Below are 57671 nucleotides of genomic sequence, written 5' to 3'. Positions count from 1 at the left end.
GAGGCCTAGTGTGGTGTTTCACAAATAACGACCATAACTCGCGGCGCTTTTTGCGCTCATGCGGCGTTGTCGCTCCTCGCCGTAGCTGGGCTACGACTCGTCGCGACGCCTTGCCTGAGCGCAAAAATCGGTCGCGAGTTATTGGCCGTATTTGCAAAACACCACACTAGCGAGCAGCCATGGTCTGGCTGCTCTCGTTGGTATCAACCAGGAATCTTTATCACACGGCCTGTAAAGGCTGGCGTTGGTAAATCCCGTTGGCTATCGACCACGCTTTGTAGTTGATTGGTGCTGAATTCTCCAAAAGGCTTGGCCTTTGGCCCCGCCAGGTCCACATGTAAAAGCAATTGCTCACTGGCGGCTAACGCCTCGTCAAAACCTGATCGATGCAAGCTGTGATACAAGTGCAGTCGCTTTTTATCGAAGCCGATGATCTGCGTCTGCACCCACACCTCGGTGCCCAGCTTCACCTCGTGCAGATAATTGATGTGCGCCTCCAGCGTGAACAGCGAATTACCGCTTTGCCCGCGGCTGTCGGCGTCCAGGCCAATGCGCTCCATCAGGGCATCGGTCGCGTAGCTGAAGATCAGCAGGTAGAAGGCATCGCGAAGGTGCCCGTTGTAATCGACCCAGTCCTCCTGGACCGTGGTGCGGTAGGTGATCAGAGCAGGCATCTTGGTCTCCTTAATCGCTGAACGACATGCCGTGGCTGGCCTTGCTGGACTTCACCGCTTCCAGTACCGCCAGCAGGGTGTCGTCACGGTAGCGCTCCAGTGCAGCGATGTTGCGCTCGCCCTGTTGCTCGGAAGTGCCGCTCACCACATCGTCGATCAGCTTGTCGGTCAGTTCCGGTGCTGGCAGGTACGTCCAGGGCAGCTTCAGGGCAGGGCCGAACTGTGACATGAAGTGGCGCATGCCGGCATCGCCACCGGCCAGGGTATAGGTAAGGAATGTGCCCATGAACGACCAGCGCAAGCCTGCGCCGAAGCGGATCGCGTCGTCGATTTCGCCCGTGGTGGCAACGCCGTCGTTGACCAGGTGCAAGGCCTCGCGCCAGAGCGCTTCGAGCAGGCGGTCGGCGATGAAGCCTGGCACTTCCTTGCGCACATGCAGTGGGCGCATGCCGAGGGCGGTGTAGATGGTTTTGGCAGCTTCAATGGCCTCGGGTGAGGTGCGGCTGCCGCCGACGATCTCGACCAGCGGCAGCAGGTACACCGGGTTGAACGGGTGGCCGACGACGCAGCGCTCAGGGTGAGTGGACGACTCGTAGAACTCGCTGGGCAGCAGGCCCGAAGTGCTTGAGCCGATGATTGCGTCAGGCTTGGCTGCGGCGCTGATTTTTGCGTGCAGGCCGAGCTTGAGGTCCAGGCGCTCTGGTGCGCTTTCCTGGATGAAATCGGCGTTGTGCACGCATTCCTCAATGGTTGCCACGAACTTCAGGCGGTCTTGCGATGCGCCAGGGGCCAGGCCTTGTTTTTCCAGTGCCGGCCAGGCGTTGGCGATACGTTTGCGCAGTGCCTGTTCGGCGCCGGGCGCGGGATCCCAGGCCACCACGTCCAGGCCATGGGCCAGGGCGCGGGCGACCCAGCCGCTGCCGATCACGCCGCTACCCAGGGCGGCGAAGGTCTTGATCTCGGTAATGAAGGGCATATCGGTCTCCTGAAAGGATCAGCGGCGCTTGAGGTTCATTTTTTCCCGGCCTTCTGCCGGGCTGAGCACGCGGCCACCCATGCGGGTGATGATCTCGCTCGCGCGTTCCACCAGTTGGCCATTGCTGGCCAGCACGCCACGGTCCAGATACAAGTTGTCTTCCAGGCCCACCCGCACATTGCCGCCGAGCAACACGGCCTGCGCGGCCATGGGCATCTGCATGCGGCCGATGCCGAAGCCGGCCCAGGTGACGTTGGCAGGCAGGTTGTCGACCATGGCCTTCATGGTGGTGGTGTCGGCCGGTGCGCCCCACGGGATGCCCAGGCACAGCTGGAACAACGGGTCTTCAAGCAGGCCTTCCTTCATCATTTGCTTGGCGAACCACAGGTGGCCGGTGTCGAAGATTTCCAGCTCGGCCTTCACCCCCAGTTCGGTAATGCGTTTGGCACCGGCGCGCAGTTGGGCCGGGGTGGACACGTAGATCGAGTTGCCATCGCCGAAGTTGAGGGTGCCGCAGTCGAGGGTGCAGATTTCCGGCAACAGTGCTTCGACATGGGCCAGGCGCTCCAGCGGGCCGATCAGGTCGGTGCCCGGGCCGAACGCCAGCGGCGTTTCACCCGGGCCGATTTCCAGGTCGCCGCCCATGCCGGCGGTGAGGTTGACGATGATGTCCACGTCGGCTTCGCGGATACGCTCCATGACTTCGCGGTAGAGGTTTACATCACGGCTGAAACGGCCGGTCTGTGGGTCGCGGACGTGGCAGTGGACCACGGTGGCGCCGGCCTTGGCGGCCTCTACGGCGGATTCGGCGATCTGTTTGGGCGTGACCGGGACCAGGTGGCTTTTCGAGGCGGTGTCGCCGGCGCCGGTGAGGGCGCAGGTGATGATGACGTCGTGGTTCATGGTGCAGTTCCTTGTGATGTCGGTGTTGGCTTTTTCGCGGGCATGCCCGTTCCCACAGGATCAATGTGATCCCGAGTGTGGCGCTGTACCTGTGGGAGCGGGCGTGCCCGCGAAAGGGCCCTGTCAGTTGGCGGTAAGCTTGAGGTTGTCCGCGGCCGGCTTGCCATCGAAGGTGGTCACACCCTCAAGCCAGCGCGCCTTGTCCTCGGGGTGGTCCTTGAGCCACTGGCGGGCCGATTCCAGCGCGTCTTTGTGGTCAAGCAGTGGCTGCATCATGCGGCTCTCGTCCTCGGCGCTGAACTTCAGGTTGGCCAGCAGGCGGTGGGCATTGGGGCAGCGTTCGGCGTAGTCCGGCGCCGTCACTGTCCACACCGTCGCACGGCCTTCGTCAGGGCCGAGTGCATCCTGGCTGTCACCCAGGTAGGCCATGTCGATGTTCACGTTCATCGGGTGCGGCGCCCAACCGAAGAACACCACGGCCTCCTTGCGCCGCACCGCGCGGTCGACGGCGGCGAGCATGCCGGCCTCGCTGGACTCGACCAGCTGGAACTTGCCCAAGTCGAACTGGTTCTTGGTGATCATCGCTTTGATCTGCGTATTGGCACCGGAACCCGGTTCGATGCCATAGATCTTGCCGCCCAGCTCTTTCTCGAACTTGTGGATGTCGGCGAACGTCTTCAGGCCCTTGTCGTAGAGGTATTTCGGCACGGCCAAGGTGGCGCGCGCGTCCTCCAGGCTTGGCTTGTCCAGCACCTTGACCTGGTTGGCATCGACGAACGGGGTAATGGTCTGGGTCATGATCGGGTTCCAGTAACCCAGGAACATGTCCAGGCGTTTGTCGCGTATGCCGGCGAAGATGATCTGTTGCGAGGCACTGGTCTGTTTGGTCTGGTACCCCAGGCCGTCGAGCAGTACCTGGGCCATGGCGCTGGTGGCAATGACGTCGGTCCAGTTGACCACGCCAAGGCGCACGTTTTTGCAGGCGGCGGGCTCGGCGGCGAAAAGCGGGGTGGCAACGATGCTGCTCAGGGCAAGGGACAACAGGCTGCGGCGGATCAAGCTGTGCATGGTGGCTCTCCATCGGCAGTGCATATTGTTATTGAGGGCGGCCTCTGCGGACCGTGTGAATACGCTACGCTGGCGCTACCTTGCCCAAGCGCACGCTAGCGACAGGAATTAGCACCGGGGCGACCAGTTTCTGTGGAGGAGGGGATGATGGAGACGATTGCCTTTCTGTTGGTGCCCGGCTTTTCTGCCATGGGGTTCATTTCGGCAGTGGAGCCCCTGCGGGTGGCCAATCGTTTTGGTGGGCAGTTGTACCGGTGGCAGGTGCTTAGCCTGGACGGTGAGGCGGTGCTGGCGAGCAATGGCATGTCGATCAATGCCGATGCCGCCCTGGGGGAAGGAGAGCCGGCCAACATCCTGCTGGTGGTTGCGGGCTTTGAGCCACTGGCCAATGTCGCACCCAAACTGCTGCATGCGCTGCGCCGGCTCAACCACGAAGCTGTCATGCTCGGTGGCATCGACACGGGCGCAATGGTGCTGGCCGAGGCAGGGCTGCTCGAGGGCTACCGGGCGACATTGCATTGGGAGGCGCTTGAGGCATTCAAGGAACGCTATCCAGGCCTTCAAGCCACCCAGGAGCTGTTCGAGATTGACCGCAGCCGTATCACCTGTGCCGGCGGAACCGCCTCGATCGATTTGATGCTGCACCTGATTGCCCAGTCTCACGGCAGCGAACTGGCGGTCAAGGTGTCGGAGCAGTTCGTGCTGGGTCGTATCCGTCAGCGCCAGGACCACCAGCGCATGCAGATCGGTGCGCGTTATGGCATCAGCAACAAGAAGCTGGTCCATGCCATTGGCGAAATGGAAAAACACATCGAGCCACCGTTGAGTACGCTGGAACTGGCTGCCGCGATCAAGGTGACACGGCGTCAACTGGAGCGTTTGTTTCGCATGCACCTTGATGCAACCCCGAGCGGTTTCTATCTCGGGTTACGGCTGGACAAGGCGCGCCAGCTGTTGGCCCAGACCGACATGTCGGTGACTGAAGTCAGCCTTGCGTGCGGGTTTGAACTGCCATCCTATTTCACGCGGCGCTACAAGCTGAGGTTTGGACGGTGCCCGCGGGAGGAGCGACGGCCCAGCGGTACAAAGTGAGCTTCAATCCAGTTCACGCTCGAGAATGGCCCTTAGCTTTTCGCGATTCCTTGCTTGCAGATCTTTGCGAAGCGGGGCGAAATCCGCTGCATTGAAGCGTGCACCCAGGTGGTCAAATATCAGGTTCAACTTTCTGGTGGGCTCGACCGGGTCGGTAACGCAGTAGGCATAAAACAGGATCGCAACCGGGACCTGGTCCCCTTCATGGTCCATTTCGATACTGAGATGTGAAGAGGCGTTCATGACGGTGAAGGTACGCGTACCGGCCGACTGCAGAGCGGCTTGAACATTTTCTTCGAGGCTCTTGAACCAAGGTCCTTTCTCGCGGGGCGGGGGTAGATAGCCACTGTAAACATCGCTTAATGCAAGCAAGTGTGGCTCATACACGATGGTTTTATGAGTGTGTTCGAACAGGGTGAATTTCAATGATTGCAAGGTGGCGAGAGCGACAGTGAACCATTGCTGAGGCTGGGTCTCCATCGAGAATTTTTCATTGGCCACTGCTTGTGAATAACGCAGGCATAGCTGCAAGTCTTCCCATGTCTCAAGTGTCAGCCAGGGCGCAGGCTTGATGCTTAGCCGCTCCTCGAATACACGGGTATCCAGGTTCGTATCGCCCATGTGGCATTGCTCCTTGATGGATGCAGATGACCAGAACCGGGTACCAGAGAGCTGGTACCCGGTCTCGCTAATCAGATAGCGAGAAACGCGGCGATGTCGCCTTTTATCTTCTCATTCACAAGATCACGTGCAGCGTCGAAGTGACGAACGCTGAACGTGCCTTGTTGCGAAGCGCGATAAACGCGGGTAGAGGTTTTGTCGACCTTGCGGGTCAGGGCGCCTTCACGCTCGACTTTCGAGTCGTAGCTGGCCTGGAAGCTGGTCATGTGCATCGCCGGCAGGCCTTGTGGCGTCATTTCGCACTGGGCGACCACGAAGTTGCTCGATTTGCCGGATTCACTATGGCTGTGCTTTTCCAGGTGCGCCTTGACTTCCGGCTTCTGCACGACAATTTGCAGAACACGCCTGGCGCAGGCGGCGCGACGAGGGTCCGCGGAGACGCTGATGGTGACGGACTTGGTAATCAGCTCTGCCAGGGTCAGGTTGTCCTCATCAATGGCATCTTCGGCATGTGCTGCGCCCGTCATGGTCCAGCCAAACTTGATCAGGCCATCGTTGTAGAAGTTGTACCACTCGCGCTGCTGGGTCTCCTTGTCGAACTTCTTGTTGGCCAGTTCGGTCATCAAACGCATGCCGGCCAGGATGTCTTCTGCAATGTTGGCAGGGACATTGTCAGCGAAGACGCAGATGGTCTGGCCGGTAGCGGCTACGCGCTCTTGACCCTCTTTGCGGATTTTTTCCATTTCAACTTTGATGTCAGCCACTTTGTAATTCCTTGATAGTTGTGAGTTCCAAGACACACATGGTGAGCACGTGGTCTGGGGGCACTATCGAGCAATTACGCAGGGGGCATCAGCGGCACGTTGTTCCCCTGGAGTTGATCCTTCACTCACACGTGCTGATCAATCTTCGGGTGCTGGCTCGTCACTGTTTTGCGCGCCCAGGCTGCGCAAATACTCGGCTCGCTCATCGCTGCGCTGTGCAATGCAGCTGTTCCAGGCGATCTGGTAGGCCCTGCTGCCGGGTTGTTCAGCATGGGTTTCGACCTTGCAGTCTGCATCGCGCAGTTGGCTCCAGACTTTCTCGGCTGCCTCTATTCGCGACATCAGGCCTGCCTCGTCGCCGAACTGATCACGCATGCGCGCGACCAGGTCGTCATAGGCCGACTGCAGTTCACGCTCGGCGACCTGCTTGTTGAATGCTGCACAGGCGAAGGTTTGCTGGTCGGTCTCCACATTGTCGCAAGGTGTGCTTTCGTCCTCACTGGCCTGGGCCCCGCTCACGATGGCCAGCAGCACCAGCCATGCCATTGATTTCATCCGTTTTCTCCTCAACAGGCTGTCGAATCGCAAGGATTCTCGCTCAGCCAGAGGCCAGGTGGTAGCTCCCTGACCAAATGTTCATGTACCGGCCACAAATGTCGTTATCGAGACTGTCTCGCATCCCCGGAACACGCGCCAGACGCGCTCTTGTCGCGCATTGACGCTTTCGGCAAACCCCCTGTCGTTTTTGCACCGGGGCGCCTCGGGGCACAGGCATATGCTGGCCTCAAAGCGCCGGCAGAAGGTTTGGCGCGACCCAACTCTATAAAAGGGGACAGCCTGATGAGCCCAGCCGAACTACACGCCGACAGCATCGTCATCGATGGCCTGATCATCGCCAAATGGAACCGCGAGCTGTTCGAAGACATGCGCAAAGGCGGCCTCACTGCGGCCAACTGCACGGTGTCGGTCTGGGAAGGGTTCAAGGCTACCGTCGACAACATCGCGTCCAGCCAGAAGCTGATCCGCGACAACAGCGACCTGGTGATGCCGGTGCGCACCACCGCCGACATCCGCAAGGCCAAGGAACTGGGCAAGACCGGCATCCTCTTCGGCTTCCAGAACGCCCATGCGTTCGAGGACCAGATCGCTTATGTGGACGTGTTCAAGCAGCTGGGCGTGGGCATCGTGCAGATGTGCTACAACACCCAGAACCTGGTGGGCACCGGCTGCTACGAGCGTGACGGCGGGCTGTCCGGCTTCGGTCGCGAGATCGTTGCCGAGATGAACCGTGTCGGCATCATGTGCGACCTGTCCCACGTTGGCTCCAAGACTTCCGAAGAAATCATCCTCGAATCGAAAAAGCCGGTGTGCTACTCGCACTGCCTGCCCTCGGGCCTGAAAGAGCACCCGCGCAACAAGTCGGACGAAGAGCTGAAGTTCATCGCTGATCACGGCGGTTTCGTTGGCGTCACCATGTTCGCGCCGTTCCTGGCCAAAGGCATTGACTCGACCATCGATGACTACGCCGAGGCCATCGAGTACACCATGAATATCGTCGGTGAAGACGCCATCGGTATCGGTACCGACTTCACCCAGGGGCACGGCCAGGACTTCTTCGAATACCTGACCCATGACAAGGGCTACGCCCGCCGCCTGACCAACTTCGGCAAGATCATCAACCCGCTGGGCATTCGCACTGTCGGCGAATTCCCCAACCTCACCGAGACCTTGCTGAAACGCGGCCACTCCGAGCGTGTGGTGCGCAAGATCATGGGCGAGAACTGGGTCAACGTCCTCAAGGATGTCTGGGGCGAGTAAGCCGCTCTCCAAGCCTGATAGCCCCTGCCAGCAACGCCGGGGCACCCACAAAAAAATTTTATGGAGTTGAGTTTCCATGGCCAAAATCGCCCCGCAATTGCCAATCGAAGTCGACAGCGAGACCGGTGTCTGGACCAGCGACGCCTTGCCGATGCTGTATGTGCCTCGTCATTTCTTCGTCAATAACCATATGGGCATCGAGGAAGTGCTGGGCGCCGACGCCTATGCCGAAATCCTCTACAAGGCTGGCTACAAGTCCGCCTGGCACTGGTGTGAAAAAGAGGCCGAGTGCCATGGCCTGGAAGGCGTCGCGGTGTTCGAGCACTACATGAAGCGCCTGAGCCAGCGTGGCTGGGGCCTGTTCGAGATCCAGGATATCGACCTGGATAAAGGTACCTGCAGCGTCAAGCTCAAGCACTCTGCGTTCGTGTACGTCTATGGCAAGTGCGGCCGCAAGGTCGACTACATGTTCACCGGCTGGTTCGCTGGCGCGATGGACCAGATTCTCGCTGCCCGCGGCAGCAAGATCCGCACCGTGGCCGAACAGGTCTATGGCGGGTCGGAAGAAGGCCACGAAGATGGCCTGTTCGTTACAAAGCCGTTGTAAGCCGGAGATAGCGTCATGGCATTCGAAGCAATGTTCCAGCCGATCCAGATCGGCAAACTGACCATCCGCAACCGTGTGCTCAGCACCGCGCACGCCGAGGTCTACGCCACTGACGGCGGCATGACGACCGACCGCTATGTGAAGTACTACGAAGAGAAGGCCAAGGGTGGCATCGGCCTGGCCATCTGTGGCGGCTCGTCGGTGGTTGCCATCGACAGCCCGCAGGAATGGTGGGCATCGGTCAACTTGTCGACCGACCGCATCATCCCGCACTTCCAGAACCTTGCCGACGCCATGCACAAGCATGGCGCCAAGATCATGATCCAGATTACCCACATGGGCCGTCGCTCGCGCTGGGACGGCTTCAACTGGCCGACGCTGATGTCGCCATCGGGCATTCGTGAACCTGTGCACCGCGCCACCTGCAAAACCATCGAGGTGGAAGAGATCTGGCGGGTAATCGGCAACTACGCGCAGGCTGCGCGTCGCGCCAAAGAGGGCGGCCTGGACGGCGTGGAATTGTCGGCGGTGCACCAGCACATGATCGACCAGTTCTGGAGCCCACGGGTCAACAAACGTACCGACGAATGGGGCGGTACCTTTGAAGGCCGCATGAAATTCGGCCTGGAAGTACTGAAAGCTGTGCGCGCCGAAGTGGGTGACGACTTCTGCGTGGGCATGCGTATCTGTGGTGACGAGTTCCACCCTGATGGCCTCAGCCACGAGGACATGAAGCAGATCGCTGCCTACTACGACGCCACCGGCATGCTCGACTTCATCGGCGTGGTCGGCTCGGGTTGCGATACCCACAACACCTTGGCCAACGTCATCCCCAACATGAGCTACCCGCCGGAGCCGTTCCTGCACCTGGCGGCCGGTATCAAGGAAGTGGTCAAGGTCCCGGTGCTGCACGCGCAGAACATCAAAGACCCGAACCAGGCCACGCGCATCCTTGAAGGCGGCTACGTGGACATGGTTGGCATGACCCGTGCGCACATGGCCGACCCGCACCTGATCGCCAAGATCAAGATGGGCCAGATCGACCAGATCAAGCAGTGCGTCGGTGCCAACTACTGCATCGACCGCCAGTACCAGGGCCTGGATGTGCTGTGCATCCAGAACGCCGCGACCTCCCGTGAGTACATGGGTGTGCCGCACATCATCGAGAAGACCACCGGCGTCAAGCGCAAGGTGGTGGTGGTTGGCGCAGGCCCTGCCGGCATGGAAGCGGCCCGCGTGGCTGCTGAACGCGGCCACGACGTGACCCTGTTCGAGAAGAGGGACCAGATTGGCGGGCAGATCACCATTGCCGCCAAGGCCCCGCAGCGTGACCAGATTGCCGGTATCACCCGCTGGTACCAGCTTGAGCTGGCTCGCCTGAAAGTCGACTTGCGCCTGGGCACTGCCGCTGATGTGGCCGCCATTCAGGACCTGCGCCCGGACGTCATCGTGCTGGCCGTAGGTGGGCACTCGTTCCTGGAGCAGAACGAGCACTGGGGCGCCGCTGAAGGGCTGGTGGTCAGCAGCTGGGATGTGCTCGATGGCAAGGTAGCGCCGGGCAAGAACGTGCTGGTGTACGACACCATCTGCGAATTCACCGGTATGTCGGTCGCCGACTTCATCGCTGACAAGGGCAGCCAGGTCGAGATCGTCACCGACGACATCAAGCCAGGCGTGGCCATGGGGGGGACCACCTTCCCCACCTACTACCGCAGCATGTACCCCAAAGAAGTGATCATGACCGGCGACATGATGCTGGAAAAGGTCTACCGCGAAGGCGACAAGCTGGTGGCGGTACTGGAGAACGAATACACCGGCGCCAAGGAAGAGCGTGTGGTCGATCAGGTAGTGGTCGAGAACGGCGTGCGGCCTGACGAAGAGCTGTACTACGCGCTCAAGGAAGGTTCGCGCAACAAGGGCCAGATCGACGTGGAGGCGCTGTTCGCCATCAAGCCACAGCCGATCCTGAGCCAGCCGGGCGAAGGCTACCTGCTGTACCGCATCGGCGACTGCGTGGCCCAGCGCAACGTGCATGCGGCGATCTACGACGCCTTGCGCCTGTGCAAGGACTTCTGATCGTTAACAGTCGCCGCCATCGGGCGCGATCCCTGTAGGAGCGGGTTTACCCGCGAATGCGTCAGCACTGACAACACTGTTGCCTGACCGAACGCATTCGCGGGTAAACCCGCTCCTACATGGGGCCAGTCCCGCCCTCTGGTCGGCGCAAGAATCCAGCTGTTTGTGGGAGTCTCCCATGTTGAACACCCTTCTACCCATCCTGCTGTTCGCTGCCCTTGGCCTGGCAGTGCTCGGTGCCTTGCGCCGGGTGCGCATGTGGCGCCGTGGCCGGCCGTCCAAGGTCAACCTGATCGGCGGCCTGCTGGCCATGCCGCGCCGCTACCTGGTGGACCTGCACCATGTGGTTGAGCGCGACAAATACATGTCCAAGACCCACGTGGCCACTGCGGGCGGCTTTGTGCTGTCTGCTGTGCTGGCCATTCTGGTGCATGGTTTTGGCCTGCAGAGCAAGATCCTCGGCTATGCACTGCTGGTAGCCACGGTGATCATGTTCACCGGTGCCATCTTTGTCTTCAAACGCCGCCTGAACCCGCCCTCTCGTCTGTCCAAGGGCCCGTGGATGCGCCTGCCGAAGAGTTTGCTGGCGTTCGCCGTGAGCTTCTTCATTGCCACCCTGCCGGTCGCCGGTATCCTGCCGGCCAACACGGGTGGTTGGGTGATGGTCGCCGTTCTGGGCCTGGGCGTGCTGTGGGGTGTGTCGGAGCTGTTCTTTGGCATGACCTGGGGCGGCCCGATGAAGCACGCCTTCGCCGGTGCCTTGCACCTGGCCTGGCACCGCCGTGCCGATCGCTTCGGCGGCGGCCGCTCCACCGGCCTCAAGCCGTTGGACCTGGAAGACCCGAACGCACCCCTTGGCGTGGAAAAGCCGGTGGACTTCACCTGGAACCAGCTGCTGGGCTTCGATGCCTGCGTGCAGTGCGGTAAATGTGAAGCCATGTGCCCGGCCTTTGCCGCTGGCCAGCCGCTGAACCCGAAAAAACTCATCCAGGACATGGTCATCGGCCTTGCCGGTGGCACTGACGCGCAATTTGCCGGTAGCCCATACCCTGGCAAACCAATCGGCGAACACGGTGGCAATCCACACCAGCCGATCGTCAATGGCCTGGTCGACGCCGAAACGCTGTGGTCCTGCACCACCTGCCGTGCCTGCGTCGAGGAGTGCCCGATGATGATCGAGCACGTCGATGCCATCGTCGACATGCGCCGCCACCTCACCCTGGAAAAGGGCGCAACCCCGAACAAGGGCGCCGAGGTGCTGGACAACCTGATCGCCACCGACAACCCCGGCGGCTTCGCCCCCGGCGGGCGCATGAACTGGGCTGCCGACCTTAATCTGCGGCTGCTGTCTGAAGTGAAAGCGACCGAAGTGTTGTTCTGGGTCGGTGATGGTGCCTTCGACATGCGTAACCAACGCACTTTGCGTTCGTTTGTCAAAGTATTGAAAGCCTCGGGTGTGGACTTCGCCGTACTCGGCCTGGAAGAGCGCGACAGCGGCGACGTGGCGCGTCGTCTGGGCGATGAGGCGACCTTCCAGCAACTGGCCAAGCGCAACATCCAGACCTTGGCCAAGTACAAGTTCCAGCGCATCGTCACCTGCGATCCGCACAGCTTCCATGTGCTGAAGAACGAATACGGCGCTCTGGGCGGTGACTACCAGGTGCAGCACCACAGCACCTACATCGCCGAACTGATCGCGGCCAAGAAGCTCAACCTGGGCCAACACAAGGGCGGCAGCGTCACCTACCACGATCCGTGCTACCTGGGTCGCTACAACGGCGAGTACGAAGCCCCGCGCGAAGTGCTCAAGGCGCTGGGTATTGAGGTGCGCGAGATGCAACGCTCGGGCTTCCGTTCCCGTTGCTGCGGTGGTGGTGGCGGTGCGCCGATCACTGACATCCCTGGCAAGCAGCGTATTCCCGATATGCGCATGGACGACATTCGTGAGACCGAGGCCGAGCTGGTAGCCGTGGGTTGCCCGCAGTGCACCGCCATGCTTGAAGGCGTGGTCGAGCCGCGCCCACAGATCAAGGACTTGGCCGAACTGGTGGCCGACGTGCTGATCGAGGAGGACGCATCCACTGTCCCAAAGCCGCAAACGGCTAAACGTGAACCTGCGGAGGTGCACTGATGAGCGACATTATCCGCCGCGACCCACGCGCCGAGTGGATCGCCCGTAACCGTCTGCACCCGCTGCATGCCGCGATGCAGACGCAACAGACCAGCTGGATGGGGCCTAACGGCATCATCCGCAAGAACCCACATGCGATTGCCGCGGGCTTTGTCGGCCCGGCCGGCATCAAGCGTATCGACCGCAGCGGCGCCCAGCAGGGCACCGGCGCGGGCGGGCGGCGCACGGCAACAGTCGAGGTCAAGTTGCCACTGCACCAGGTGGCGGCGCCGGCGTTCTACATTGCCGTTGTGCCGGACATGGTTGGCGGCCGCCTGAGCAGCCACGACCGCGACCTGCTTGGCCTGGCCCACAGCCTGGCCGGCAGCGACGGGGCGGTGCTGGCCGTGGTGTTCAACGAGCACAAGGAAAGCAACTTTTCCACAGCCGGTGTCGACCGCCTGCTGGTTATCGAAGGCGAGGCCTTTGAAGGTTATGCACCGGAGCAACTGGTGCAGGGCCTGCGGGCTGTGGATAACCAGTTCGCGCCGCGCCACTGGCTGCTGCCCGACAGCCGCACCGGTGGCGGTGAACTGGGTCGGCGCCTGGGCGCCGCGCTGGGCGAGCGCCCGGCAACGCGGGTATGGCAGATCAAGGACGGCCAGTGCATTGGTCGCGCCGGTGCCGGCCAGCAAGACCTGCAACGCACTGTGCCGCGCCTGATCCTGGCGGCGGCCGAGTGCGCCGAGCCGGTCAGCGAAACCCGTCACGAAGCGCTGCCGGTGGAGTTGTCCACAAGCGTGGTGCGCAGCCTGCCGCGCATCGAAGACCTTGGCTCGGTGGCCGTCGACCCGGCCACCATTGCCATGGCCGAAGCCGAGTTCATCGTCTCGGGCGGCAACGGTGTCAAGGACTGGGACCTGTACCACAAAGCCACCGCAGCCCTCGGCGCTACCGAAGGTGCCTCGCGGGTGGCGGTGGACGACGGCTTCATGCCGCGCAATCGCCAGGTGGGGGCTACCGGCACCTGGGTTACCGCGCGTGTCTACGTGGCTGTGGGTATCTCGGGCGCGATCCAGCACCTGCAGGGTATCGGTGCCTGCGACAAGGTGGTGGCGATCAATATGGATCCAGGCTGCGACATGATCAAACGGGCTGACCTGTCGGTGATTGGCGACAGCTCGGCGATTCTCAAGGCGCTGATCGAGGCTGTGGACAACTTCCGCAGCGGCGGCCAGCGCGACGCGGCATAAGGGCACGAGCATGAGTACGAAAGTGATCAGCCTGGTTTCCATTGGTGCCCACCCCAGCTCTGGCCGCGCCCGCCGCGCCGAGCAGGATGCCCGTGCCGTGGAGTTGGGTTTGCAGCTGGCTGGGGACAACTTGCAGGTGGTGCATGCTGGCGATCCACAGGAAGAGGCGTTGCGCGCTTACCTGGGCATGGGCCTGGACCACCTGGACGTGCTGGAGCAACCGGCCGGTGCCGATGTGCTGGGCGTGCTGGGCGATTATCTGCGCGACGCCGGGGCCCAACTGGTGCTGACCGGCAGCCAGGCCGAGACTGGCGAGGGTTCGGGCATGTTGCCGTTCCTGCTGGCCGAAAAGCTCGGTTGGCCGCTGATTGTCGGGTTGGCTGAGGTGGAGTCGATCGACAACGGCACCGCGCAGGTGTTGCAGGCTTTGCCGCGTGGTCAGCGGCGTCGCTTGAAGGTGCGTTTGCCATTGCTGGCGACTGTGGATAACGCTGCGCCCAAGCCGCGCCAGAGTGCTTTTGGGCCTGCGCGCCGGGGGGTATTGGCGGCGCGTAATGTGGCCATTGTCGAAGATGAGCTGTTGGCTGAAGCCGAGTTGCAACCGGCCCGTCCAAGGCCCAAGCGCTTGAAGGTGATCAAGGCCAAGAGTGGCGCCGACCGCATGAAGGCCGCGACGGCCAAGGCCAGTGGCGGTGGTGGCAAGGTGCTGAAGGACGTTTCGCCACAGGAAGGCGCCGAAGCCATCCTCAAGCTGTTGGTGGAAGAGGGCGTGCTGCGCTAAAGGTTCATGCACTCCCCGGCAAGGCGTTCTCCTGGACCAACGCTAAATTACTGATTTTCCAGTGACCGAGTGCGGGCGGGCATGCCCCGCCAACACCGGCGCAGCCGGTGCCAGGCACTGGGTCTCCTGCTCCACGGGACAAGCCCGCTTCCACAAGGGCGCCCCGATCATCTGCCAGACGCACATTCTACCTGTGCATAAGTCCTTGCCGGACCCATCACACCGCTCGTCAGGCACGGATATGCATGCCTCCAGCTCGTATTGCCCACAATCGCTGTTAGCTGCTATGTGGATAATCTGTTGGGCACTAGCTGGAGTACGCGTAGGGCGTGGCTTGCGAAGAAATGATTAAAAAACGATCAAGGTGGGTCAGAAGTCTCGAATTCTTGATTATCAGAGCTTTGAACCGCTTATCCACAGAACTACAGTTGTCGGCTCCGTGTTTTGCTCACAAAGTCTGTTAGTGTCTCTGTGGACAAGTTGTACGGAGTGCACTGTAGCCCTTTAAAAACAAGGGCTCCGTTGTTTCGATCAAAAATTGATCATCTGCTTGAATCCGATTGATACCTGTGGGCACTGACAGAATTGCCAGTGTTTGAGTACGCGGCGGCTGGATATCCTCCATAGAACCATTCCAGGAGTTATCCACATGACCCTTATGCCTGCAGTTGTCAACGGATACTCACCCTATGGCTATCGAACGCATCGCGGAGTTGTGTACTTGCGTTCAACGGCGAGCGGCGAGACCCGTTCACGGGTTGCTATCACTTGGGTAACGGTTATCGTGCCTACAATCCGGCATTGATGCGGTTTCAAGCCCAAGACTCCTTCAGTCCTTTTGGGGCAGGGGGGTTGAACGGTTATGCATATTGCGCTGGCGATCCGGTTAACCGAGTCGATCCCAGTGGCCATAGTTTTGATGTTGGGGGCTTGCTGCTGCGTGGTTTAGGTATGCTGTCGAACGGAGCGACGATTGCTTATAACTTTCTCGGACCTACGCCTGAAACCTGGATAGGCCTTAATGCCACACGAGTGAGCACCTTCGGTTCCATACTGAGCTTAGGAAGCTCCGCGGCATTGTACGCAGGGGTGCCGAGCGCTATTTTTGGCGCGAACGTGGGTACGGCAATCAGTGCTGCAGCAACGCTCACGCGAGCGATCAACGCAGCGATTGGGCCGGGGAGCCGCCCATTGAATCAGATCAAGACGAATTGGAATTTGATGACGGGAGGCTTACCCGAGGCGCCAATGCCGCACGAGTTCGTGCTGGAAGTTGTCACTCCAACTGGTAGGCCACCCGTGACCCCTTCGAATCAGAATGTCGTGTATGACATCAATGAAAGAATACGGCAGCGGAGAATTGCTGGTGCTTCGCCGCCTTCACAAGCGTTGAATATACGGCGACCGCGTAGTCAGTCACAGTGAGCCGACTGCTATGAGGTTACGCCCTGCCGCAAAGTGCATCTTTTGCGGCAGGGCGTTTTTGTTTACTGAGCCTGCACTTCTTTCAGGTAGGCCGCCGGCTCTGCTCCCAGGTTGTTCAGCATCCGCCCGCTGTACCAGTCAATGAAGTTCACCACACCAAACTCGTAAGTCTTCGAATACGGGCCGGGTTGGTACGCGGTGGAGTTGATCCCACGCTGGTTCTCTTCCGCCAGACGGCGGTCCTGGTCGTTGGTGGCATCCCACACCTTGCGCATGTTCTCGGGGTTGTAGTCCACACCTTCGACGGCATCCTTGTGCACCAGCCACTTGGTGGTGACCATGGTCTCCTGGGCGCTGATCGGCCACACGGTGAACACGATCATGTGGTCGCCCATGCAGTGGTTCCACGAGTGCGGCAGGTGCAGGATGCGCATCGAGCCCAGGTCCGGGTTCTTGATGCGACCCATCAGCTTCTGGCAGGCCTGCTTGCCGTCCATGGTCATCGACACGGTGCCCTTGAGCAGCGGCATGCGCACGATGCGGTTACGCAGGCCGTGGCTCTTGTGCAGGTAAGGGATCTTCTCGGCTTCCCAGGCAGCGGCGGAGGCGGCCACGTGGTCCTTGAATTCCTGGCTGGCACGCGGGTCGTTGGTATCGTCCCATTCCAGCAGGGTTTGCAGCAGTTCCGGGTGCGAACCGGAGCAGTGGTAGCACTCGCGGTTATTTTCCAGCACCAGTTTCCAGTTGGCCTTTTCCATCAAGGTGGTCTGCACCGCCACCTTGGTGTTCTCCATGTCGTACGGTTCCATGTAGTGCTCGAGCGTGGCCAGGAACTCGTCGATGGCGGGCGGGTTTTCCGCCAGGCTGATGAAGATGTAGCCGCCGGCCACCTTCACGTTCACGGGCTTGAGGCCGTACTGGTTCATATCGAAGTCAGCACCCATCTCGGTACCGGCGAACAGCAGGCGACCGTCCAGTTCGTAGGTCCACTGGTGGTAGTGGCAGACCAGCTTGGCCACCTTGCCTTTGTCGCTGACGCACAGGCGTGAACCGCGGTGACGGCAGACGTTGTGGAAGGCGTGCACCTTACCTTCGGCACCACGGATAACGATGATCGGGTTCTTGCCGATCTGCAGGGTGATGTAGTTGCCTTTCGCCGGGATCTCGCAGGTCATGCCGGCGATCAGCCATTCTTTGTGGAAGATCTCCTGCATGTCGATCTGGAACAGACGCTCGTCGGTGTAGAAAGGCTGGGGCAGCGAGTAGGTTCGCTCGCGGGTCTGCAGCATCTCGGCGGTGGCCTTGCGTGCAGGTTCCAGTGGATCGCCCAGGCTCAGGGTTGCGGTGACGTCCATCGTGTATTCCTCGGGGCCGTATGCGGCCGGCAAAAGGTGGCTAATCGTTGTTGTGGTGCCGCAAGGCTGCTTGTCAGAAAACAGCATGTTGTTTTGCCGTGGAGTGTGCGTCCGAAGACGCCGCGAACCGTATCCATGGGCGACATGGCCGATTTGAATAACGACGCGCCAGCCCTTGTATCGCGGGGCTGGTCGCGATAAGCACGCCGATGTCGCTGGCAGGAATGTACGTCGCTCTCAGCTTGCGCATTATCCAAGCCATATAAAGCCCGATAGTCGGCCGCTGGAGATGAACATGTCCGATACCTTCCTCAATCCGGTCACTACCCAGACCTGGGCCAACGGCCGCCACATCGTGCGCTGCGTCAAGGTCATCCAGGAGACCTGGGACGTGCGCACCTTCTGCTTCATGGCCGACCAGCCGATCATGTTCTTCTTCAAGCCAGGGCAGTTCGTCACCCTGGAGCTGGAGATCGAAGGCAAGCCCGTGATGCGCTCCTACACCATCTCCAGTTCGCCGTCAGTGCCCTACAGCTTCTCGATCACCGTCAAGCGTGTGCCGGGTGGCCTGGTGTCGAACTTCCTGCACGACACCATGCACGAAGGCGCCGAGCTGCCGGTGCACGGCCCGGTGGGGCTGTTCAACGCCATCGACTTCCCTGCTGGCAAGGTGCTGTACCTGTCGGGCGGCGTCGGTATTACCCCAGTGATGTCGATGGCGCGCTGGTTCTACGACACCAATGCCAACGTCGACATGGTGTTCGTCCACAGCGCCCGTTCGCCGAAAGACATCATTTACCACCGCGAGCTGGAACAGATGGCGTCGCGCATCCCCAACTTCAGCCTGCACATCATTTGCGAAAAGCATGGCCTGGGCGAGCCGTGGGCGGGTTACCGCGGTTACCTGAACCAGCGGCTGATGGAACTGATTGCGCCGGACTACATGGAGCGCGTTGTGTTCTGCTGCGGCCCGACGCCGTACATGACGGCGGTCAAGCGCATGCTTGAAGCGGTCGGCTTCGACATGAAGAATTATCACGAGGAGTCGTTCGGCGCGACGCCGGCGGAAGCCAAAGCCGACGCCGTGGAGCACGCCGAGCAGGCGGCCGATGCACCTGAGCTGGACGTTTCCGACCTCAATCTGGTGGAGTTCATCGGTAGCGAGAAGAGCATCCGCATCGCCCCGGGCGAGACCGTGCATGCGGCCGCGGCCAAGGTCGGCCTGATGATCCCGAAAGCCTGTGGCATGGGCATTTGCGGGACGTGCAAAGTGCTCAAGCTGGGCGGCGAAGTAGAGATGGAGCACAACGGCGGCATCACCGAAGATGACGAGGCCGAGGGCTACATCCTGTCGTGCTGCAGTGTGCCGAAAGGGGATGTGCGGATCGATTACTGATCCAGTGGCCAGTCTGGATTCTTCGCGGGCACGCCCGCTCCCACAGGGCCATCGCTATCTTCAGGACTGCGGTGAACCTTGTGGGAGCGGGCGTGCCCGCGAATGCTTCTAGGTGCGGAACCGGGCTACCAGGCCATTGAGGTCTACCGCCAGACGCGACAGCTCGGCACTCGCCGCACTGGTCTGATGCGCCCCGGTAGCACTCTGCACCGACAGGTCATTGATGTTCACCAGGTTGCGGTCCACTTCCCGCGCCACCTGGGCCTGCTCTTCCGCCGCACTGGCAATCACCAGGTTGCGCTCGTTGATCTGCGCCACCGCGCCGGCGATGGTGTCCAGTGCCATGCCTGCGCCACGAGCGATGTTCAGTGTCGACTCCGCGCGCTCGGTGCTGGTGCGCATCGATTCTACCGCCTCTTCCGTACCGCCCTGGATGCTGCCGATCATGCGCTCGATTTCGCTGGTCGACTGTTGTGTACGATGGGCCAATGCCCGCACTTCATCGGCGACCACGGCAAAACCACGGCCCGCTTCACCGGCCCGCGCGGCTTCGATGGCTGCGTTGAGCGCCAGCAGGTTGGTCTGGTCGGCCAGGCCACGGATCACGTCCAACACCTTGCCAATGTCGCGCGACTGTTCGGCCAGGTGAGTAATCAGCTTGGCGGTGGCCTGCACATCACCGCTCATGCGCTCGATCGCACCCACGGTTTCCATCACCAGGTCACGACCATCGCCGGTGGAGCGGCTGGCTTCACTGGACGCTTCTGATGTGCTTACGGCATTGCGCGCCACTTCTTCCACTGCGCTGGTCATTTCGGTGACAGCAGTGGCGGCCTGTTCAATCTCATTGTTCTGCTGCTGCAGGCCACGGGCACTTTCGTCGGTGACGGCATTCAACTCTTCTGCCGCCGAGGCCAGCTGGGTGGCGGAGCCGGCGATCTGCTGCAAGGTATCGCGCAACTTGTCCTGCATGCGCGCCATGGCGCGCAACAGCCGGGCGGCTTCGTCGGTGCCCTCTGCGCGGATGACGTGGGTCAGGTCGCCGTCGGCGACTTGCTCGGCGCATTTGAGTGCTTCTTCGATCGGCTTGACGATACTGCGGGTCAGCAGGAAAGCACAGGCGAAGGTCAGTACGGTGGCGGCAACCAGCAGGCCGATCACCAGGGCGAAAGCGCCGGCATACTGGTTGGCGGCTTTTTCGTTGGTGGCGCGAGTCTGGTCAGTGTTGATGCGTACCAAGGTGTCCATGACCTTGTTGATCTGCTCGGAGTTGGCCAGCAGGTCGCGGTTGAGCAGGTCACGCAATTCGTCCAGGCGATCGGCCTGGCTCAGTGTGCGCATGCGCGATTCCAGCTGGCGGTACTGGTTGAGCAACTGACCGTACTGGTCGAATGCTGCCTGTTCGTCGGCGGCGACGATCATTGGCAGGTAGGCCTGGCGTGCACGGTCGATCTGGCTGTTGCGCTGGTCCAGCAGATCGAGGGTATCGCGTTGGGTTGCCGGCTCGCGGTTGAGCAGCAGGCGGTAGGAAAGCGTGCGCATGCGCAGGTTCAGCGCGGTGAGTTCGTCGAGGATCTTGATGCTGGGCACGCTAACTTGCTCGATGGCAACGCCCGCCTGGCGGATGTTGCCCATTTGTACCAGGGAGAAGATACCAAGGCCGAGCATCAGCAGGCCGATGAGCGCGAAGCCGAGAAGCGCGCGCGGTGCGATATTCATGTTGCGTAGGGACATGGAGAGCAGGATCCAGGCAAGTGGGGAAAGAGCGACAAAACATGACTTGCCGGGCTATCGGTCGTGACTGGTTAGTCTTGAATGGGACCGGGGAAAATTGTGCAACCGCGAACCTTTTCCTGACCGGCGGTTGATCCAGGTCGGAACAAGGGGTCGATTACCCTGTCAATCTGCGGGTCAGACACCTTATGAATCCGATATTTAATGGCGATGGGCCGCACTTTTCTTTATCGTGTGCGCCCCTCGCAACAACCTGAGATAGACCCATGCTGGAAGCTTCCCTGAATCAAATCGAGCAACTGGTCAGCGACCTGATGCAGAAAAACGCTCAACTCATCGAGCAGAACACCGCCCTTGGCCAGGAACTGGCCCAGGCCAAGGAAGAGAACGAAACCCTGCAGCTGTCGCTGATGGAACAGGAAGAGAAGAACGGCGCTACCGCAGCACGCATCCAGGCCCTGGTCGAGCGCGCCAGCGCGGGCGTTGTTGGCGCATGAGACTGCAAGAGCAGCCGATCAATGTCGTGTCGATTCTCGGCATCGACTATTCGATCAAGGCGCCCGAAGGCCAGGAAGAAACCCTGGCCCAGGCGGTACGGATGCTCAACAAAGCCCTTAACGAGACCAAGCGTCAGTACCCGACCTTGATCGGTGACAAACTGCTGGTGCTGGCTGCCCTTAACCTGTGCTCCAAACAGGTTGAACTGCAGAAAGAGCATCAGCAGACCCTTGCGCGAACTCAAGCGCAGATCGACGCCACGGTGGATGCCATCGTGCGGACCATTGCAGAGCAATAAGACCGCACACCGTCCCCTGTAGGAGCGGGTTCACCCGCGAATGCGTCAGTGGCTTCAACACCGCATTCGCGGGTAAACCCGCTCCTACAGGCATCAGCAGACCCTTGCGCGAACTCAAGCGCAGATCGACGCCACGGTGCGGACCATCGTTGAGCAATAAGGCCGTATACCGTCCCCCCCGTAGGAGCGGGTTCACCCGCGAATGCGTCAGTGGCTTCAACACCGTATTCGCGGGTAAACCCGCTCCTACAGGGTGCATCTGATTGCTTCAGATCACTGGATTAACTGGATACGCAAGTGTATACACTTTCCGCAAAACAATAATGTGCGGGGGAGTAGGGGCATGCGTATCTGGCGTAAGAGCATCCAGTTGCAATTGATCACCAGCATGGGCGCTGCCTTGCTGGCGAGCATCCTGGTGGTGGTCATTATCTTCACCGTGGCGCTCAACCGCCTCACCGACCGCTACCTGGTCGACACTGCCCTGCCAGCCAGCATCGAAGCCATCCGCAACGACATCGAGCGCATGCTGGGCCAACCGTTGGTCGCTGCCGCGGACATTGCCGGTAACACCCTGCTGCGCGACTGGCTTGCTGCCGGTGAAGATCCCGCGCAGGCGCCCCAATTCATCGAATACCTGACCGCCGCCAAACAGCGCAACCACGCCTTTACTACGCTGTTCGCCTCGACTGAAACCGGCCACTACTACAACGAGAACGGCCTGGACCGCACCCTCAGCCGCAGCAACCCCAAGGACAAGTGGTTTTACGGTTACATCGACAGCGGCGCCGAGCGTTTCATCAACATCGACATCGATGGTGCCACCGGCGAACTGGCTCTGTTCATCGACTATCGCGTGGAAAAGGAAGGCAAGCTGGTGGGTGTGGCCGGCATGGGCTTGCGCATGACCGAATTATCGAAGCTGATCCACGACTTCAGCTTTGGCGAGCACGGCAAGGTGTTCCTGGTGCGCAACGATGGCCTGATCCAGGTGCATCCCGATGCTGCCTTCAGTGGCAAGCGCCAGCTTGCCGAACAGCTTGGCGCGGACGCAGCCAAAGGCGTCATGACCGGAGGCGAGAGCCTGCGTAGCAGCCGCTTCAGCCGTGACGGTGAGCGCTACCTGGCGCTGGGCCTGCCGCTGCGCGACCTCAACTGGACCCTTGTGGCCGAAGTGCCAGAGTCGGAAATTTACGCGCAAATGCATCAGGCCGTCTGGCTGACCAGCCTGATCGGTGGCGCCGTCGCGTTGGTGTCGCTGCTGTTGGTGGTACTGCTGGCGCGTGGCCTGGTGCGGCCGATCCGCCGCGTTACCGCCGCATTGGTTCAGATTGGCGGGGGAGCGGGTGATCTCAGCCATCGGCTGGACGATTCGCGTCAGGATGAGCTGGGTGACCTGGCCCGTGGTTTCAACCGCTTCCTGGACAGCCAACGCAGCCTGATCGGCGAGGTGTTGAGTACCTCCGAGCGGCTGCGGCGGGCCGTGGAGCAGGTAACCCAGGTGGTGGACAATACCGCTGAGCGCTCCGGGCGCCAGCAGGAGATGACCGAGATGGTCGCCACTGCTGTACACGAGATGGGCCTGACCGTGCAGGACATCGCCCGCAATGCCGGCGATGCGGCCCAGGCGTCGCAGTCGGCACGAGACGAGGCGTTGCAGGCCCGCGAGGTGGTGCAACGATCCATTCGTGGCATCGAGGGCATGTCGGGCGACATCGGCAAGGCGGCCGATGCGGTCAGCCAGCTGGCCGACGAAGTCGCCTCGGTCGATGAAGTGCTCGCGGTAATCCGCAGCATTTCAGAGCAGACCAACCTGCTCGCGTTGAACGCTGCCATCGAGGCCGCGCGGGCAGGGGAGATGGGGCGCGGGTTCGCTGTGGTGGCCGATGAAGTACGTACGCTGGCCCGGCGCACACAGCTGTCCACCGACGAAGTGCAGCAGATGATCCAGCGCCTGAAGCTGGGTGCAGGTTCGGCGGTGAGTTCAATGCAGGCAGGGCAGCAGGCGACCGGCAGTGGCGTGGAATCGAGCCAGCGCACCGGGGCATCGCTGAGCGCGATTACCGACCAGGTAGAGCACATCAGTGACATGAACCATCAGGTGGCTGCGGCGACGGAAGAGCAGTCGGCGGTGACTGAAGAGATCAACCGGACAGTACAAGGGATTTCCGACCTGGCGCGGGAGACGGCGGCAGAGGTGCAGGGGTGTCGGGAAGAATGCCAGGCATTGCGTGGTCTGGCCGATGACCTGGCGCGCCAGATGGGTGGGTTCAGGCTTTAGATTGCCGGGGCCGCCTTGCGGCCCTTTCGCGACACAAGGCCGCTCCCACAGAGGATTGCATCACCTGCAGGCGAGTGCATAACCCCTGTGGGAGCGGCCTTGTGTCGTGATAGAGGGCAAAGCCCTCCCGGCAATCTCTCAGCCAGCAATGATCGCGCGGATATCCGCCGCCAGCTCTCGCACCCGCGCTTCTTCGGTATCCCACGAGCACATGAAGCGCGCGCCACCGTTGCCAATGAAGGTATAGAAGCGCCAGCCCTTGCCCCGCAGCGCCTCGATGGCGTGCTCCGGCATCTGCAGGAACACCCCGTTGGCCTCAACCGGGAACATCAGCTCTACCCCCGGCAGGTCACTGACCAACGATGCCAGCAGCTGCGCGCAATGATTGGCGTGGTTGCCATGGCGTAACCAGGCGCCATCTTCCAGCAGCCCGACCCATGGCGCCGACAGGAAGCGCATTTTCGACGCCAGTTGCCCGGCCTGCTTGCAGCGATAATCGAAGTCTTCGGCCAGCTGGCGGTTGAAGAACAGAATTGCCTCGCCCACCGCCATGCCGTTCTTGGTGCCGCCAAAGCACAGCACATCCACACCGGCCTTCCAGGTCAGTTCGGCCGGGCTGCAGCCCAGGAAAGCACAGGCGTTGGTAAAGCGTGCGCCGTCCATGTGCAGGTTCAGGCCCAGCTCCTTGCAGGTGGCGCTGATCGCCTTCAGCTCGTCGGGGCGGTACACCGTGCCGACTTCGGTGGCCTGGGTAATGGTCACCACGCGCGGCTTGGGGTAGTGGATATCCTGGCGTTTGAGCGCCACTTCACGAATAGACTGTGGCGTCAGCTTGCCGTTGACGCTGGCCGCTGTCAGCAGCTTGGAGCCGTTGGAGAAAAACTCCGGCGCACCGCATTCGTCGGTTTCGACGTGGGCGGTCTCGGAGCAGATCACGCTGTGATAGCTCTGGCACAGCGATGCCAGGGCCAGGGAGTTGGCCGCGGTGCCGTTGAAGGCGAAGAACACTTCGCAGTCGGTTTCGAACAGCTTGCGGAAGTACTCCGATGCACGCTCGGTCCACTGGTCGTCGCCGTAGGCGCGGTCGTGGCCGTGGTTGGCTTTTTCCATCGCCGCCCAGGCTTCGGGGCAGATGCCGGAATAGTTGTCGCTGGCGAATTGTTGGCTCTTGTCTGTCATGGCACGGTCCTGTGAACGACGCAGATCAGCACTCTAAACCATCGATTCAGCACTTGCCTATACAACCCGTGCAGCGATTTCTGTTCATTACTGTGCCGGCCTATTCGCGGGCACGCCCGCTCCCACAATGGTCCTGCAAACGCCAATCACTGTGGGAGCGGGCGCGCCCGCGAAGGGGCCCGCATGGGTGGCACAAAGAGAATGTCGTAAACGCGCCATTGCAAGGCGTGCGCAGGCATCTGACCCGGCCCCGCCAGTCATAACATCGCCACAAAGGGCCACAGTGCCCCACGACAAAAAACGATCGCTGCCGGGAGATACACAATGTTCAGCAAGCAAGACCAGATCCAGGGTTACGACGATGCACTGCTGGCGGCGATGAATGCCGAAGAACAGCGCCAGGAAGATCACATCGAGCTGATCGCCTCGGAGAACTACACCAGCAAGCGCGTCATGCAGGCCCAAGGCAGCGGCCTGACCAACAAGTACGCCGAAGGCTACCCTGGCAAGCGTTACTACGGTGGCTGCGAGCACGTAGACAAGGTAGAAGCCTTGGCCATCGAGCGCGCCAAGCAGCTGTTCGGTGCCGATTACGCAAACGTCCAGCCACACTCCGGCTCGTCGGCCAACGGCGCCGTCTACCTGGCCCTGCTGCAAGCCGGTGACACCATCCTGGGCATGAGCCTGGCCCACGGTGGCCACCTGACCCACGGCGCCAAAGTGTCGTCCTCGGGCAAGCTGTACAACGCTGTCCAGTACGGCATCGACACCAACACCGGCCTGATCGACTATGACGAAGTCGAGCGCCTGGCGGTCGAGCACAAGCCGAAAATGATCGTTGCCGGTTTCTCGGCCTACTCCAAGACCCTCGACTTCCCACGCTTCCGCGCCATCGCCGACAAAGTGGGCGCACTGCTGTTCGTCGACATGGCCCACGTTGCCGGCCTGGTTGCCGCTGGCCTGTACCCGAACCCGATCCCGTTCGCTGATGTGGTCACCACCACCACCCACAAGACCCTGCGCGGTCCGCGTGGCGGCCTGATCCTGGCCAAGTCGAACGAAGAGATCGAGAAAAAGCTGAACGCCGCTGTATTCCCGGGTGCCCAGGGTGGCCCGCTGATGCACGTGATCGCTGCCAAGGCGGTGTGCTTCAAGGAAGCGCTGGAGCCTGGATTCAAGGCCTACCAGCAGCAAGTGATCGAAAACGCCCAGGCCATGGCCCAGGTGTTCATCGACCGTGGCTACGATGTGGTTTCCGGTGGCACCGACAACCACCTGTTCCTGGTCAGCCTGATCCGTCAGGGCCTGACTGGCAAAGACGCCGACGCCGCCCTGGGTCGTGCGCATATCACCGTCAACAAGAACGCCGTGCCGAACGACCCGCAGTCGCCGTTCGTCACGTCGGGCCTGCGTATCGGCACCCCGGCCGTCACCACCCGCGGCTTCAAGGTCGCCCAGTGCGTGGCCCTGGCTGGCTGGATTTGCGACATCCTCGACAACCTCGGTGACGCAGACGTCGAAGCCGATGTGGCGAAGAACGTCGCGGCCCTGTGCGCAGATTTCCCTGTCTACCGCTGAGTGGAGTCACACACCATGCAACGTTACTCGGGCTTCGGCCTTTTCAAGCACTCCCTCAGCCACCACGAAAACTGGCAGCGCATGTGGCGCACGCCAACCCCTAAAAAGGTTTACGACGTGGTCATTGTCGGCGGTGGCGGTCATGGCCTGGCCACGGCCTACTACCTGGCCAAAGAGCACGGAATCACCAACGTTGCCGTGATCGAGAAGGGCTACCTGGGCGGCGGCAACACCGCCCGTAACACCACCATCGTGCGTTCCAACTACCTGTGGGACGAGTCGGCGCACCTGTACGAGCACGCCATGAAGCTGTGGGAGGGCCTGTCCCAGGACCTGAACTACAACGTGATGTTCTCCCAGCGCGGCGTTTACAACCTGTGCCACACCCTGCAGGACATGCGTGACTCCGAGCGTCGGGTCAGCGCCAACCGCCTCAACGGCGTGGATGGCGAGCTGCTGAACACTGCCCAGGTTGCGGCCGAAATCCCGTACCTGGACTGCTCGAAGAACACCCGCTACCCGATCCTCGGCGCCACCGTACAGCGCCGTGGCGGCGTTGCCCGTCACGATGCCGTGGCCTGGGGCTTCGCCCGCGCTGCCGACGCCCTGGGCGTCGACCTGATCCAGCAAACCGAAGTGATCGGCTTCCGCAAGGAAAACGGCGCGGTCATCGGTGTTGAAACCAACAAAGGCTTCATCGGCGCCAAGCGCGTCGGCGTGGTCACCGCCGGTAACTCCGGGCACATGGCCAAGCTGGCCGGCTTCCGCCTGCCGCTGGAGTCGCACCCGCTGCAAGCGCTGGTATCCGAGCCGATCAAGCCGATCATCGACAGCGTGATCATGTCCAACGCCGTGCACGGCTACATCAGCCAGTCCGACAAAGGCGACCTGGTGATCGGTGCCGGTATCGACGGCTGGGTCGGCTACGGCCAGCGCGGTTCGTACCCGGTGATCGAGCACACCCTGCAGGCCATCGTCGAGATGTTCCCCAACCTTTCGCGTGTTCGCATGAACCGCCAGTGGGGCGGCATCGTAGACACCTCGCCGGACGCCTGCCCGATCATCACCAAAACCCCGGTCAAGAACATGTTCTTCAACTGCGGTTGGGGTACTGGCGGCTTCAAGGCGACCCCCGGTTCGGGCAACGTCTTCGCCGCGAGCCTGGCCAAGGGCGAAATGCACCCACTGGCCGCGCCGTTCTCCATGGACCGTTTCTACAACGGCGCACTGATCGACGAACACGGCGCCGCCGCCGTCGCCCACTAACCGGAGACACCGTCATGTTGCATATTTTCTGTCCCCACTGCGGCGAGCTGCGCTCCGAAGAAGAGTTCCACGCCTCTGGCCAGGCACACATCGCCCGCCCGCTGGACCCTAACGCCTGCTCCGACGAGGAGTGGGGTACCTACATGTTCTACCGTGACAACCCACGCGGTATTCACCATGAACTGTGGGACCACGTTGCCGGCTGCCGCCAGTACTTCAACGTCACCCGTGACACCGTGACCTACGAAATTCTGGAAACCTACAAGATTGGCGAGAAGCCGCAAGTGACCGCCAATGGCAAAGCCGCCAGCGCCACGTCGACCGTCAAAGGCCAAGGGGAAAAAGTATGAGCCAGACCTATCGCCTCGCCAGCGGCGGCCGTATCGACCGCAGCAAGGTCCTGAACTTCACCTTCAACGGCAAGACCTACCAGGGTTATGCCGGTGACAGCCTGGCCGCCGCGTTGCTGGCCAACGGCGTCGACATTGTCGGCCGTAGCTTCAAGTACTCGCGCCCGCGCGGCATCATCGCCGCCGGTACCGAAGAGCCGAACGCCATCCTGCAGATCGGCTCCAGCGAAGCTACCCAGATCCCCAACGTGCGCGCCACCCAGCAGGCACTGTACGCGGGCCTTGTCGCCACCAGCACCAACGGCTGGCCGAACGTCAACAACGACGTCATGGGCATCCTCGGCAAGGTAGGCGGCAGCATGATGCCGCCGGGCTTCTACTACAAAACCTTCATGTACCCCAAATCGTTCTGGATGACTTACGAGAAGTACATCCGTAAAGCCGCCGGCCTGGGCCGTGCACCGCTGCAGAACGATCCAGACAGCTACGACTACATGAACCGGCACTGCGACGTGCTGATCGTCGGCGCCGGCCCTGCTGGCCTGGCTGCTGCACTGGCCGCTGCGCGCAGCGGTGCCCGCGTGATCCTGGCTGACGAGCAGGAAGAGTTCGGCGGCAGCCTGCTCGACACCCGCGAAACCCTCGACGGCAAGCCTGCTGCCGAGTGGGTCAACGCCGTGGTCAAAGAGCTGGAAGGCCTGCCGGAAGTGACCCTGCTGCCACGTGCCACGGTCAACGGCTACCACGACCATAACTTCCTGACCATTCACGAGCGCCTCACCGACCACCTCGGCGACCGCGCCCCGATCGGCCAGGTTCGCCACCGCGTGCACCGCGTCCGCGCCAAGCGCGTGGTACTGGCTGCCGGCGCCCACGAGCGCCCGCTGGTGTACGGCAACAACGACGTGCCGGGCAACATGCTGGCCGGTGCTGTTTCCACCTATGTTCGCCGCTATGGCGTGGCGCCGGGTCGCAAGCTGGTACTGTCGACCAACAACGACCACGCTTATCGCGCCGCGCTGGACTGGCACGACGCGGGCCTGCAAGTGGTCGCCATCGCCGACGCCCGCCACAACCCACGTGGCTCGCTGGTTGAAGAAGCGCGTGCCAAAGGCATTCGCATCCTCACCTCCAGCGCCGTGGTCGAGGCCAAAGGCAGCAAGCACGTCACCGGCGCCCGTGTGGCGGCGATTGATGTGCAGGCACACAAAGTCACCAGCCCAGGCGAAGTCCTCGAGTGCGACCTGATCGCGTCCTCGGGCGGTTACAGCCCGATCGTGCACCTGGCTTCGCACTTGGGCGGTCGCCCGGTATGGCGTGACGATATCCTTGGCTTCGTGCCGGGCGATGCGCCGCAGAAGCGTGAGTGCGTCGGTGGTATCAACGGCGTGTATGCCTTGGGCGATGTGATTGCCGATGGCTTCGAAGGCGGCGTCCGCGCAGCCACCGAGGCCGGTTTCAAGGCCACTGTCGGCACCCTGCCAAAAACCGTGGCGCGCAAGGAAGAGGCCACCGTGGCACTGTTCCTGGTACCGCACGACAAAGGCACCAAGGGGCCGAAGCAGTTCGTCGACCAGCAGAACGACGTGACCGCAGCCGGTATCGAGCTGGCCACCCGTGAAGGCTTCGAGTCGGTCGAGCACGTCAAGCGCTACACCGCGCTGGGCTTCGGTACCGACCAGGGCAAACTGGGCAACATCAACGGCCTGGCCATCGCCGCCCGTTCGATCGGCATCACCATCCCGGAAATGGGTACCACCATGTTCCGCCCCAACTACACGCCGGTGACGTTCGGCGCGGTAGCGGGCCGTCACTGTGGTCACCTGTTCGAGCCTGTGCGCTTCACTGCCCTGCATGCCTGGCACGTGAAGAACGGCGCCGAGTTCGAAGACGTCGGCCAGTGGAAGCGCCCGTGGTACTTCCCGAAAGCCGGCGAAGACATCCATGCTGCCGTCACGCGTGAATGCAAGGCCGTGCGCGACAGCGTGGGCCTGCTGGACGCCTCGACCCTGGGCAAGATCGACATCCAGGGCCCGGACGCGCGCGAATTCCTCAACCGCATCTACACCAACGCCTGGACCAAGCTCGACGTGGGCAAGGCCCGCTACGGCCTGATGTGCAAGGAAGACGGCATGGTCTTCGACGACGGCGTAACCGCCTGCGTCGGCGACAACCACTTCATCATGACCACCACCACCGGCGGCGCTGCCCGCGTGCTGCAGTGGATGGAGCTGTATCACCAGACCGAATGGCCAGAGCTGAAGGTGTACTTCACTTCGGTCACCGACCACTGGGCCACCATGACCCTGTCCGGCCCTAACAGCCGCAAGCTGCTGAGCGAGCTGACCGACATCGACATGGACAAGGAAGCCTTCCCGTTCATGACCTGGAAGGAAGGCAACGTCGGTGGCGTGCCGGCCCGCGTGTTCCGTATCTCGTTCACCGGCGAGCTGTCGTACGAAGTGAACGTGCAGGCCAACTACGCGATGGGCGTGCTGGAACAGATCATCGAGGCCGGCAAGAAGTACAACCTGACCCCGTACGGCACCGAGACCATGCACGTACTGCGTGCAGAGAAGGGCTTCATCATCGTGGGCCAGGACACCGATGGTTCGATGAACCCGGACGACCTGAACATGAGCTGGTGCGTTGGCCGCAACAAGCCGTTCTCGTGGATCGGCCTGCGTGGCATGAACCGCGAAGACTGCGTACGTGAGAACCGCAAGCAGCTGGTGGGCCTGAAACCGGTCGACCCGACCAAGTGGCTGCCGGAAGGCGCCCAACTGGTGTTCGACCCGAAACAGCCGATCCCGATGGACATGGTCGGCCACGTCACCTCCAGCTACGCGTCCAACTCCCTGGGCTACTCGTTCGCCATGGGTGTGGTCAAAGGCGGCCTCAAGCGCATGGGCGAGCGTGTCTACTCGCCGCAGGCGGATGGCAGCGTGATCGAGGCGGAAATCGTGTCTTCGGTGTTCTTCGATCCGAAGGGTGAGCGGCAGAACGTCTAAGGCCCCCGGTCCAACCGGTGCCAAGCGTGGAATGAGGTCTCTGTGGGAGCGGGCGTGCCCGCGAAGAGGGCGGTGAATTCAACATCGCATTCGCGGGCATGCCCGCTCCCACAGGATGGCCGTCTCCCGCAGGCATCGTGGTCGAATCCAGAATTCAAGGCAGGTAAGAAATGAGCGCTATCAACGTCTTCCAGCAAAACCCCGGTGCCGAGGCCAAAGCCCAGTCGCCACTGCACCATGCCGACCTGGCCAGCCTGGTAGGCAAAGGCCGCAAGAACGCAGGCGTGACCCTGCGTGAACGCAAGTTCCTCGGTCACCTCACCCTGCGTGGTGATGGCCACAACCCGGAATTCGCCGCTGGCGTGCACAAGGCCCTTGGCCTGGAGCTGCCCGTGGCGCTGACCGTGGTCGCCAACAAGGACATGTCGCTGCAATGGGTCGGTCCAGATGAGTGGCTGCTGATCGTACCCGGCGGCCAGGAGCTGGCAGCGGAGCAAAAGCTGCGCGCGGCCCTTGAAGGCCAGCACATTCAGGTCGTCAATGTCAGTGGCGGGCAAAGCCTGCTGGAACTGCGCGGCCCGAACGTGCGCGACGTGCTGATGAAGTCCACCAGCTATGATGTTCACCCGAACAACTTCCCGGTGGGCAAGGCCGTGGGCACCGTGTTCGCCAAGTCGCAACTGGTGATCCGCCGCACTGCAGAAGACACCTGGGAGCTGGTAATTCGCCGCAGCTTCGCCGATTACTGGTGGCTGTGGCTGCAGGACGCTTCTGCCGAATACGGCCTGAGCATCGAAGCCTAAGGAGCAAGAACATGAGTCGGGCACCGGATACCTGGATTCTCACCGCCGACTGCCCGAGCATGCTCGGCACCGTCGACGTGGTGACGCGTTACCTCTTCGAGCAGCGCTGCTACGTGACGGAGCACCACTCCTTCGATGACCGGCAGTCGGGACGCTTCTTCATTCGCGTCGAGTTCCGCCAGCCGGACGATTTCGACGAGGCAGGCTTCCGGGCCGGCCTCGCCGAGCGCAGCGAAGCGTTCGGCATGGCTTTCGAGCTGACCGCACCCAACCACCGCCCCAAGGTGGTGATCATGGTGTCCAAGGCCGACCATTGCCTGAATGACCTGCTGTATCGCCAGCGTATTGGCCAACTGGGTATGGATGTGGTGGCCGTGGTGTCGAACCACCCGGACCTCGAACCCTTGGCGCATTGGCACAAGATTCCTTATTACCACTTCGCCCTCGACCCCAAGGACAAGCCTGGGCAAGAGCGCAAGGTGCTGCAGGTGATCGAGGAGACCGGTGCTGAGCTGGTCATTCTTGCCCGCTATATGCAGGTACTGTCGCCCGAGCTTTGCCGTCGTCTGGATGGTTGGGCGATCAATATTCACCACTCGCTGTTGCCGGGTTTCAAAGGCGCCAAGCCTTATCACCAGGCGTACAACAAGGGCGTGAAAATGGTCGGTGCCACGGCGCACTACATCAACAACGACCTGGACGAAGGGCCGATCATTGCCCAGGGCGTCGAGGTGGTGGATCACAGTCACTATCCCGAAGACCTGATTGCCAAAGGGCGGGATATCGAATGCCTGACATTGGCGCGCGCGGTGGGTTATCACATCGAGCGGCGGGTATTCCTGAACGCCAACCGGACTGTCGTTCTGTAGTAACCGGTGCGGGCCTCTTCGCGGCTAAAGCCGCTCCTACAGGTACAGCACAGCCCTCGGGTTGGTGTGGTCCCCGTAGGAGCGGCTTTAGCCGCGAAGAGGCCCGCACCGGCCGCCCCTCCGTTTGCCCATATTCCCCAACGACACCCCTGCCGCTAAAAGGCATCTCCCTGTCGCTTCCAGTCAGTGCGTCCGGCGCCATCCGGCCCACAATTCCCTGCATTCCAGTAGTACATGCCGCCCACGGATGGCGGTGCTTCAACCAACGCTGCATAAATAATAATCAAGCGAGGTACAAGCAATGTCTGGCAATCGTGGAGTGGTATATCTCGGCGCCGGCAAGGTCGAAGTGCAACACATCGACTACCCGAAAATGCAGGACCCGCGCGGCAAGAAAATCGAACACGGCGTCATCCTGAAGGTGGTCTCCACCAACATCTGCGGTTCTGACCAGCACATGGTCCGTGGCCGCACTACTGCCCAGGTCGGCCTGGTCCTGGGCCACGAAATCACCGGTGAAATCGTCGAGAAGGGCCGCGATGTCGAGCGCATGCAGATCGGCGACCTGGTATCGGTACCGTTCAACGTCGCCTGCGGCCGCTGCCGTTCCTGCAAAGAGATGCACACCGGTGTCTGTCTCACCGTCAACCCGGCCCGCGCCGGCGGTGCCTACGGCTACGTCGACATGGGCGACTGGACCGGTGGCCAGGCCGAATACGTGCTGGTGCCATACGCCGACTTCAACCTGCTGAAGCTGCCTGAGCGCGACAAGGCCATGGAAAAGATCCGTGACCTGACCTGCCTGTCCGACATCCTGCCCACCGGCTACCACGGTGCCGTAACCGCTGGCGTCGGCCCAGGCAGCACTGTCTACGTTGCCGGTGCCGGCCCGGTCGGCCTGGCCGCCGCTGCCTCGGCGCGCCTGCTGGGCGCCGCCTGCGTAATCGTCGGTGACCTCAACCCGGCCCGCCTGGCCCACGCCAAGTCGCAGGGCTTCGAAGTGGTCGACCTGTCCAAGGACACCCCGCTGCACGAGCAGATCGTCGACATCCTCGGCGAGCCGGAAGTGGACTGCGCTGTCGACGCCGTCGGCTTCGAGGCCCGTGGTCATGGCCACGAAGGTGCCAAGCACGAGGCCCCGGCCACCGTGTTGAACTCGCTGATGCAAGTGACCCGCGTGGCCGGCAACATCGGTATCCCGGGCCTGTATGTAACCGAAGACCCAGGCGCAGTGGATGCCGCTGCCAAGATCGGCGCGCTGAGCATCCGCTTTGGCCTGGGCTGGGCCAAGTCGCACAGCTTCCACACCGGCCAGACCCCGACCATGAAATACAACCGCCAGCTGATGCAGGCGATCATGTGGGACCGCATCAACATTGCTGAAGTGGTAGGTGTGCAGGTGATCAACCTGGATCAGGCGCCGGAAGGGTATGGCGAGTTTGATGCGGGTGTGCCGAAGAAGTTTGTGATTGACCCGCACAAGATGTGGGGTGCGGCGTAAACATCCGAAGAGCCCCTCCGTGGAGGGGCTTTTTCACTTGGCTGGCTCAGCCGGACCTGCGGCTCACCCGCAGGTAACGAACGGTCGGAACAAAACCCCAAACCACGAGTCAAACCCCTCGTTTCCCGGCCATCCCGGCCAACGAGGTCCCTCCCGATGAAAGCATTCACCCTGGCAACCGTGATGACCCTGGCCGCTAGCCCGGTGTTCGCCTTCAACCTCAGCGACGCTGCCAACGCCGTGTCCGCCATGCAAAACCAGACACAACAAGGCCAGGTGCAGGCCCCCGAGGCTCAGGCCAATCTGCTCAACACCCTCGGCAGCCAGTTGAACATCACCCCCGAACAGGCGGTAGGCGGGGCAGGAGCCATGCTGGGGCTGGCGCGCAACAACCTTAGCGGCGATGACTATGGGCAACTGACCAAGGCGGTGCCGGGCCTGGACCTGCTGGCCGGTGCAAATGCGCTGGGCGGGTTGAGTGGTTTGGGGGATTTGCTCGGCAAGAACAGCGAGAGCCAGTCGGCGTTGAGCAACGCACTGGGCAACAACGTGGAAAACCGTAGCGACCTGGACAATGCGTTCAAGGCGCTGGGGATGGATACCGGGATGATCGGGCAGTTTGCGCCATTGATTCTGCAGTATCTGGGGCAGCAGGGCATTGCCGGGTCGTTGTTGCAGAATCTGGGGAGTTTGTGGACTACCCCAGCGCCATTGGCCCAGCCTTCGGTCTGAGGATTCTAGCGACAGCCCTCAAGCCATGAGCTGAGTTCTGTAGGGGCAGCCTTGTGTCGCGAAAGGGCTGCCCCCACAAAAGCGAAATTGCATCTGGTCAGACAGCTTCGGAGAAATCCACCAGGCGCACCGCGCGGCGGAAGCCCGCTGTCAGAACTGCCAGGTACGCAAGGCCCAGGGCAAACCAGCACAGGCCAATCACCAGCGTCAGCGCCGACAGGCTGGTCCACAGCCACAAGGTCAGCCCCAGCCCTACCAGCGGCACCAGACCATAGTTCAGCAGGCCTTTGAAGTTGCGCTGCGAGGCATCATCCATCAGGTGTGTTTTCACCACCGCCAGGTTCACCGCCGAAAACGCCACCAGCGCACCAAAGCTGATCAGCGAGGCGAGGGTAGACAGGTCGATCACCAACGCTAGCAGCGAGAACGCCGACACCAGCGCAATGGCGAACACCGGCGTACCAAAGCGCGGGGACAGGTAACCAAAGCTGCGCCGTGGCAGTACGTTGTCACGCCCCATGGTGAACAGGATGCGCGACACCGCGGCCTGTGAGGCCAGCGCCGAACCCAGGCTGCCCGCAACATAAGCAGCGGTGAAGAAGTTGGTGAGAAACTGCCCGCCTGCCTTGAACATCACTTCGTTGGCCGCTGCATCGGCATTGGCGAAGCTGCTGCCTGGCAGCACCAGCTGGCTGACGTAAGCCAGCACGGTGAACAGCAACCCGGCGAACAGGGTGGTGAGGATGATCGCCCGTGGCACGTCGCGGCGTGCGTTGCGGCATTCTTCGGCCAGGGTCGATACGGCGTCGAAGCCCAGGAACGACAAGCACAACACCGCTGCGCCAGCCATCAGGTGGCCAAAGCCAGGTTTACTGCCATCGCCGATTAGCGGCGACAGCAGGTCGAGCGGCTGGCCAGCCAATGTCTGGCAGGACAGCGCGACAAACACGCCAATGAACACGATCTGCGCGCCGACGATCAGGTTGCTGGTCTTGGCCACCGAGTTGATACCGACCACGTTCAGCACTGTCACCAAAGCGATGCATGCGAGCACGAAGGCCCAGGCAGGCACTGCGGGGAACGCAATGTTGAGAAACAGGCCGATCAGCAAGTAGTTGATCATCGGCAGGAACAGGTAATCCAGCAACAGCGACCAGCCGGCCAGGAAGCCGACATTGGGGCCGAAGGCCATGTTGGTGTAGGAATAGGCCGAACCCGCGACCGGGAAGCGCTTGACCATGAAGCTGTAGGACGCGGCGGTGAACAGCATGGCCACCAGGGTGACCAGGTAGGCGCCGACGGTGCGGCCACCGGTAAGTTCGGTGACGATGCCGTAGGTGGTGAAAATGGTCAGCGGGACCATGTACACCAGGCCGAAGAACACCAGGGCGGGGAGGCCGAGAACACGTCGAAGCTGGGCGGGGTTAGAGCTGGGTGGGTTGGCCATTGATCGATCCAGGCATTTTTGTAGTTGTGCTGTGGTCGATTTTTATCCACTTAGGTGGGGGAAGACAAAAAAGTAATCCTTATGCTGATTATTAGCCTGGGTTTTGATCGGATTCTGGCTATGGCAGGTCCGGCCTCTTCGCGGGTGAACCCGCTCCTACAAGGGGCAGCGCATGCCTGAATGTAGCGGTTGTAGGAGCGGGTTCACCCGCGAAGAGGCCAGCTCAGGCGGCAGAGGTCTCAGCCCATCTCAGCCCGCAGCTGCTCGATCCGCTGGTCTTTCGCCACCCACAGCTGGTTCACCCAAGCCTGCACCGTCTGCCGAAACTCGGGATCATTCTCGTAATCCCCCGCCCACAACGCCGGGTCCAGCTCCCGCACCTGAATGTCGATAATCACCCGGCTGATGCTGCCATTGAGCAAGTCCCAGAACCCCGGCGCCTTGTTGCCGGGGTACACGATGGTCACATCCAGCAGGGCATCCAACTGCTCGCCCAATGCCGCGAGCACAAACGCCACACCACCCGCCTTGGGCTTGAGCAGATAGCGATACGGCGACTGCTGCTCCTGGCGCTTGGCTTCAGTAAACCGGGTGCCTTCCAGGTAGTTGACCACGGTCACTGGCTGGCGCTTGAACAGCTCGCAGGCCGCCTTGGTGATTTCCAGGTCCTTGCCCTTGAGCTCCGGGTGCTTTTCCAGAAACGCCTTGCTGTAGCGCTTCATGAACGGGTAATCCAGCCCCCACCAGGCCAGGCCCAGCAACGGCACCCAGATCAGCTCCTTTTTCAGAAAGAACTTGAAGAACGGTGTCCGGCGGTTGAGGCTTTCGATCAGCGCCGGGATGTCGACCCAGGTCTGGTGGTTGCTCACGGCCAGGTACGAGGTGTCCTTGCGCAGGTTTTCCACACCGCGGATGTCCCACTGGGTAGGGATGCACAGGGCGAAGATGGCTTTGTCGATTTCCGACCAGGTTTCGGCCACCCACATCACTGCCCACGACGCGTAGTCGCGGCCACGGCCTGGCAACACCAGCTTTAGCAGGGCGAAGACCAGCAGCGGGCAGATCAATACCACGGTATTGAGCAGCAGCAGGGTGGTAGTGAGAATGCCGGTCAGCAGGCGACGCATAAAGAGACTCTTGTTGTGGGAGATAAACGGTTGGCAATGATAAGCAGGGCGGTGGCCTACGCCAAATGTCCAATGCCCGACGGCGGGGACAAATGTTTCACATTATGTTGGTTAGGCTCGTGACAGCGAACCTATCTGCCCAGTGCAGTCTAAGCATTGACCCTCTCAAGGAAGCCTGCTTGTGAAATCTCTTTTAGCCATGTTGTCGCTGTTGGCGCTGCCGGTGATGGCCGCCGAACCCACTATCTACGGCCGTTACGAGAACATTGCCCTGCCTGAACTGGGCGAAACCCTGAAAGCCAAGATGGACACTGGCGCCTTCACCGCGTCGCTGTCGGCCAAGGATATCGAGCTGTTCACCCGCGATGGGGACGAGTGGGTGCGCTTCCGCCTGGCGACCAAGGAATCGGACGGCAAGGTGTACGAGCACAAGGTCTCGCGCATCAGCAAGATCAAGGGCCGTGCCGATGAAGAAGACGAAGGGGATGCGCCAGAGGTCTCCAAGCGCCCGGTGGTCGACCTGGAGTTGTGCCTGGGGGATGTGAAGCGCACCGTCGAGGTGAATCTGGTGGACCGCAGCAACTTCAACTACCCGCTGCTGGTGGGTTCCAAGGCGCTGCGCGAGTTCAAGGCGGCGGTCAACCCGGCGAAGAAGTTCACTGCTGGCAAGCCAGGCTGCTGATCTGAAGCGTGCGCCATACAATGTAGGAGCGGGCTTGCCCGCGAACACACATAATGGGGTGTCAGGCATCGGCTTCGCCGGTGTTCGCGGGCAAGCCCGCTCCTACACTGAGATGTGCCAACCTTCAAAACCGCAAGGCCGGACGCCATGCCTCATATCCTCATCGTCGAAGACGAAGCCGCCATCGCCGACACCCTGGTCTACGCCCTGCAGGCCGACGGTCACAGCACCGAGTGGGTAACCCTGGGCAGTGCCGCCCTCGACCAGCAGCGCCAGCGCCCGGCCGATCTGGTCATCCTCGACATCGGGCTGCCCGACATCAGTGGCTTCGAAACCTGTCGCCAGCTGCGTCGGTTCACCGAGGTGCCGGTGATGTTTCTCAGCGCGCGGGACGGTGAAATCGACCGCGTCGTGGGCCTGGAAATCGGTGCCGACGACTACGTGGTAAAACCATTCAGCCCTCGTGAAGTGGCAGCGCGCGTTCGGGCGATCCTCAAACGCATGGCCCCGAGGGCCGAGGTTGTCGGCGAAACCACCTTGTTCCAGCTCGACACCTTGCGCATGCAGATTACCTACCGCAGCCAGCCGCTCACGCTGACCCGGCATGAGTTCCGCTTGCTGCAATGCCTGCTCGAACAACCGCAGCGGGTGTTCAGCCGCGAACAGCTGCTCGACGCTTTGGGCGTGGCCTCCGACGTGGGCTATGAGCGCACCATCGACAGCCATATCAAGAGCCTGCGCGCCAAGCTGCGCCAGGTAGCGGGTGACGCCGAGCCGATCCAGACCCATCGCGGCCTCGGTTACAGCTATAGCCCGGAGCACGCCTGATGCGCTTGGGTATTCGCATCTTTCTGGTGTACTTCCTGTTCGTCGGTTTGGCCGGTTACTTCTTGCTCAATACCGTACGCGAACAGATTCGCCCGGTAGTGCGCCAATCCTCCGAAGAGACCTTGGTAGACACTGCCAACCTGCTGGCAGAAATCCTGCGGGATGACGTCAAGGCTGGCACCCTGAACCAGGGCCGCCTGCCTGAGGTGCTCGAGGCCTACGGCTCGCGCAGCCCGGGCGCACAGATCTGGGGGCTGGCCAAGAACCAGGTCAGCCACCGCATCTACGTCACTGACGCCAAGGGCATCGTGTTGCTGGACTCCAGTGGCGAGGCCCTGGGCAAGGATTACTCGCAGTGGAATGACGTGCTGCTGACCCTGCGTGGCCAGTATGGCGCCCGCTCCACCCGCAGCGACCCCAACGACGAAAGCACCTCGGTGATGCACGTTGGCGCGCCGATCATCGACAACGGCAAGATCATCGGCGTTGTCACCGTCGCCAAGCCCAATAGCTCATTGCAACCCTACATCGACCGCTCCGAGCGGCGCCTGCTCACCCTGGGGCTAGGGCTGATCGGCCTGGGCTTGTTGATCGGCGCGGCTCTGTCGTGGTGGCTTGCGCGCTCGCTGCGCAAGTTGGCAGGTTATGCGCAGGCGGTCAGCGAAGGGGAACGTGCGGAGCTTCCGCATTACAAGGGCGGCGAGCTGGCGAACCTGGCACAGGCAGTGGAACGCATGCGCACACAGCTGGAAGGCAAGGCCTATGTCGAGCGCTACGTGCACACCCTGACTCACGAGCTGAAAAGCCCGCTGGCGGCCATCCGTGGTGCTTCCGAGCTGTTGCAAGGCGAGGATATGCCCGCTGATCAGCGGGCACGCTTTGCCGGCAATATCGAGCGCGAGAGCGAGCGGTTGCAACAGATGATCGAGCGGCTGCTCAACCTGGCCAGGGTCGAGCAGATGCAGGCGCTGGAGGACGAGCAGCAGGTGGCGCTGGCGGCGTTGGTCGATGAGTTGCTGCTGGCCCATGCAGCGCGTATCGAAGGCGCCCGTTTGCAGGTACGTCAGCGGGTGCCTGCCACTTTGCGCTTGCTCTGCGATCCTTTTCTGATGCGCCAGGCGTTGGCCAATCTGCTCGACAACGCACTGGACTTCACTCCGGAAGGTGGCACGCTGCTGTTCGACCTGGAGCGCGATGGCGAGCGGGTGGCGTTGAGTTTGTTCAACCAGGGGCAAGCGATACCGGCCTATGCCATCGGGCGGGTCAGCGAGCGGTTCTACTCGCTGCCGCGGCCCGGGAGCGGGCGCAAGAGTACCGGGCTGGGGCTGAACTTCGTGGCCGAGGTGATGCAGCTGCATGGCGGAGCCTTGGCGGTGGACAACGTCGATGGCGGGGTGCGGGTGCGGTTGTGGCTGCCGGTGCGGCGCATCAGCTGAGACAGCCGGGGCTGCACAGCAGCCCCAAATACACGTAAATCACACACGCGCTCCACAAAGCCTCCACGCAAGGCGCAGACACTGCGCCCAATGTCACAGGAGGCCACATGAACAAGACCCTCGGTTTCAAACTCGGCATGATCGCCATGCTGATGTTGCTGCTGCTCATCCCGCTACTGCTGATCAACGGCCTGATCGACGAACGCCAGGCCATGCGCGACGGCGTGTTGCGCGATATTGCCCAGAGCACCAGCTTCGACCAGCAACTCAGCGGCCCGCTGCTGGTGGTGCCGTACCGCAAGTACCAGCGCCGCTGGATCGAAAAGGACGGTGAGCGTACCCAGGAAACCAGCACCATCGCCGGCCACCTGTACTTCCTGCCGGAAACCTTCGACGCCGACCTGGGTGTGGACACCGAACTGCGCGCCCGAGGTATCTACCAGGCGCGGTTGTTTCACACCAAAGGCCGTATCAGCGGCCGCTTCAAGCTCCCGGCGCATTGGGGCATCGACAAGGACTTTGACGACTACCGCTTCGACACGCCGTTCCTGGTGGTGGGCATCAGTGATATCCGCGGTATCGAAAGTGCTCTGGAGCTGAGCATGGACGAGCAAAAAGTGCCGTTCGAGCCCGGCACCCAGCTCGACTGGATGCGCGGCGGCGTGCACGCCAGCCTGCCGGGGCTGGACGGGCTACAGGCGCGAGCGTTCAGTTATGGCTTTGACCTGGCGCTGCAAGGTACCGGCCAGTTGCACGTGGTCCCCGTGGGCCGTACCAGCAGCGTGGACATGCGCGCCAACTGGCCGCACCCGAGCTTCGTCGGCAACTACTTGCCCAACCGCCGCGAAATCGATGCTCAAGGTTTCAGTGCCCATTGGCAAACCTCGTTCTTTGCCACCAACCTTGAGGATGCCATACGCCAGTGCGCTAACGCCGGGCAGTGTACGGATTTCAGTGAGCGTAGCTTTGGCGTGAGTTTTATAGACCCGGTGGACCAGTACCTGAAAAGCGAGCGGGCAATCAAATACGCGTTGTTGTTCATTGCCCTGACCTTTGCCGGCTTCTTCCTGTTCGAGGTAATGAAGAACCTGAGCGTGCACCCCGTGCAGTACATCCTGGTTGGCGTGGCGCTGGCGTTCTTCTATCTGCTGCTGCTGTCGTTGTCCGAGCACATTGGCTTTGGTCTGGCGTATGGGCTGTCGGCTTCAGCCTGTGTGCTGCTGATCGGCTTCTACCTGAGCCATGTGTTGCGCAGCCTGGTGCGAGGGGTGGGTTTTGCAGCGGGTTTGGCGGCGTTGTACGCGCTGCTCTTCGGGCTGCTGAGTGCCGAAGACTATGCGCTGCTGATGGGGTCGCTGTTGTGTTTCGGCTTGCTTGGGGTGTTCATGGTGCTGACCCGGCGGCTGGACTGGGCGCGTGTGGGGAGGGCGGCATGAGGGAGGATAGAGAGATCGGGCGCTGGTTGGCGCTCAGGATCGGGCTGTTGTTTCCTGTGATACCGAGGTGAGGCCTTCGCGGGCACGCCCGCTCCCACAAGCCCACCACAGATAGCGCACACTGTGGAAAACCTTGTAGGAGAGGGTTTACCCGCGAAGGGGCCCTCAGGCCACTGGCGCTGTAGCGACCATCGATGGCCGCTTGACCACCTCGGCATACCACGCCGCCAACCCAGGCTGGCGCTCACGCCAGCCAAACCCGGGCTGACGCAAATCCAGATAGCCCAGCGCACAGGCCACACCAATCGCCGCCAGGTCGAAGCCGGAGATCAGCTCCGGCAAGTGCTCCTGCTCCAGGTTGGCCAGGCTACGGCGGATCTTGTCACCCTGCGCTTGCAGCCAGCCATCCCAGCGCTTGTCTTCTGGCCGCAGGAAGCTCTCATACCGGCTCGACACCGCCGCATCCATGATCGCATCGGCCTGTGATACCAAGGTCATGCGCCGCCAGCGCGCCGAACCTTCACGCGGCAGCAGCGGCAGGCCTACGTGCTGCAGGTCGAGGTACTCGCAGATCACCCGGCTGTCGTGCAGCACGGTGCCGTCTTCCAGGCGCAGGGCCGGGATCTTGCCGATCGGGTTGTCCTGGTTGAGCTGCGGGTCGCCGCTCACCGGGCTGATGTTCACCGGCTGCAGCTGCACACGCTCAAGCTGGCCGGTCTCGTGCAACACCACCATGACCTTGCGCACGAAAGGCGACAACGGCGAGTGGAACAGGGTCATCGTGCTCATGCTTCAGTTACCTTGCAGGCTGGGTGGCAGGCACACGCCGGTGCCGCCGATGCCGCAGTAGCCGTCCGGGTTCTTGGCCAGGTACTGCTGGTGGTAGGCCTCGGCGAAATAGACGGTCGGTGCCTGGTCGATTTCGGTGGTGATTTCGCCGAAGCCGGCCTTGCTCAGCTCGGCCTGGAAGGCGTCGCGGCTGGCCTTGGCCTGTTCCAGCTGTTCCGGGCTGGTGCAGTAGATGGCCGAGCGGTACTGGGTGCCGATGTCGTTGCCCTGGCGCATGCCTTGGGTGGGGTTGTGCAGCTCCCAGAACATTGCCAGCAGTTCGCGGTAGCTGACCTTGTCCTTGTCGAACACCACCAGCACCACTTCGGTGTGGCCGGTCAGGCCCGAGCAGACTTCTTCGTAGGTAGGGTGCGGGGTGAAGCCGCCGGCGTAGCCGACCACGGTGCTGACCACACCTTCACGCTGCCAGAAGCGGCGCTCCGCGCCCCAGAAGCAACCCAGGCCGAAGATGGCGAAGTCGATTGCGCCTTCGAAGAACGGGCCGAGCAGCGGGGTGTCTTTGAAGACGTAGTGGAACTCGGGCAGGCTCATTGGCGTTTCGCGGCCAGGCAGGGCCTGTTCCGCAGTTGGCATGACGTTTTTGTTCACCAGGATTTCCGAACGCAGGACCATGGCCGTTCCTCTGTGTTTATTCAGTGGGGTAGGGGTTTGGGCCTTCGCGGGCATGCCCGCTCCCACAGGTACAGCACAGGTTTCAAAGGTTGTGGTGTTTCTGTGGGAGCGGGCGTGCCCGCGAAAGGGCCCGAATGGCTTCTATAGTGCCCGAGGATTACGCAGCTGTCAGGCCACCGGGCCACGCGGATAGCGCTTCAGCCGTTCGGCCAGCTCGCGCCCGGGAATCGGCCGGTCGAACAGGTAGCCCTGGCCCACATCGCAGCGGTGACGGCGCAGGAATGCCAGCTGCTCCGGCGTCTCGATCCCTTCGGCCACCACCTTCAGCTTCAGGTTGTGGGCCATGGCCACCACCGCCGAGGTGATTTCCATGTCGTCCTGGTTGTCGGGGATTTCGTTGATGAAGCTGCGATCGATCTTGAGGATGTCGATCGGAAACTTCTTCAGGTAGCTCAGCGACGAATAACCGGTGCCAAAGTCGTCCATGGCCAAGGTCAGGCCCAGGGCCTTCAGCTCGTCCAGCTGGCGGTGGGTGTCTTCGCTGGCTTCCAGCAGCAGGCCTTCGGTCAACTCCAGCTCCAGTAGGTGCGGGGGCAGGGCTTCTTCCTTGAGGATGGTGCTGATCGACGCCACCAGGTCCGGGTCGGAGAACTGTTTGGGCGACAGGTTGATGGCTACATGCAGGTTGCCCAGGCCGGCCTTGCGCAGTTGCTGGCTCATGCAGCACGCCTGGCGTACCACCCATTTGCCGATAGGGATGATCAGGCCGGTTTCCTCGGCCACGCTGATGAACTGGTCCGGGCGGATCATGCCGCGTTCGGGGTGGTTCCAGCGCAGCAGCGCTTCCAGGCCCAGCAGGCGACCGCTGCGCAGGCACAGCTTGGGCTGGTAGAACACGTCCAGCTCATTCTGGGTCAGGGCACGGCGCAGGTTGTTCTCGACGAACAGCTTGTAGCTGGCTTCGGCGTTGAGCACTTCGGTAAACACCTGTACCTGGTGTTTACCGTTGGCCTTGGCCTTGTGCAATGCAAGGCCGGCATTCTTCATCAGGCTGGCCGGGTCGACGCCGTGCAACGGTGCACAGGCCAGGCCTACTGAGGCGGTGACGTTGATCAGCTGGTTGTCGACGAACATCGGCTTGTCGAGGGTGCACAACAACTGTTGGGCAACGCCTTGGCCATCTTCAAGGCTGGTGTCGTCGAGCAGCACGGCGAACTCGTTACTGGCAAAGCGCGCCAGGATGCCACCGCTGTGCAGGCTGTTGCGCAAACGCCTGGCCAGGCTGATCAGCAGCTTGTCGCCGGTCTGGTGGCCAAGGCTGTCGTTGATGCGCTTGAAGTTGTCGATGTCCACCAGCAGCAGGCACATCGAGCTTTCGCCATCGCGGGCGAAGCGCTCGTCCAGGCTGCGGATGAACGCCGGGCGGTTACCCAGGTTGGTGAGGTTGTCGGTGTAAGCCAGGCGTTCGATGCGTTGCTGGGCCAGCTTGGTCTGGGTGACGTCTTCGTAGATGCCGATGTAGTGGGTCAGCTCACGGTTGTCACCGTACACCTTGGAAATCGACAACTGGCCCCAGTACGGCTCCAGGTTTTTGCGCCGGCTCTTGAACTCGCCCTGCCAACTGTTGCCCATGGCCAGGCTCGACGGCGAGTCGAACAGCAGTTCGCTGAGGTTCTCCAGTGCCGGTAGCTCACCCAGCTGGCGGCCCTGCACTTCGTCGGTACTGTACTGGGTGATGGCGGTGAAGCTGGGGTTGACGTACTCCACCCGGCCGTCGCGGTTCACCAGCAGAAAGGCGCTGGCGCTCTGCTCGACCGCGCGCTGGAACAGGTGCAGGGCGCTGGCCGCAGCCCGTCGTTTGTGGTTTGTGATCACTTGGGCGAACTGGTCGGCCAGCTCGCCGGCAAAGGCAATCTCGTCCGACTGCCAGGCCCGTGGCTGGCCGGTTTGCTCCAGGCACAGCACGCCAATCACCTGGCCATCGACACGGATGCTGGCGTCGAGCATGGCCTTGTTTTCCGGGCGCATGCTTTGCGCCAGGGCGCGGGTGCGCGGGTCGTGGCCGGCGTTGTGAGCGTCGATGGCGCGACTTGCGTGCAGTGCATCCAGGTAGTCGGGGAAGCGGCTGGCATCGATGGCTTCGGGCTGGCGGTGCTCCTGTGCGTCGCGGTACCAGGCGATGATCGGTTCCAGGCGTTGGTCTTCCAGGTGCCAGATGCTGGCGCTGTCGACCTTGTAGATTTCGCAGGCGCTTTGGGTGATCAGCTGGGCCGCTTCGAGCAGCGAGTTGCCCGCGCTGTAGCGATGGCGGGCGAGGCGCAGGATAAGGTCCTGCTGGCCGCGCACCCGCTCCAGGTGCTCCAGTTGTTCTTGCTGCGTGCGCTGGTTCAGCTGCAGGGCCAGTTGCAGGCGGTTGTTGCGTGACTCCAGGTCGCTGGCGCCGGGTTCGCCGGTCTCTTCCTGCTGGTCGTCGAGCACGCTCAGGTAGCCGCGCAACAGCTGGCGGTTGTGTTGCTTGTAGGCTTCACCCGCTTCCAGCAGGCGCAGCGAGGTGCTCGGCGTGTGCAGGGTGTAGCGCACGCGATAGTAGCCGCGCTGGGCCAGTTGCAACTGGATTTCGTCGTGCAGCCGGTAGCGTGCTTCGGGTTCCATCAGGCTGGCGTAGGGCGCGTCAATCAGGGCACACAACTCGCCGGTTTTCAGGCCGAACTGGCGCTCACAGGCTGGGTCAAGGTAGAGCATGGCCCAGGTGGCTTCGTTGAGCCTTTCGAAACGCAGCATGCCGAGCCGCGAGGGCACGGGTAACTGTGTCACGACCTCGGCCGCCACACGGCTGGCGGCATCGGGTTGGCTTTTCATCGAAGACTCGCTTGAAGAGGGAACGCTGCCTTGTGGCTGCGGCGGATTTGGCAAGGTTGCATCATGTCCCGAGGGCTGGCAAGCGGCCATGCTTGATGCTGTGGACAGGTTATCGGCTGACGTGGCCGATTCTGCAGTTTGGCTGGAGATTTTGGGGCCGCTTTGCGGCCCATCGCGACACAAGGCCGCTCCCACAGGGATCGCGCCAGCTTTTAGAAATTGAGCAAGACAGTTGCTCCCACAATGTGGACTGCGATTGCCTGTGGGAGCGGCCTTGTGTCGCGAAAGGAGGGCGAAGCCCTCCCAGCTTTTTCCAGGCAAAAAAAAGCCCCGCCAATCGACGGGGTTGAGGTACGAGCGTGGCAGCTCGAAAAGGGTACTGCCCCTCGCAAGGAGGGGCAGTGTGCTGGCTTACAGCAGCATGGTGCGGATATCGCCCAGCACGTCGCCCAGGCGCTTGGTGAAGCGCGCGGCGGCAGCGCCGTTGATCACACGGTGATCGTAGGACAGCGACAGCGGCAGCATCAGCTTTGGCTGGAAGGCCTTGCCATCCCAGACTGGCTGCATGGTCGCCTTGGAGACGCCCAGGATAGCCACTTCCGGCGCGTTGACGATCGGCGTGAAGCCGGTGCCGCCAATGTGGCCGAGGCTGGAGATGGTGAAGCAAGCGCCTTGCATCTCGTCGGCCGACAGCTTCTTGGTGCGCGCCTTCTCGGCCAGTGCAGCGGCTTCGGCAGCCAGTTGCAGCAGGCTCTTCTGGTCGACGTTCTTGATCACAGGGACCAGCAGGCCGTCCGGGGTGTCCACGGCAAAGCCGATGTGCACGTACTTCTTGCGGATGATGGCCTTGCCGCTTGGCGCCAGCGAGCTGTTGAAGTCCGGCAGTTCCTTGAGCAGGAAGGCGCAGGCCTTGAGCAGCAGAGGCAGCACGGTCAGCTTCACGCCAGCTTTCTCGGCCACGGCCTTCTGCGCAACGCGGAAGGCTTCCAGCTCGGTGATGTCGGCAGAGTCGAACTGGGTCACGTGCGGCACGTTGAGCCAGCTGCGGTGCAGGTTGGCAGCACCGACCTGCATCAGGCGGGTCAGGGCCACTTCTTCCACTTCACCGAACTTGCTGAAGTCCACGGCAGGGATTGGCGGGATGCCAGCACCACCGGTCGCACCGGCGGCTGCCGGCGCTTCCTTGGCCTTCTGCATCATGGCCTTGACGTAGACCTGCACGTCTTCTTTCAGGATGCGACCGTGCGGGCCGGTGGCAGCAACTGCACCCAGCTCGACACCGAATTCACGGGCCAGCTGACGAACAGCAGGGCCTGCGTGAACCTTGGCATTGCTGCCAGCGGCCGGTGCGGTAGCAGCCGGTGCAGGGGCAGCAGCCGGGGCGGCAGCGGCAGGTGCGGCAGCCGGAGCAGCCTCAGCCTTGGCTGGTGCAGGAGCAGCAGCCGGTGCCGGCGCGGCAGCCGGGGCGGCACCCGCCACTTTCAGCTTGAAGATCAGGTCGCCAGTGCCGACTTCGTCTTCCAGCTTGCACAGCACTTCTTCGACCACGCCGGCGGCCGGCGACGGGATTTCCATGGAAGCCTTGTCGGACTCCAGGGTAATCAGCGACTGGTCGGCTTCGACGGTGTCGCCGACTTTGACCAGCACTTCGATGATCTTGGCCTTGCCCGACGAACCGATGTCCGGCACGTGGATGTCCTGCACGCTGGCAGCAGCCGGGGCTGCGGCTGGAGCAGCAGGAGCGGCTTCAGCGGCTGGCGCTGGCGCCGCAGCCGGAGCAGCGGCCGGTGCCTCAGGGGCCGCAGCAGCGGCGCCCTCGGCTTCCAGGACCAGCAGCTCGTCGCCTTCTTTCAGGCGGTCGCCCAGCTTGACCTTCAGTTCCTTGATGACGCCGGCCTTGGGCGCCGGAATTTCCATGGAGGCCTTGTCGGACTCCAGGGTCAGCAGGCTCTGGTCAGCCTCGATACGATCACCGACCTTGACGAACAGCTCGATGATTTCACCTTCACCGCTGCCGATGTCAGGTACGCGAATGAGTTCGCTCACTTAAAAATACTCCTCAGCAGTCCAGTGGGTTGCGCTTGTCCGGGTCGATACCGAACTTGACGATAGCGTCTGCAACAACCTTGGGTTCGATCTCGCCACGGTCAGCCAGGGCTTCCAGGGCAGCCAGCACCACGAAGTGGCGGTCGACTTCGAAGAAGTGACGCAGCTTCTTGCGGCTGTCGCTGCGACCGTAACCGTCGGTACCCAGGACTTTGAACTCTTTGCTCGGTACCCACTGGCGAATCTGCTCGGCGAACAGCTTCATGTAGTCGGTAGAGGCGATAACCGGGCCTTTGCGACCGTTCAGGCACTGCTCGACGTAGGTCTGCTGTGGCTTCTGGCCAGGCTTCAGGCGGTTGGCGCGTTCCACGGCCAGGCCGTCACGGCGCAGTTCGTTGAAGCTGGTGACGCTCCACACGTCGGCACCGACGTTGAACTCTTCACGCAGGATCTTCGCGGCTTCGCGGACTTCGCGCAGGATGGTGCCGGAGCCCATCAGCTGTACGTGGTGTGCGGCTTCGCGGGTGTCCTCTTCCAGCAGGTACATGCCCTTGATGATGCCTTCCTCGACACCGGCCGGCATGGCTGGCTGCTGGTAGGATTCGTTCATCACGGTGATGTAGTAGAAGATGTCCTGTTGCTCTTCGGTCATCTTCTTCATGCCGTCCTGGATGATCACCGCCAGCTCGTAGCCGTAGGTCGGATCGTAGGTGCGGCAGTTCGGGATGGTGCCCGCCATCATGTGGCTGTGACCGTCTTCGTGCTGCAGGCCTTCACCGTTGAGGGTGGTACGGCCGGCGGTACCGCCGATCAGGAAACCACGGGTGCGGCTGTCGCCAGCGGCCCAGGCCAGGTCGCCAATACGCTGGAAACCGAACATCGAGTAGAAGATGTAGAACGGCAGCATCGGCTGGTTATGGCAGCTGTACGAGGTACCGGCAGCGATGAACGACGACATGGCGCCGGCTTCGTTGATGCCTTCCTCGAGGATCTGGCCCTTCTTGTCTTCGCGGTAGAACATCACCTGGTCTTTATCGACTGGCTCGTAGAGCTGGCCGACCGACGAGTAGATGCCCAACTGGCGGAACATGCCTTCCATACCGAAGGTACGGGCTTCGTCCGGGATGATCGGGACGATGCGCTGGCCGATGTCCTTGTCCTTGACCAGCTGCGCCAGAATACGCACGAAGGCCATGGTGGTGGAGATTTCGCGGTCGCCCGAGCCGTCCAGGATCGCTTTCAGCGTTTCCAGTGGCGGGGTCGGCACGCTGAAGCTCTTGGCACGGCGCTGCGGTACGAAGCCACCCAGGGCTGCGCGGCGCTCGGCCAGGTACTTGGCTTCGGCAGAACCTTCTTCCGGCTTGAAGAACGGCAGGTTCTCCAGGTCGGCATCCTTGACCGGGATGTCGAAGCGGTCACGGAAGTGACGCAGGCTGTCGACGTCGACCTTCTTGGTGTTGTGCGCGGTGTTCTTGGCTTCGCCAGCACCGGTGCCGTAACCCTTGATGGTCTTGGCCAGGATGACGGTCGGCTGCTCTTTGTGGTTCACAGCCTGGTGATACGCCGCGTAGACCTTGTACGGGTCGTGACCGCCACGGTTGAGCTTCCAGATCTCTTCGTCGGACAGGTCTTCGACCATGGCCTTGAGTTCCGGGGTGTTGAAGAAGTGCTCGCGAACGTACGCGCCGTCTTTGGCTTTGTAGTTCTGGTATTCGCCGTCGATGACTTCGTCCATGCGGCGCTGCAGGGCACCGTTGGTGTCCTTGGCCAGCAGTGGGTCCCAGAAACGGCCCCAGACGACTTTGTTGACGTTCCAGCCACCGCCACGGAACACGCCTTCGAGTTCCTGGATGATCTTGCCGTTGCCGCGAACCGGGCCGTCGAGGCGCTGCAGGTTGCAGTTGATGACGAAGATCAGGTTGTCCAGCTTCTCGCGGCCGGCCAGGGCGATTGCACCCAGGGATTCCGGCTCGTCGCACTCACCGTCGCCCATGAAGCACCAGACCTTCTGCTTGCCGGCCGGGATGAAGCCACGGGCTTCCAGGTACTTCATGAAGCGTGCCTGGTAGATCGCCTGGATTGGGCCCAGACCCATCGAAACGGTCGGGAACTGCCAGAAGTCAGGCATCAACCATGGGTGCGGGTACGAAGACAGGCCGTTGCCGTCCACTTCCTGACGGAAGTTGTTCATCTGGTCTTCGCTGATACGGCCTTCCATGAAGGCACGGGCGTAGACGCCAGGCGAAGCGTGGCCCTGGAAGAAGACCAGGTCGCCGCCGTGTTCTTCGGTAGGGGCCTGGAAGAAGTAGTTGAAGCCGATGTCGTACAGGGTGGCACTGGAGGCGAAGCTAGAGATGTGTCCGCCCAGGTCCGAGTCTTTCAGGTTGGTACGCATGACCATGGCCAGCGCGTTCCAACGCACCATCGAGCGAATGCGGCGTTCCATGAACAGGTCGCCAGGCATGCGTGCTTCGTGGGTGACAGGGATGGTGTTGCGGTATGGCGTGGTGATCGCATACGGCAGCTGGGAGCCACTACGGGTGGCCAGCTCGCCCATACGGGTCATCAGGTAATGAGCGCGGTCTTCGCCTTCTTTGTCGAGGACCGACTCCAGGGCATCCAGCCATTCCTGGGTTTCGATTGGATCGAGGTCTTGCATGGCTTGCTCCAGGGCGGAAAGGCAACCAGAATCGATTGCCTGAGATTGCGACTGGCCTTATGGGCAGACGTCGTGAATTCTTGGATTACCGGGGTGTCTTCCGGCGCGTTGTAGTTTTACTACATTTGCTTTCGCATTTCATGCTTTTACACGACACGAGTAGTAGTAAAACTACATTTGTGCGACGTTTGGTCGCACCTTGGCTTGTGAGGAAAAACGTTCATGTTGGTTGGCATTGTGTCGCGAACGGGTGGTTCTTGATGTTTGTTGCCAAGTTTTCGTTTTTTTCAGCTATTTCCAACTTTTGTACGACAGTCCAACCGTGGTCCGGCTTCCCCTTGGCCGCTTTTTCCCCTCTATTTCACGCCGATCAAGGATAGACCATGCGCCTACCTTTGCCCTCCGATCTGCCTGCCACCTTGCAGCCGCTGGTCACTCGCAACCAGCAGTTCATCAGCGATGCCGTGGCCGGCCACCCCGAACTCGACCTGCAGGCCTGGAGCCCGCTGCACCGGCAGCAGTTCGACCAGGTGGCTGCTGCCAGTGAATTCGTGCTCAGTTTGGCCCAGCGCGAGCCCGCCATGCTGTTCGCCCTGCTGGCCAGTGGCGAGCTGGAGCGGCGATACGCCCCGGGCGAGCTGCGCGGGCAAATCGCCGCAACAGCCCAGGCGGCACAGAGCGAGGACGAGCTGGCGCGCAATCTGCGCCGCGCGCGCAACCGCCAGCAGTTGCGCATTATCTGGCGCGACATTACCCGTCAGGCGGAACTTGGCGAAACCTGCCGCGACCTGTCGGACCTTGCCGATGCGGCCATCGACGAAGCCTACCAATGGCTGTACCCGCGCCATTGCCAGCAATTCGGGACGCCCATCGGCAACCGCAGCGGCCAGCCGCAGCACATGGTGGTGCTGGGCATGGGCAAGCTGGGAGCGGTAGAGCTTAACCTGTCGTCGGACATCGACCTGATCTTCGGTTTCCCCGAGGGCGGTGAAACCGAAGGGGTGAAGCGCTCGCTGGATAACCAGGAGTTCTTCACGCGCCTGGGCCAAAGGCTGATCAAGGCGCTGGACCCGGTTACCGTCGACGGCTTTGTATTCCGCGTTGACATGCGCCTGCGTCCCTATGGTTCGGCGGGTGCCCTGGTGCTCAGCTTCAATGCACTGGAGCAGTACTACCAGGACCAGGGCCGTGACTGGGAACGTTACGCGATGATCAAGGCGCGGGTGGTGGCCGGCGACCAGGCGGCCGGCGCGCAGCTGCAGGAGATGCTGCGCCCGTTCGTGTACCGCCGCTACCTGGACTTTTCCGCAATCGAAGCGCTGCGCACCATGAAGCAGCTGATCCAGCAGGAAGTGCGGCGCAAGGGCATGGCCGAGAACATCAAGCTGGGTGCCGGTGGTATTCGCGAAGTGGAGTTCATTGCCCAGGCTTTCCAGCTGATCCACGGCGGGCGTGACCTCAGCCTGCAGCAGCGGCCGTTGCTCAAGGTGCTGGCCACCCTGGAAGGCCAAGGCTACCTGCCGCCAGCAGTGGTGGCCGAGTTGCGCGAGGGCTATGAGTTCCTGCGCTACACCGAGCACGCCATCCAGGCCATTGCCGACCGCCAGACGCAAATGTTGCCGGAAGGTGAGACCGATCAGGCACGCGTGGCCTATGTGCTCGGTTTTGCCGATTGGCAGAGCTTCCACGACCAGCTGATGTACTGGCGAGGCCGTATCGACTGGCATTTCCGCCAGGTCATTGCCGACCCGGATGATGAAGACGGCGAAGGCGAACTGGTGGTGGGTGGTGAGTGGTCGCCGTTGTGGGAGCAGGCGCAGGATGAAGAAGCCGCTGGCCGGCAATTGCAAGAGGCTGGCTTCAAGCAACCCGCCGAAGCCTTGAGGCGCCTGGCCGGGCTGCGTTCCAGCCCGCAGTTGCGCTCGATGCAGCGCATCGGCCGTGAGCGACTTGACGCATTCATCCCACGGCTGCTTGCCCAGGCGGTGGAGCATGACAACCCCGACCTGGTGCTTGAGCGGGTGTTGCCATTGGTCGAGGCTGTGGCAAGGCGTTCTGCCTACCTGGTACTGCTGACCGAAAACCCCGGTGCCTTGCGCCGTTTGCTGACGCTGTGCGCCGCCAGCCCGTGGATTGCCGAGCAGATTGCCCTTTACCCGCTGCTGCTCGACGAACTGCTCAATGAGGGCCGCTTGTTCAGCCCGCCCTTGGCGCCAGAACTGGCCAGCGAGCTGCGCGAGCGCCTGACGCGCATCCCCGAGGACGACCTGGAGCAGCAGATGGAGGCGCTGCGCCATTTCAAGCTGGCCCACAGCCTGCGCGTGGCCGCCTCGGAAATCAGCGGCAACCTGCCGTTGATGAAAGTCAGCGACTACCTGACCTGGCTGGCGGAAGCCATCCTCGACCAGGTGCTGGCCTTGGCCTGGCGCCAGACCGTGGCCCGCCACGGCCAACCCAAGCGCAGCGACGGCAGCCTGTGCGACCCGGGTTTCATCATCATCGGTTACGGCAAGATGGGCGGCCTGGAGCTCGGCCACGGTTCGGACCTGGACCTGGTCTTCATCCATGATGGCGATCCGCAGGCGGAAACCGACGGTGCGAAGCCTATCGACAGCGCGCAGTTCTTCACGCGTCTGGGGCAGCGCATCATCCACTTGCTGACCACCCAGACCAACTCGGGCCAACTGTACGACGTGGATATGCGCCTGCGCCCGTCCGGCGCCTCGGGCCTGCTGGTCAGCTCGCTGGGCGCCTTCGAGCGCTACCAGCAGAACGAAGCCTGGACCTGGGAGCACCAGGCGCTGGTGCGGGCCCGCGTGCTGGTGGGTTGCAAGCAGGTGGGTGCGGCGTTCGAAGGTGTGCGCGCCAAGGTACTGGGCCAGGCCCGCGACCTGGAAAAGCTGCGCGGTGAGGTGAGTGAAATGCGCGCCAAGATGCGTGACAACCTCGGTACCAAGGCTACGGCTGCCGGTACTGCGGCGAACGCCTTCGACGCCGGTGTACCCTTCGATATCAAGCAGGATGCCGGCGGTATCGTCGATATCGAATTTATGGTGCAATACGCCGCTTTGGCCTGGTCCCATGACCATCCGGCCATACTTCGATGGACCGATAACATCCGCATTCTGGAAGAGCTGGAGCAGGCGAACCTGATGCCGGCCAGTGACGCGGTGCTGTTGCGTGAAGTGTACAAGGCGTTCCGCTCGGCCTCCCACCGCCAGGCCCTGCAGAAGCAGGCCGGGGTGATCGATGCGGCACAGTTTGCCGATGAACGCCGTGAAGTGCGGCGGATCTGGGGTGAACTGGGGCTGACTTGAGATTGTTGGGGCCGCTGTGCGGCCCTTTCGCGACACAAGGCCGCTCCCACCATTGGCCGGCGTATGCAGTACCTTTTGTGGGAGCGGCCTTGTGTCGCGATGGGCTGCAAAGCAGCCCCAAAGGCTCATGCCTCACCACCGGTGTTACACTGTCGGCCACATAGCCTGAATATAAAGAGGGGAGGCCAGGCTGTACCGCAGTCTGTAGCCTCCCCGAGCGTTTCTGGACTAAGCATGAGAATACTGATCATTGGCCCCAGCTGGGTCGGCGACATGGTGATGGCGCAGACCCTGTTCCAGTGCCTGAAACAGCAGCACCCCGACTGCGTGATCGACGTGCTGGCCCCTGAATGGAGCCGGCCGATCCTCGAACGCATGCCTGAAGTGCGTCAGGCCTTGAGCTTCCCGCTCGGTCACGGCGCGCTGGAGCTGGCCACACGTCGGCGCATCGGCAAGTCCCTGGCCGGCCAGTACGACCAGGCTATCCTGCTGCCCAACTCGCTCAAGTCGGCGCTGGTGCCCTTTTTTGCCGGCATTCCCAAACGCACCGGCTGGCGCGGTGAAATGCGCTTCGGCCTGCTGAACGATGTGCGCAAGCTGGACAAGGCCCGCTATCCGCTGATGATCGAGCGCTTCATGGCCCTGGCTTACGCACCCGGCGCCGAGCTGCCGCAGCCATACCCGCGCCCCAACCTGCAGATCGAAGCGCAAAGCCGTGACGCCGCCCTGGCCAAGTTCGGCCTGGAACTGGACCGTCCGGTACTGGCGCTGTGCCCTGGCGCCGAGTTTGGCGAAGCCAAGCGCTGGCCGGCAGAGCACTATGCCGCTGTGGCCGATGCGATGATTCGCCAAGGCTGGCAAGTGTGGCTGTTCGGCTCGAAGAACGATCACCCGGTCGGTGAGCAGATCCGCGACCGGCTGATTCCGGGGTTCCGTGAAGAGTCGTCCAACCTGGCCGGTGAGACCTCGCTGGCCGAGGCCATCGACCTGATGTCCTGCGCCCATGCCGTGGTGTCCAACGATTCCGGCCTGATGCACGTGGCCGCTGCGCTGAACCGTCCGTTGGTGGCGGTGTACGGCTCGACTTCACCCGGCTTCACCCCACCGCTGGCCGAACAGGTGGAAGTGGTGCGCACCGGTATCGAGTGCAGCCCGTGCTTTGACCGCACCTGTCGCTTCGGCCATTACAATTGCCTGCGTCTGCTGGAACCGGGCAAAGTGATTGCCGCCCTGCACAGCCTCAGCGGACCGGACCTGATCGATACCGTGGCCGAGGTCGACTAAGTGCGGGTACTGATCATCAAGACCTCGTCGCTGGGGGATGTCATCCACACCCTGCCGGCGCTTACCGATGCCGCCCATGCCATTCCCGGCATCCGTTTCGATTGGGTGGTGGAAGAAGGCTTCGCCGAAATCCCCAGTTGGCACCCCGCTGTCGACCAGGTCATCCCGGTGGCGATCCGTCGCTGGCGCAAGAACCTTTGGCAAACCATCAAGAGTGGCGAGTGGAAGGCGTTCAAGCAGCGCGTGCGCGAGCGCAAGTACGACCTTGTGATCGACGCCCAGGGCCTGGTCAAGTCGGCCTGGTTGACCCGTTACGTGAAGGCACCCGTAGCCGGCCTGGACCGCTACTCGGCGCGCGAAGGCTGGGCCAGCCGCTTCTACGACCGGCCTCTGTCGGTCGCTACCGGCCAGCACGCGGTGGAGCGGGTACGCCAACTGTTTGCCATGGCCCTGGCCTATGACCTGCCAGAAGGCATCGGCAACTACGGCCTGGACCTCGACCGCCTGCAACTGCCCCCGGCTGCGCCCTATGTGGTGTTCCTGCATGGCACCACCTGGGCGACCAAGCATTGGCCCGAAGCCTACTGGCGCGAACTGGCCGAGCGCATGGGCCGGCGCAAGCTGGAAGTGCGCCTGCCTTGGGGTAATCCGGCTGAGAAGGCGCGGGCCGAGCGAATTGCCCAAGGCTTGAACAACTGCCAGGTGCTCCCCAAATTGAACCTTGCCGGCGTCGCTCGTGTTCTGGCGGCGGCAAAGGCCTGCGTGGCGGTCGATACCGGCCTTGGCCACCTGGCGGCGGCACTCGATGTGCCCACCCTTTCGCTGTTTGGCCCAACCAACCCGGGCCTGACTGGCGCCTACGGACGGACCCAGATTCACCAGGCCAGTGACTGGCCTTGCGCTCCCTGCCTGCAGAAGAAGTGCACCTACAAACCGAGCGCCGATGACCTGGCCCGGTTCGATCTGAAACGCGAGTGGCCACTGTGCTTCACTCGCCTGAATCCCGAGCATGTGGCGAGCCGCTTGAGCGCGTTGCTGCTGGCTGAGGATGTCCGTTGATGCAACTGGCTTTCGTGCTTTACAAATATTTCCCCTTCGGCGGGCTGCAGCGCGATTTCATGCGCATTGCCCTGGAATGCCAGAAGCGGGGCCACCAGATCCGTGTGTATACGCTGATCTGGGAGGGTGACATTCCGCCGGGCTTCGAAGTGCTGGTGGCGCCGGTGAAGGCGATCTTCAACCACCGCCGCAACGAGAAGCTCAGCGCCTGGATGGCCGCCGACCTGGCCAAGCGCCCGGTCGACCGCTTGATCGGCTTCAACAAGATGCCGGGGCTGGACGTGTACTACGCCGCCGACGGCTGCTTCGAGGACAAGGCACAGACCCTGCGCGGTGGCCTGTACCGCCGCTGGGGCCGCTACCGGCACTTTGCCGAGTACGAGCGTGCGGTGTTTGCCAAGGACGCCCATACCGAAGTGCTGATGATTTCCGAAGTGCAGCAGCCGCTGTTCATCAAGCATTACGGCACCCCAGTAGAACGCTTCCACCTGCTGCCGCCAGGCATTTCCCAGGATCGCCGTGCGCCGGCCAATGCCGCCGAGATCCGCGCTGAGTTCCGCAAGGAATTCAACCTGGGGGATGACGACCTGCTGCTGGTGCAGATTGGCTCAGGCTTCAAGACCAAAGGCGTGGACCGCAGCCTCAAGGCACTGGCCGCGCTGCCGTCAGCCCTGCGCAAACGCACCAGGCTGATGGTGATCGGCCAGGACGACCCCAAGGTATTCCAGCTGCAAAGCGCTACCCTGGGTCTGGGCGACCAGGTGCAGTTCCTCAAGGGCCGTAGCGACATCCCGCGCTTCCTGCTGGGCGCCGACCTGCTGATTCACCCGGCGTACAACGAGAATACCGGTACGGTGCTGCTCGAAGCGTTGGTCGCCGGCTTGCCGGTGCTGGTGTCCAAGGTGTGCGGCTATGCCCACTACATTGCCGAGGCCGACAGCGGCCTGGTGCTGGACGAGCCGTTCGAACAAGAGCAGCTCAACGGCTATCTGCAGCGCATGCTCGAAGACC

The 57671-nt window shown here is 62.1% G+C and carries 45 protein-coding genes and 2 pseudogenes (1 of these 47 running past the window's edge); 29 read left to right on the top strand and 18 right to left on the bottom strand.

Going from position 1 to position 57671, the window contains the following annotated elements:
- Positions 1-203: 203 nt before the first annotated feature.
- From V6093_RS16365 to choX, 4 genes are all read right to left on the bottom strand, one after another.
- The gene (locus V6093_RS16365; RefSeq protein ID WP_047603179.1) at positions 204-674 is read right to left on the bottom strand and encodes a thioesterase family protein; all 471 of its coding nucleotides are present in this window, start codon (positions 672-674) and stop codon (positions 204-206) included.
- Between the two features lie 10 nt (positions 675-684).
- Positions 685-1650, bottom strand: a complete 966-nt coding sequence (locus V6093_RS16360) for an L-carnitine dehydrogenase (protein ID WP_406669557.1) — start codon at positions 1648-1650, stop codon at positions 685-687.
- Positions 1651-1668: 18 nt separating this feature from the next.
- A complete protein-coding gene (locus tag V6093_RS16355) occupies positions 1669-2553 on the bottom strand; it encodes a 3-keto-5-aminohexanoate cleavage protein (protein WP_003255710.1) in 885 nt (294 codons plus the stop codon).
- Positions 2554-2676: 123 nt separating this feature from the next.
- Complete coding sequence (gene choX, locus V6093_RS16350) at positions 2677-3621, bottom strand: choline ABC transporter substrate-binding protein (protein WP_003255708.1); 945 nt, start codon at positions 3619-3621, stop codon at positions 2677-2679.
- Positions 3622-3765: 144 nt separating this feature from the next.
- Between choX and V6093_RS16345 the strand changes: the two genes are divergently transcribed.
- Complete coding sequence (locus V6093_RS16345) at positions 3766-4713, top strand: GlxA family transcriptional regulator (RefSeq protein WP_011953245.1); 948 nt, start codon at positions 3766-3768, stop codon at positions 4711-4713.
- A gap of 3 nt (positions 4714-4716) precedes the next feature.
- Here V6093_RS16345 and V6093_RS16340 read toward each other — a convergent pair whose 3' ends face one another.
- From V6093_RS16340 to V6093_RS16330, 3 genes are all read right to left on the bottom strand, one after another.
- The gene (locus V6093_RS16340; protein WP_003255706.1) at positions 4717-5334 is read right to left on the bottom strand and encodes a hypothetical protein; all 618 of its coding nucleotides are present in this window, start codon (positions 5332-5334) and stop codon (positions 4717-4719) included.
- 71 nt (positions 5335-5405) lie between these two features.
- Positions 5406-6098 (bottom strand): hypothetical protein, encoded by a 693-nt coding sequence (locus V6093_RS16335; protein WP_003255705.1) that lies wholly within the window; start codon positions 6096-6098, stop codon positions 5406-5408.
- 138 nt (positions 6099-6236) lie between these two features.
- Positions 6237-6653 carry a lysozyme inhibitor LprI family protein gene (locus V6093_RS16330; protein ID WP_003255702.1) on the bottom strand — a complete coding sequence of 139 codons (417 nt, stop codon included), beginning with the start codon at positions 6651-6653 and terminating at the stop codon, positions 6237-6239.
- Positions 6654-6938: 285 nt separating this feature from the next.
- On the opposite strand from V6093_RS16330, the gene V6093_RS16325 reads away from it, so the two are divergent.
- The 7 genes from V6093_RS16325 to V6093_RS16295 all read left to right on the top strand — a co-directional run bounded on the left by V6093_RS16325 (position 6939) and on the right by V6093_RS16295 (position 16168).
- Complete coding sequence (locus tag V6093_RS16325) at positions 6939-7916, top strand: dipeptidase (RefSeq protein ID WP_406669556.1); 978 nt, start codon at positions 6939-6941, stop codon at positions 7914-7916.
- 76 nt (positions 7917-7992) lie between these two features.
- Positions 7993-8523, top strand: a complete 531-nt coding sequence (locus V6093_RS16320; RefSeq protein ID WP_003255698.1) for a DUF5943 domain-containing protein — start codon at positions 7993-7995, stop codon at positions 8521-8523.
- A gap of 15 nt (positions 8524-8538) precedes the next feature.
- Positions 8539-10599 (top strand): dimethylglycine demethylation protein DgcA, encoded by a 2061-nt coding sequence (gene dgcA / locus V6093_RS16315; protein ID WP_003255697.1) that lies wholly within the window; start codon positions 8539-8541, stop codon positions 10597-10599.
- A 178-nt stretch (positions 10600-10777) separates the two neighbouring features.
- The gene (gene dgcB, locus V6093_RS16310; protein WP_004575952.1) at positions 10778-12730 is read left to right on the top strand and encodes a dimethylglycine demethylation protein DgcB; all 1953 of its coding nucleotides are present in this window, start codon (positions 10778-10780) and stop codon (positions 12728-12730) included.
- Positions 12730-13962, top strand: coding sequence for an electron transfer flavoprotein subunit alpha/FixB family protein (locus V6093_RS16305; RefSeq protein WP_003255695.1), 1233 nt, complete (start codon positions 12730-12732; stop codon positions 13960-13962). The genes dgcB and V6093_RS16305 overlap by 1 nt, the downstream gene beginning before the upstream one ends.
- Positions 13963-13972: 10 nt before the next feature.
- Complete coding sequence (locus V6093_RS16300; protein ID WP_003255694.1) at positions 13973-14743, top strand: electron transfer flavoprotein subunit beta; 771 nt, start codon at positions 13973-13975, stop codon at positions 14741-14743.
- Positions 14744-15511: 768 nt separating this feature from the next.
- The gene (locus V6093_RS16295; protein ID WP_375136178.1) at positions 15512-16168 is read left to right on the top strand and encodes an RHS repeat-associated core domain-containing protein; all 657 of its coding nucleotides are present in this window, start codon (positions 15512-15514) and stop codon (positions 16166-16168) included.
- A gap of 62 nt (positions 16169-16230) precedes the next feature.
- On the opposite strand, the gene gbcA is transcribed toward V6093_RS16295, so the two are convergent.
- On the bottom strand, positions 16231-17523 hold the full coding sequence (gbcA, locus tag V6093_RS16290) for a glycine-betaine demethylase subunit GbcA (RefSeq protein WP_047603174.1): 1293 nt from the start codon (positions 17521-17523) through the stop codon (positions 16231-16233).
- A 295-nt stretch (positions 17524-17818) separates the two neighbouring features.
- Here gbcA and gbcB point away from each other — a divergent pair, with 295 nt between their 5' ends.
- On the top strand, positions 17819-18919 hold the full coding sequence (gbcB, locus tag V6093_RS16285) for a glycine-betaine demethylase subunit GbcB (RefSeq protein ID WP_003255691.1): 1101 nt from the start codon (positions 17819-17821) through the stop codon (positions 18917-18919).
- A gap of 108 nt (positions 18920-19027) precedes the next feature.
- On the opposite strand, the gene V6093_RS16280 is transcribed toward gbcB, so the two are convergent.
- Entirely contained in the window at positions 19028-19891 is an 864-nt protein-coding gene (locus V6093_RS16280; protein WP_406669825.1) for a methyl-accepting chemotaxis protein, read from the bottom strand.
- Positions 19883-20638, bottom strand: a pseudogene (locus V6093_RS16275) (MCP four helix bundle domain-containing protein); the annotation flags it as partial. The gene V6093_RS16280 and the pseudogene V6093_RS16275, both read right to left, overlap by 9 nt.
- A gap of 281 nt (positions 20639-20919) precedes the next feature.
- Between V6093_RS16275 and V6093_RS16270 the strand changes: the two are divergent.
- From V6093_RS16270 to V6093_RS16255, 4 genes and pseudogenes are all read left to right on the top strand, one after another.
- Positions 20920-21150 carry a hypothetical protein gene (locus V6093_RS16270; protein WP_003255686.1) on the top strand — a complete coding sequence of 77 codons (231 nt, stop codon included), beginning with the start codon at positions 20920-20922 and terminating at the stop codon, positions 21148-21150.
- Entirely contained in the window at positions 21147-21449 is a 303-nt protein-coding gene (locus V6093_RS16265) for a cell division protein ZapA (RefSeq protein WP_003255684.1), read from the top strand. The genes V6093_RS16270 and V6093_RS16265 overlap by 4 nt, the downstream gene beginning before the upstream one ends.
- Positions 21450-21792: 343 nt before the next feature.
- Positions 21793-22866: pseudogene (gene mcpH / locus V6093_RS16260) on the top strand (methyl-accepting chemotaxis protein McpH); the annotation flags it as partial.
- 126 nt (positions 22867-22992) lie between these two features.
- On the top strand, positions 22993-23730 hold the full coding sequence (locus V6093_RS16255) for a methyl-accepting chemotaxis protein (RefSeq protein ID WP_375136179.1): 738 nt from the start codon (positions 22993-22995) through the stop codon (positions 23728-23730).
- Between the two features lie 138 nt (positions 23731-23868).
- Here V6093_RS16255 and V6093_RS16250 read toward each other — a convergent pair whose 3' ends face one another.
- Positions 23869-24909 (bottom strand): low specificity L-threonine aldolase, encoded by a 1041-nt coding sequence (locus tag V6093_RS16250; protein WP_332730886.1) that lies wholly within the window; start codon positions 24907-24909, stop codon positions 23869-23871.
- Between the two features lie 324 nt (positions 24910-25233).
- Between V6093_RS16250 and V6093_RS16245 the strand changes: the two genes are divergently transcribed.
- The 8 genes from V6093_RS16245 to V6093_RS16210 all read left to right on the top strand — a co-directional run bounded on the left by V6093_RS16245 (position 25234) and on the right by V6093_RS16210 (position 35019).
- Positions 25234-26487 (top strand): serine hydroxymethyltransferase, encoded by a 1254-nt coding sequence (locus tag V6093_RS16245; protein ID WP_003255681.1) that lies wholly within the window; start codon positions 25234-25236, stop codon positions 26485-26487.
- Positions 26488-26502: 15 nt separating this feature from the next.
- On the top strand, positions 26503-27753 hold the full coding sequence (locus V6093_RS16240) for a sarcosine oxidase subunit beta family protein (RefSeq protein ID WP_003255680.1): 1251 nt from the start codon (positions 26503-26505) through the stop codon (positions 27751-27753).
- Between the two features lie 14 nt (positions 27754-27767).
- On the top strand, positions 27768-28103 hold the full coding sequence (locus V6093_RS16235; RefSeq protein WP_003255679.1) for a sarcosine oxidase subunit delta: 336 nt from the start codon (positions 27768-27770) through the stop codon (positions 28101-28103).
- Entirely contained in the window at positions 28100-31114 is a 3015-nt protein-coding gene (locus tag V6093_RS16230; protein ID WP_003255678.1) for a sarcosine oxidase subunit alpha, read from the top strand. Before V6093_RS16235 ends, V6093_RS16230 begins: the two co-directional genes overlap by 4 nt.
- Positions 31115-31284: 170 nt before the next feature.
- Positions 31285-31917, top strand: coding sequence for a sarcosine oxidase subunit gamma (locus V6093_RS16225; protein WP_003255677.1), 633 nt, complete (start codon positions 31285-31287; stop codon positions 31915-31917).
- An 11-nt stretch (positions 31918-31928) separates the two neighbouring features.
- Entirely contained in the window at positions 31929-32786 is an 858-nt protein-coding gene (purU, locus tag V6093_RS16220) for a formyltetrahydrofolate deformylase (protein WP_003255675.1), read from the top strand.
- 301 nt (positions 32787-33087) lie between these two features.
- Entirely contained in the window at positions 33088-34287 is a 1200-nt protein-coding gene (fdhA, locus tag V6093_RS16215) for a formaldehyde dehydrogenase, glutathione-independent (protein ID WP_011953256.1), read from the top strand.
- A 156-nt stretch (positions 34288-34443) separates the two neighbouring features.
- Positions 34444-35019 (top strand): DUF2780 domain-containing protein, encoded by a 576-nt coding sequence (locus V6093_RS16210; RefSeq protein ID WP_047603163.1) that lies wholly within the window; start codon positions 34444-34446, stop codon positions 35017-35019.
- 97 nt (positions 35020-35116) lie between these two features.
- Here the strand turns inward: V6093_RS16210 and V6093_RS16205 are convergent, their stop codons facing one another.
- Positions 35117-36466: an APC family permease gene (locus tag V6093_RS16205; RefSeq protein ID WP_143999470.1), complete on the bottom strand. Its 1350-nt coding sequence runs from the start codon at positions 36464-36466 to the stop codon at positions 35117-35119.
- A 239-nt stretch (positions 36467-36705) separates the two neighbouring features.
- Positions 36706-37593 (bottom strand): acyltransferase, encoded by an 888-nt coding sequence (locus V6093_RS16200; protein ID WP_014589394.1) that lies wholly within the window; start codon positions 37591-37593, stop codon positions 36706-36708.
- A gap of 181 nt (positions 37594-37774) precedes the next feature.
- Between V6093_RS16200 and V6093_RS16195 the strand changes: the two genes are divergently transcribed.
- The 4 genes from V6093_RS16195 to creD all read left to right on the top strand — a co-directional run bounded on the left by V6093_RS16195 (position 37775) and on the right by creD (position 41975).
- Complete coding sequence (locus V6093_RS16195; RefSeq protein ID WP_010951688.1) at positions 37775-38275, top strand: ATP-dependent zinc protease; 501 nt, start codon at positions 37775-37777, stop codon at positions 38273-38275.
- Between the two features lie 147 nt (positions 38276-38422).
- Positions 38423-39103, top strand: a complete 681-nt coding sequence (creB, locus tag V6093_RS16190) for a two-component system response regulator CreB (protein ID WP_003255664.1) — start codon at positions 38423-38425, stop codon at positions 39101-39103.
- Positions 39103-40539, top strand: a complete 1437-nt coding sequence (gene creC / locus V6093_RS16185; protein ID WP_003255662.1) for a two-component system sensor histidine kinase CreC — start codon at positions 39103-39105, stop codon at positions 40537-40539. The genes creB and creC overlap by 1 nt, the downstream gene beginning before the upstream one ends.
- A 107-nt stretch (positions 40540-40646) precedes the next feature.
- Entirely contained in the window at positions 40647-41975 is a 1329-nt protein-coding gene (creD, locus tag V6093_RS16180) for a cell envelope integrity protein CreD (protein WP_003255657.1), read from the top strand.
- A gap of 165 nt (positions 41976-42140) precedes the next feature.
- Here the strand turns inward: creD and V6093_RS16175 are convergent, their stop codons facing one another.
- The 5 genes from V6093_RS16175 to aceE form a co-directional block, all read right to left on the bottom strand.
- Positions 42141-42764: a glutathione S-transferase gene (locus tag V6093_RS16175; protein ID WP_003255655.1), complete on the bottom strand. Its 624-nt coding sequence runs from the start codon at positions 42762-42764 to the stop codon at positions 42141-42143.
- A gap of 3 nt (positions 42765-42767) precedes the next feature.
- Positions 42768-43436 carry a peptide-methionine (S)-S-oxide reductase MsrA gene (gene msrA, locus V6093_RS16170; protein WP_003255654.1) on the bottom strand — a complete coding sequence of 223 codons (669 nt, stop codon included), beginning with the start codon at positions 43434-43436 and terminating at the stop codon, positions 42768-42770.
- Between the two features lie 168 nt (positions 43437-43604).
- Positions 43605-46295, bottom strand: a complete 2691-nt coding sequence (locus tag V6093_RS16165) for a bifunctional diguanylate cyclase/phosphodiesterase (RefSeq protein ID WP_014860927.1) — start codon at positions 46293-46295, stop codon at positions 43605-43607.
- A gap of 411 nt (positions 46296-46706) precedes the next feature.
- Positions 46707-48341: a dihydrolipoyllysine-residue acetyltransferase gene (aceF, locus tag V6093_RS16160; RefSeq protein ID WP_014755095.1), complete on the bottom strand. Its 1635-nt coding sequence runs from the start codon at positions 48339-48341 to the stop codon at positions 46707-46709.
- 13 nt (positions 48342-48354) lie between these two features.
- Positions 48355-51000, bottom strand: coding sequence for a pyruvate dehydrogenase (acetyl-transferring), homodimeric type (gene aceE, locus V6093_RS16155; protein ID WP_003255651.1), 2646 nt, complete (start codon positions 50998-51000; stop codon positions 48355-48357).
- Between the two features lie 383 nt (positions 51001-51383).
- Between aceE and glnE the strand changes: the two genes are divergently transcribed.
- From glnE to V6093_RS16135, 4 genes are all read left to right on the top strand, one after another.
- Complete coding sequence (gene glnE / locus V6093_RS16150; RefSeq protein ID WP_003255650.1) at positions 51384-54317, top strand: bifunctional [glutamate--ammonia ligase]-adenylyl-L-tyrosine phosphorylase/[glutamate--ammonia-ligase] adenylyltransferase; 2934 nt, start codon at positions 51384-51386, stop codon at positions 54315-54317.
- Between the two features lie 234 nt (positions 54318-54551).
- Positions 54552-55601 (top strand): lipopolysaccharide heptosyltransferase II, encoded by a 1050-nt coding sequence (gene waaF / locus V6093_RS16145; RefSeq protein WP_003255649.1) that lies wholly within the window; start codon positions 54552-54554, stop codon positions 55599-55601.
- A complete protein-coding gene (gene waaC, locus V6093_RS16140) occupies positions 55602-56660 on the top strand; it encodes a lipopolysaccharide heptosyltransferase I (protein ID WP_003255648.1) in 1059 nt (352 codons plus the stop codon).
- Positions 56660-57671 carry the 5' portion of a glycosyltransferase family 4 protein gene (locus V6093_RS16135; protein WP_010951696.1) on the top strand. It continues 113 nt past the right edge of the window, so 1012 of the gene's 1125 nt are visible here — the first part of the coding sequence; its start codon is at positions 56660-56662; its stop codon lies off the right edge, out of view. The genes waaC and V6093_RS16135 overlap by 1 nt, the downstream gene beginning before the upstream one ends.

The organism is Pseudomonas putida group bacterium ESBL64 (assembly GCF_045277175.1).
In the GTDB taxonomy this organism is placed as follows: domain Bacteria; phylum Pseudomonadota; class Gammaproteobacteria; order Pseudomonadales; family Pseudomonadaceae; genus Aquipseudomonas; species Aquipseudomonas alloputida.
Note: the sequence above shows the minus strand (reverse complement) of the source record. Positions and strands in the feature narration are given on the sequence as shown.

Bases quoted from the DNA above. Each gene is read 5' to 3' on its own strand.
- V6093_RS16235 (WP_003255679.1), top strand. From the start codon at position 27,768: ATGTTGCATATTTTCTGTCCCCACTGCGGCGAGCTGCGCTCCGAAGAA.
- msrA (WP_003255654.1), bottom strand. From the start codon at position 43,436: ATGGTCCTGCGTTCGGAAATCCTGGTGAACAAAAACGTCATGCCAACT.
- V6093_RS16265 (WP_003255684.1), top strand. From the start codon at position 21,147: ATGAGACTGCAAGAGCAGCCGATCAATGTCGTGTCGATTCTCGGCATC.
- V6093_RS16200 (WP_014589394.1), bottom strand. From the start codon at position 37,593: ATGCGTCGCCTGCTGACCGGCATTCTCACTACCACCCTGCTGCTGCTC.
- gbcB (WP_003255691.1), top strand. From the start codon at position 17,819: ATGTCCGATACCTTCCTCAATCCGGTCACTACCCAGACCTGGGCCAAC.
- V6093_RS16225 (WP_003255677.1), top strand. From the start codon at position 31,285: ATGAGCGCTATCAACGTCTTCCAGCAAAACCCCGGTGCCGAGGCCAAA.
- dgcB (WP_004575952.1), top strand. From the start codon at position 10,778: ATGTTGAACACCCTTCTACCCATCCTGCTGTTCGCTGCCCTTGGCCTG.
- glnE (WP_003255650.1), top strand. From the start codon at position 51,384: ATGCGCCTACCTTTGCCCTCCGATCTGCCTGCCACCTTGCAGCCGCTG.
- V6093_RS16205 (WP_143999470.1), bottom strand. From the start codon at position 36,466: ATGGCCAACCCACCCAGCTCTAACCCCGCCCAGCTTCGACGTGTTCTC.
- V6093_RS16250 (WP_332730886.1), bottom strand. From the start codon at position 24,909: ATGACAGACAAGAGCCAACAATTCGCCAGCGACAACTATTCCGGCATC.
- V6093_RS16330 (WP_003255702.1), bottom strand. From the start codon at position 6,653: ATGAAATCAATGGCATGGCTGGTGCTGCTGGCCATCGTGAGCGGGGCC.
- V6093_RS16270 (WP_003255686.1), top strand. From the start codon at position 20,920: ATGCTGGAAGCTTCCCTGAATCAAATCGAGCAACTGGTCAGCGACCTG.
- creC (WP_003255662.1), top strand. From the start codon at position 39,103: ATGCGCTTGGGTATTCGCATCTTTCTGGTGTACTTCCTGTTCGTCGGT.
- V6093_RS16230 (WP_003255678.1), top strand. From the start codon at position 28,100: ATGAGCCAGACCTATCGCCTCGCCAGCGGCGGCCGTATCGACCGCAGC.
- V6093_RS16320 (WP_003255698.1), top strand. From the start codon at position 7,993: ATGGCCAAAATCGCCCCGCAATTGCCAATCGAAGTCGACAGCGAGACC.
- choX (WP_003255708.1), bottom strand. From the start codon at position 3,621: ATGCACAGCTTGATCCGCCGCAGCCTGTTGTCCCTTGCCCTGAGCAGC.
- V6093_RS16210 (WP_047603163.1), top strand. From the start codon at position 34,444: ATGAAAGCATTCACCCTGGCAACCGTGATGACCCTGGCCGCTAGCCCG.
- V6093_RS16365 (WP_047603179.1), bottom strand. From the start codon at position 674: ATGCCTGCTCTGATCACCTACCGCACCACGGTCCAGGAGGACTGGGTC.
- V6093_RS16240 (WP_003255680.1), top strand. From the start codon at position 26,503: ATGCAACGTTACTCGGGCTTCGGCCTTTTCAAGCACTCCCTCAGCCAC.
- V6093_RS16360 (WP_406669557.1), bottom strand. From the start codon at position 1,650: ATGCCCTTCATTACCGAGATCAAGACCTTCGCCGCCCTGGGTAGCGGC.
- fdhA (WP_011953256.1), top strand. From the start codon at position 33,088: ATGTCTGGCAATCGTGGAGTGGTATATCTCGGCGCCGGCAAGGTCGAA.
- creD (WP_003255657.1), top strand. From the start codon at position 40,647: ATGAACAAGACCCTCGGTTTCAAACTCGGCATGATCGCCATGCTGATG.
- V6093_RS16255 (WP_375136179.1), top strand. From the start codon at position 22,993: ATGACCGAGATGGTCGCCACTGCTGTACACGAGATGGGCCTGACCGTG.
- V6093_RS16280 (WP_406669825.1), bottom strand. From the start codon at position 19,891: ATGCAGGACAAGTTGCGCGATACCTTGCAGCAGATCGCCGGCTCCGCC.
- V6093_RS16355 (WP_003255710.1), bottom strand. From the start codon at position 2,553: ATGAACCACGACGTCATCATCACCTGCGCCCTCACCGGCGCCGGCGAC.
- V6093_RS16305 (WP_003255695.1), top strand. From the start codon at position 12,730: ATGAGCGACATTATCCGCCGCGACCCACGCGCCGAGTGGATCGCCCGT.
- dgcA (WP_003255697.1), top strand. From the start codon at position 8,539: ATGGCATTCGAAGCAATGTTCCAGCCGATCCAGATCGGCAAACTGACC.
- creB (WP_003255664.1), top strand. From the start codon at position 38,423: ATGCCTCATATCCTCATCGTCGAAGACGAAGCCGCCATCGCCGACACC.
- V6093_RS16340 (WP_003255706.1), bottom strand. From the start codon at position 5,334: ATGGGCGATACGAACCTGGATACCCGTGTATTCGAGGAGCGGCTAAGC.
- gbcA (WP_047603174.1), bottom strand. From the start codon at position 17,523: ATGGACGTCACCGCAACCCTGAGCCTGGGCGATCCACTGGAACCTGCA.
- V6093_RS16245 (WP_003255681.1), top strand. From the start codon at position 25,234: ATGTTCAGCAAGCAAGACCAGATCCAGGGTTACGACGATGCACTGCTG.
- purU (WP_003255675.1), top strand. From the start codon at position 31,929: ATGAGTCGGGCACCGGATACCTGGATTCTCACCGCCGACTGCCCGAGC.
- V6093_RS16165 (WP_014860927.1), bottom strand. From the start codon at position 46,295: ATGAAAAGCCAACCCGATGCCGCCAGCCGTGTGGCGGCCGAGGTCGTG.
- V6093_RS16325 (WP_406669556.1), top strand. From the start codon at position 6,939: ATGAGCCCAGCCGAACTACACGCCGACAGCATCGTCATCGATGGCCTG.
- V6093_RS16300 (WP_003255694.1), top strand. From the start codon at position 13,973: ATGAGTACGAAAGTGATCAGCCTGGTTTCCATTGGTGCCCACCCCAGC.
- V6093_RS16175 (WP_003255655.1), bottom strand. From the start codon at position 42,764: ATGAGCACGATGACCCTGTTCCACTCGCCGTTGTCGCCTTTCGTGCGC.
- V6093_RS16345 (WP_011953245.1), top strand. From the start codon at position 3,766: ATGATGGAGACGATTGCCTTTCTGTTGGTGCCCGGCTTTTCTGCCATG.
- waaF (WP_003255649.1), top strand. From the start codon at position 54,552: ATGAGAATACTGATCATTGGCCCCAGCTGGGTCGGCGACATGGTGATG.
- aceE (WP_003255651.1), bottom strand. From the start codon at position 51,000: ATGCAAGACCTCGATCCAATCGAAACCCAGGAATGGCTGGATGCCCTG.